The following is a 55,847-nucleotide window of genomic DNA, read 5'->3' as shown; positions in this document are numbered from 1 at the left end:
AACAGGATTACGAGAATCCATCGATCCCAATTTAAGTCATAAGCTCGGAGGAATCGGCATTTCTCTTATAAATAAGGCTGATTTCTCTCCATAATTAAGTCTCTATTTGATGCTGCGCTTACTAATAGCGGTGATCAAATCTTCATTATCGAATGGCTTGTAGAACACGTGGTCGGCACCCCAGGTACGCGCCATTGCGGCCGTGCTCTCGATAGGAATGCGGGCTGCGCCCCCAGTGATGACGAAGACGGCCGTGTTTGGACTGGACTTGCGCATCTGTTGAAGAAGGTCGATGCCATTCAGGCGCGGCATCCACACGTCAGCGATCACTAAATCGAAGGCGTCGGATTGCAGGCGCATGAGCGCTTCCTCACCATCAACCGCTTCATCCACGGCGTAGCCCGCATCTTCCAGGCTGGTGCGCAGCGAATAGCGGACGTTCTCCGCATCATCGACAATCAGAATCTTCATGGAGCCTTCACTCAGCAGTGCTCTGAATAGATAGCACAAAGCATGCGCCTTGGGGAGACTGGGTGACGAGATTGATGGAGCCATTACGACGCAGCAGGAGGTCACGCACAACCGCCAACCCCAAGCCCGTTCCGCGTCCATGCGGCTTGGTGGTGAAGAACGGCTCCATGATGCGCTCCGCGTCCTCTGCGGAGATGCCGGGACCATCGTCCTTGACAGTCACGGTTACGGACCCGTTTGCGGGCTGTCCGATATGAATGGTGAGACGGCCTCTCTGGTCGGTCGCATCCAGAGCATTGACGACGAGGTTCGTGACGATCTGGCTGGTTTCCGTACGTGTCAGGTTGACCAAGGCTGACGGCACGTCATGGGTCAACATGATGGTAAAGGTGGGTGGAAGAGTCGATGTCAGCAGCTCCACCGAGTCGCGAAGCGCGGCGATCAGTTCCGTACCTTTCCCGATCTCTTCATCACTGCGGGCAAATGACAGCACCTGACGGACCAACCGGGCAGACCCACGGGCACTGTCCTCGATGATGCTGAGGGCCTTCCCAAGCCGCTCCGGTTTGCTAGCAGCATTTTTCCGTGCCTGCTGACTGAGATTTATGATCGGATGAAGGAGGTTATTGAGTTCGTGTGCCATGCCGCCGGCGATCTCCCCAATGGCTACCATACGGCGTTGGTGCTGCTCTGCCTGCTCCCTCCGACGCTGCTCCGTCACGTCCCGCACAATGGCAATCAGCGTCTTCCCCTGCGATGAGGCCGCGGCGGGCTTGATGGTCCAGTGCAAAGTCCGTTCACCAGTCTGCGCATCTCCCTCAAACTCAGGGTTTCGTTGAAGCCGCTGGAGAATGGGCGTGGCGTCTGGGGTAAAGCGCAGGAAGGTGGGGTTGGCGAAAGCAACGTCGAGCTTGTGGGGCTGATGCTCCAACAGGGCAATGCCCAATGGGGCTTCCTCTATGGCACGGACCAAATGCGCGTTTCGCCCGAGCAGTTCCATGCGCGTGCTGCCCAAGGCCCCCAGAAGCAAGCCCGTCGCCCCGGCGGCTAGCATGAACACCTGTAGATCGACCACATCGCGAGTGTCCAGCACTCCACGCACAAGCAGAACAAGTCCGAGATTGACCAGAAAGGCGGTCAGCGTTGAAGCGCCAAAACCCCACAGGAACCCGGCAACCGCAATGGGCAGGATGAGAAGAAAGAATGAACTAGCCGGGCTGGACAGCAGGTTCCGCGACAGGAACCATATCAGCAAAGCGGCAACAACCAATCCGGCGGATTGCGCCATGGTTGGGCCGGTCAGCGGAAACCAAGAGGTCGATTTCCAAGCAGGTTGTCGGTCGGCGAGATGAAAGAGCGCAAGGAAGACGGGCGTGCAAAGCAACACCCCTGACATATCCCCGAGCCAATAAGCGAAGTTGATGTTGTCCGTAATGGAAATGTGGCGGGCGGTGATGATCTGTACGGTCGCCGTCGAAATGAAGAACAGCACAGATACGGAAATTAAAGCTACAGTTATGAACGTTCCAACGCCTTTCGATGTGCTGAACACGTCGGAAGTGAACCAGCGTCGAAGGGCCAACCCGGTTGCGCCGACCATAATGGCTTGCGGGATAATGAGCAGGCTGAAGCTGTTGACTGTGCCATAGGCGAGCAGATCGGATGGAATGAATAAGAAGGGAATTGCTCCCCAACCACTGTGAATGGTGAATGCCAGCATCAACCCGATTGGCGGATACCACGCACTGGCGTTGGGAGCGACATCGAACAAACCTGCTACCCTGTAGAGTAGTGCTTTCAATACCAGAAATAGGAGGGCAGCCAGCAACAACGAGAGCAGGCGTGAACGCGCGATTGGCACAACAGGCTCCGACGAGTTCGATTATCCAACTCCTGTAGGCCATCTAACGTTATGCGCGTCATGCCTGGAATTGGAGCTTGGCAGATAGCTATAGCTGCTGAGTATGAAAACTTGTAACTGAATTATTGATTGGCAACGATGCCGAAGCGCTTTGTTGATTTTGTACAGCTTTCAGTTAGTGAGCAATGGACCTGTATCGCTTCAGATTTGAAGGCGGGTCTGCTTCTGGTGCTTGCCAAGAGATACTGTGTCTGACATTACTCTCCGTCCAATTTACCGAGCGGAGCTATTATGACTGAGATTCAAGATGATGAAGAACCGATTCTCCCCAAAAAAGGGGTGAGTTTGCATATTTCAGAAGAAACGCAAGCAGAACTAATCGCAAAGGTAATGACGATACTCTCAGTCAGCCAAGATCAAGCCTCGAAAATAGTTGATAAAGCAAAGGAGCTATATAGTGATAGGATGAAGAAGCGGTTCTCAGAACTAAAAGTGCGTGAGAGGCTGAAGCGTACAAATCCATTTCTTGTTAAAATTCGTGGTGTAAAGACCGTTAAAGAGTGGGCTGATTACCAAGTAAAAAGTGCGCTGTTCGCATCGGAGGAGGAGGCGGTAGGGCATCTTCTTGAGGCAATTGCAAAGATTTGTCACCCTGGTGCTTCTGTACCTCATCTTCCTGATGACTTTGATTATGAAATTGTAGAAAGAAACGCTGTCACGGCTTATCAGGTGAAGATGAGTTGGGATTGCATGCCAATGAGTACCCGCAAGAATCTCTCAAATACTATTTCAATTCTGAAGCAGCACTATCAGCAAGAAGGAAAGTTGTTCGTAGGCGTGTTTGCCCCCTGCTACGGAAAAGCCAAAACTACGAATCCGAAGGGGCAGCAGTATACGTCTATGCGTAGCCGCGAGTTCTGGTCAAAAGTTGGCTCCGGAGATCAGGACTATGATGCAAAGGTTGGTGAGGTGGTTGGCCTGCTTTGTGCTGAATTTCGTTCAGATGTTCAGGAGTCACTTGTCCCGGAACTGATTCAACGGTTGGCAGAAATAGCAAATGAAATAATTGGGGAAAAAGACGGAAGCTTGAATTATTTGAAGCTATTCAGATCTGTGAATATCTAAAAATGTCTCGGTTCAGGTAACGCATTTTTGTAATGCACAACAACATTGGGGAGTAGGTGCTCCCCAATGTTGGTATTCTTGCTAAGCTGCTTTAGGAAGGCCGGATCGTTTCATAGCTAAGATAGACGCTATATGTTTCCCCACAGCGTCAGCTAGTTTAACCGGCACTGCATTCCCCACAAGTTTGTACTGATCACTTCCTTTTCCACAGAAAATCCATTCGTCAGGGAATGTTTGTATTCTTGCACATTCCCGGACGCTAATGGGACGGTTTTCTGTCGGGTGACAAAGAGAAGTGCTAGCATTTTGTGGTTCTGTCAGAATTGTAGGGGCTGTTTCCTCAAATGACAACCGCCGCCAATAACCTGTACGTCCCCCCTTCGCGTAGAACGCCTTTCCCATTGACTCTTGCTGTAGGTGAACAGGAAGATCTCGCCAGTTTCCGCCTGCGGGAATTAATCGTAAATATTTGACTTTTCTCTCGCTAAATTTTGCACAGTAGGATGTTTCAGGAAGATCCGTAAGAACGCTTCCGATCTTTTCCCATGGGGGGAGGAGAAGGTCGCCAGTCTTAGAGTGTGTTGGAGCAGGAAAAGTTGGTTGTGTTCCATCTTTATACCCGATGAAGAATATGCGGGGGCGAGATTGAGGAACACCGTAATCAGCGGCATTCAGTTCTGCATAAGAGACCGAATAGCCGATTTCTTCTGCTTTTCTCAGGAAAGCGCGCAGAAGGCTCCCGTGTAACTTATCTATTCGCTTTCCGTTATTATTATATGGTAGTTGGCGCCATTCAAGAGAAGCAGACAGAATACCTTTTACATTTTCCATCAGGAACGCCTTTGGGCGTAGTTCATTTACCAATCTTAGAAATTCAAAAACGAGATGGCCATTTTCCTCGCATGACGCACCAAGGCGCTTTCCTGCTGTGCTGAAACTTTGACAGGGCGGTCCACCGGCTAGGAGATCTAGATCGTGCAGGCTAGCGCCTGTCATACCCTGAATAATAGCCTTATTCAGGGCTTCAACGTTTCCAGAATAAACTGGTAAATGAGGTCTATTGGCATTGATTGTATCGACCGCGGCTGGAAAATTATCGGCAGCAAACAGCACTTTGAAGCCAGCCCGTTCCAACCCCAGGTCCAATCCCATGCCACCAGAAAAGGCAGAAACGCAGGTGAGTCCGCCCATATTTCTTTCAATCCCCATAGCTTAGCCGTTAACCTATCCAGGGCTTCCTGCTATTACGGAGGTCATGCCCTATCAACATATTGTAGCTGAATTGATGAGAACGTCAATATAAGGCGGCGATTCTACAAAGTACCTTAGCGAAAATGCTAACTTTCTATGATCTCCTTTCGGAATTGCTCAGAGGATGTAGCTACCTCCTTTCGAGGATATTTGCGACCTCAGGCGTTACTAAAAGTTACAAAGGCGATACGAACACAATAAAAACGATTGGTAAGCGTTATGAATCGGAGGCTTCATAATAGATGCTTAATTGACAAGCAATTACCTTTAGAGGGTATTTCAGCCCCCAAAAAAAGAGAGGTTTTGCGGACTTGGATCGAGTTCGATTATCCAACTCTCATGGCCCTCCAAGGAACGTAGCAAGCGCCTGGGCGCGCTTTGACGCTGAGTGAGCTACTGACCATAGCGGGTGAGCATTCATCGAGACAGGCAGCTTGCTATGGCGGCGGCAATGAGGACGTGATGTGAGGGGCAGTGTGGAGGGTTGGTTCATACGAAAACTCAGTTCACACTTTTGGTTCGGCGGGTCAGGTCAAGCAATTGTCGCTGCTTTTTCAGGGACGTCTGCTTGGCCTTCTCTACATCAATCTGCTTGGCCCTCACTCTTAACTGGTTCTGCTGTCGCTTGATGGCGTCGCGTTGTCGATCCAGAGCGTCTCCATCTTCAAAAATATCATAGCCGATGATGTCTTGTAATCGCATGAGCTTTCTCCCGTTGACGTTCTGGTATTTAGCGGGATGACGCATGTGTATAAATAAAAATGGTTGACGCCAGCATTGCCTTTAATTTTGCGGGTATAGGCTCAACTCTTTATAATAATGGTCGCAGCAAAAGTGAGGCAGGCTACATGCTGCGAGAAATGGCTATTTAATATGGTGAGATCGGCCCAGGCATGGGGCGCTTTTTCATGCCAACATTCACCACATAGCCCAAGCCCTGTAGCGCCTGCCAAAACGCTACAGGGCATTTTTATTTTCGGAGACAGGTATGATTAACCAGAAACTATTTAGCGAATTGAATGAAGCCAAAGCCATCAGCATCAAGGAACAGCATGGGGTGTCCATTTCCCAACTGCTGCGCATGGTCAACTTTGAACCGTCCGATGTGGAAGACCTTTATGCGTATTGTCGAGATTGGTTGGGAATTAACAGGACACAGTTCACCAACGCACTTCGCGACTACCGCCTGGAGGAAGAGCATGGGGTTGCGCCTAAAAAGGCGTCCCAGTTGGTGGCGCTTGTAGCAAAGCAGAACAATGTTGAAGTTTCCTACAAAGGGGTGCTGTCCCGCAAAATGGAGGTCAAAGATCCCCAGGGCAAGTCGGTGACAGACGCTGACCTACAGAGCAAGGAGGCGCGCATTTACGTCGCAAGTTACTATTCCACTCATTACCGCGGTGACTTGTTTGCGCGTGATTGCCGCATTGCCTGTGAGGAGTTCGGCCTTGCGTTCACCCGCCATGCGATTGATGACGCGGTGAGCCGCTGGATTGAGGAGCAGAGAAAGGAAGCCCGCTATTGGCTTACGGCGCGCATGTTCGGAACGGCATCCGACCTGAGCAAGCGTGACATAGACGGACAGTGGCAGGCACTTGCCCGCGCTGCATTTGATGATGTGGAGCAAAGCAGTGAATTTGCGGCTGCGGTGCTGAAAAAATTTGTATGGATGGTGAAACGCAAGGCGCTTGGCCATGAGGTTGGTTATCACATCATGCCCGTGCTGTTGGGAGCCCAGGGAGGCGGCAAGAGCACCTTGTTGCAGAAGTTCCTGGAGCCGGTGAACGACGGCGTCGCCTATACGGACTTCGGACAGATCACCGACGACAGGAACATTGACCTTTGGGACAATTATGTCCTCGTGCTGGACGAGATGGGCTTCGCTAATCGTGCCGACTGGGACAAGGTGAAGCACATCATCACAGCCAAGATGCTGACCAGACGCCCGATGCATACAAATCGTACCGAACACGTCCAGCAGAATGCGACCTTCATTGGCAGCAGTAACAAGGACATTCAGCAGCTTATCACGGATGAAACAGGCAATAGGCGCTTTGTCGCTCTGTACTGTAAACAGAAGATGGACTTTGAAGTCGTTAACAGTACCTGCTTCCAAGCACTCTGGGGCAGCGTAGACCCTGACGGACAAGATCCACTAGGAGCGTTTGCTGAAGAACTGTCCAAGGTACAAGAAGCTGCGAGAGCGCAGAGTCCGGTCGAACTTTGGGCTGCGGAGCTTTCAAGCGAGCAGTACGGTGATGGAGTGATGGCTGCGACGCTGTTCGACGCGTATGCGCAGTGGGAGAAGACCAAGTTCCCCTTGCGCAATTCCACCATACGTTGGTTTGGTTCCGAGATGAAGCGCCTGATGAAGCAGAACGTGAATTTCGGCTGGAGTGACAAGAAGACAAGCAAGGGTATCAAGTACGTGCGCAACATGTTCTAACTAGTTCATGCACATCCTGCACACATCCTACACTGCTTAACTCCTTGTGTTTGTTGGAATTGTGTAGGAAGTGCAGGATGTGCATATACTTTTTTGATTTGATCAGAAAAAAAATTATAAATGAAATGCGCCAAGGCATTTCTCGCATTCATACATGCATATCCTGCACTTCGTGCATCCTCCCCATTCAACTTCTTATACGACAGAAGAGCGCGACAGACGGAGAGGGGAAGGAAGGCAGCCGACCATTTCACAGTTCACATGCAGGGCTTCACTCAAAGTGAGGCCCTTTTTCATGGTTCCATGCCTTTACAGATAATGGTCGAGGTCGTTTATCGAACTCACCAGAATCCCGATCAAATCGATAGACAAATGGTCAGCCCGTGTTAGACGTTGACCAGCAACGCAAACAAAGGGTGAACAACATGGGCGCGCTGGATACTTTGAAGCTGGTGAACGTGGCTCGGAAGCGGGAGGTTTCCGCCGAAGGACGGATGCGTGAAAAGGTTGTTGCGTCCCTCCATCAGCAGGCGGAAATGGTCCGCGCTGAACTGGAAGGCCGGCAGCACACCGTAATGGTCCGGCGTTACGAGGAGCAGGATGGGCAGCGGGTGCTGGTTCAGCGTTCCAAGCAGCCCCGGAAATGGTTCTGGAAGGGCGTCAATGGTGCCTACCTTTTCCAGATGAGCTACTGCAACACGCCCGTCGTGATCGCCAACGGTCAAAAGGTCGTGGAGGTCGGAACGTTGGATGCGCTCCCCGCCGTGATCGACACGCTGGTGCAGGCCGTGACCGCCGGCGAGCTGGACGCCGCGCTGAAGGCCAACCAGAAGAACAAGCCGACCAAGAAGCCGCGCGCTGCGGTGAAGAAGTGACAGAGAGGGCAGGCGGGTAGGGCTGGACGCCTTGCCCGCCTCTGTGCGTCATACTGTGGCGTGGAGCTTCTGCCACTCCGGCCGCAGGTGGTCCTTCATCAACTCCAGCTTCACGTCCGCATAGAAGCGGTGGATCATGTCGCTGCTCGTGCCCGTGTTCTGCGCGAGGATGAAAATGTCCACTCCCGCCATCAACTGCTGGCTGATGTAGAAGTGGCGGAAGGAGTAGGAGGTGCGACGCACACCGCGATGATCGGTCAGCAGGTCGCATGCGCTCAGTAGCTCGCTCAGGCTCCTTTTCACGCTGTCCAGCCGCTTCCCCTGCGTGGTTACAAAGACGGGGTCACTGTCAATCGGCTCCCGCCCTAGGGCGTTCTTAGCAAACGTCCACAGCAGGTCGAAGGAGGGTAGCGCCGCCTCCAGTGGAATGAAGGTGCGAAACTTGCCTTTGCCACGCACACGGACGCGGATGTCGCGTTCAGCAAAGGGCTTCTCACGCCCGTCACGGTAGCCCAACACGTCGCCCCAATTCAGCCCCTTCATTTCCGTCGGACGGCAGCCTGTGAAGGCTGCAATCATCATGTAGGCGTGCAGAATGGCACGGTCGCGTCGGACGCGGTCGTTGGACGTTTCGGAAATGCGCGCCAGGGACGTTTCCGTCAGCTTGCCGAATTCATTAGCTGTAAAGCTGGGGCGGGGCACGTCGGGCGCCTTCGTCACCTCGATCTCCGGCATTGCCGCTTGCTTGATGTAGCCTTGCTTGGCAGCGAATCGCAGCAACTGCCGCAGCAGGACGCTTTCATTCCGCTGGCGGGACAGGCTGGGGACTTCGCGCTTGGTGACGGGGCGACGGATTTGCCTGCCAGCCCGCATGTAGGGGATGAACGCGATGTCCTTGCCCGGACCCGTCGTCCAGTAGTCCTTGCGCCACTCGATGTAGGCGCTCACGTCTCGGTCGGTGATGCCGTCCACTGGGCGGTCGCCGAAATAGCCCACGAAGTAGCGCCGGATGATGGCGGGAGCCTTCTGCCCTTGCGCCACGTTCCGTTCGCCGCGTTTCACCTCACGTTCGATCTTGGCGATGAACTCCTCCGCCACCGTGGCGAACTTGACGACGGTCGCTGTCAGCCCGTTCTCAGCCCGGTAGGAGGCTTCGTAAAACGCCTTGCGTGCCCGCTGGTGCGCTTCGTTCTGGTCGGTGGTGTCCAGGGACTTTCGGATTTGCCCTTGGCCCTTGATGCTGAAACGCACCCACCATTTGCTGCTGCCTGCACGCTGGAACAGTTGGAACGACTCGGTCATGGAGGCTCCCACGCTCTCATCACTTAAAGTAGCAGTTTACTGACGGCTAAACTACTTGTGGAGGGGCGGCGCAGCAGCGGGGGAGGCAGGCATGTGGGCGCTTTGAAGGGCATGCTGAAAGCGTCGCCCATAGGCAATCACACCGCTCGGAGGGCTGTGCTTACGCTGTGCTATTACGCAATAACGTATAGCGCGCGGAGTGAGCAAAAACAGCAGCTTAGCAGAGATGGGAATTTATTCTTGTGTCGCTGTGCTAGCACTGTGCTAAGCACAGTAAGCAACTAGCGCACCACTAACCCTTCGAAACAGAAGGGAGAATGGTGCCCAGGGACGGAGTCGAACCGCCGACACGGGGATTTTCAGTCCCCTGCTCTACCAACTGAGCTACCTGGGCATCTCGGCGCCGCTTGGTGGGTGACCGTTTCGGTCGGTGCGGCGCGTCGTGTGGGGCGCTTTTTAGAGAGGTTCGGACGGGCTGTCCAGAGAAAAATTCGCAAAAATTTTCGCCCCCATTACAGCCCGTCGTCAGGGTCGGAATCACGGGTCGGAACCGGAGCTTCGGAGCCCGGAATCCGGTAGCCCTCGCCCAGCCAGCGCGACAGGTCGATGTCGGCACAGCGCTTGGAACAGAAGGGGCGGGTGGCCGGTTCGGTCGGGCGGCCGCAGATCGGGCATTGGGTGCCGGCTCCCGCCTTGGCGCCGGCGTGGGACTGCGCATGGGAATGGGCGCGCTGCCCGGCGCCAGGGGATTGGGGATCGGACAAGGGAAAGCTCTCCGTAACCGACTTCTGTGAGCGTCTTCTTTAAGCGTCTAGGACCGCAGCAAGGCTGCCAGCGGCGTGCCGCGGCGGGCGCGGGTCAGTTCGACCAGGCCCAGCTTCGACATGCCATAAACTTGGGTCTGCACCGGGTCGCTTTCCACCGCATGCGACAAGGCGGCCAGCACACGCTCGGCATCGCCGCGGCCGCGCATGTTGACGAAATCCACCACCACGATGCCGCCGACGTTGCGCAGGCGGAGCTGGCGGGCGATCTCCGTCGCGGCATCGAGGTTGACCTCCACCGGGTTGCCGCGCTCCCCGGCATTGACGTCAACCACAGTCAGCGCCTCCGTCCGCTCGATCACCAGCGAACCGCCGAGTGGCAACGGCACCCGGATGTCCAACAGTTCCGCGATCGCGCTGTCGAGGTCGCGCAGGTCGAACAGGCGCTGTGCGGCTCTGTGGGCCGTCAGGCGGGGCAGCAGGTCGGGGGCGTGGCGGTCGCACCAATTGCGCAAGCCCGACAGCAGCGGCCCCTCGCCGACGGCGATTCCGCCGGCCGGGACCGGATCGTCGACAATGATGGCGTCGGAGGCTGAGGCACCTTGCTCGATCAGGGCACGGGTGGCGGCGTTGGGGCCGGAGTGAAGCAGGCGGGGAGCAGAACCGGCACGGGCATCGTCGCGGATGGCGCGCCATTGCAGGTGCAGCGCCTCCGATTCGGCGCCCAGCAGCTCGTCGGACACCTGGGCGGCCCCGGCGCGGACGATCCAGCCGGCGCCGGTGACGAGCCCTTCGATCCGGCGTGCGAGCGCCGCGCGCTCCGGTCCGCTGCCCAGACGCTTCGACACCGCGATGTCGCGGCCGAGCGGCGCATGCACCAGGAAACGGCCGGGCAGGGTGATGTCCATCGTCAGCGACGGCCCCTTGGTCCCCGCGGCGTCGGCCTTCACCTGCACCACCACCGGCTGGCCGGCACGCAGCAGCGCGCCGATGGCGGCGGGTTTCGATCCCGGACGGGGATGGGAGCGCGATTGGGAGGGGTCGTCGTCGAGGACGGGGCGGTGCACGTCGGCCGCCGGCAGCAGGCCGGACAGGCCGCCTCCCAACTCGATGAAGGCGCCGTTCAGACCGGTGGCGATCCGCTCCACCCGGCCCAGAATGATGGCACCCAGCAGCGACGGACGGTCGGCATGGTCGATGTGCAGGTCGGTCAGGCGGCCGTCTGCCAGCACCGCCGCCCGCGTCAGCGGACCGTCGCGGTCGACCAGCAGCTCAAGCCTGCTCATTGCTCGGGTGGGGCAGCGTGCGGGAAGCCGGCGCCGTGCAGCATGCCGGCGACCTCGTGGAGCGACAGCCCGACGACATTGCTGTAGGAGCCGCCGATCCAGCGCACCAGCGCCGCCGCCCGGCCCTGGATGGCATAGCCGCCGGCCTTGCCCTTCCATTCGCCCGACGCGATGTAGGCGTCGGTCTCCGTCCGGTCGAGCACCTTGAAGGTGACGTCGGTACGAACCAGCCGGTCGATTCTTCGGTGACCCTCTCCGCTTGCGCCGGGGACCAGCAGGACGATGCCGCCCAGCACCCGGTGCCGGCGGCCGGACAGAAGCGACAGGCAGCGCCGCGCCTCCTCCTCCCGCTCGGCCTTGGGCAGGATGCGGCGGCCGCAGGCCACCACGGTGTCGGCGGCGAGAATCCACGAATCGGGATGGCGCGCGGCGACGCACGACGCCTTCTCCGCCGCCAGACGCAAGGCGTGCTGGGGCGGGAGTTCGTCGCGCAACGGCGTTTCGTCGAGATCGGCGGGATCGACCGCGTCGGGCACGATGCCGATCTGGCGCAACAGGTCGAGCCGGCGGGGCGAGGCCGAAGCCAGGACCAGCCGGGGCGCCTTGGACGGGATCGTCACGGGGAACCGCGATGCAGCAAGGATGCTACTTGAACCGGAAGGTGATGCGGCCCTTGGTCAGGTCGTACGGCGTCATTTCCACATTGACGCGGTCGCCGGCCAGGACGCGAATCCGGTTCTTACGCATCTTTCCCGAGGTGTGCGCGAGAACCTCATGATCGTTGTCGAGCTTCACCCGGAACATCGCGTTCGGAAGCAATTCGACGACGGTCCCGGAAAACTCGATCAGATCTTCCTTTGCCATAGGCCCTTATGTCCGTCCTAAAAGTTTCGCGGCAATAACTGACCTTCCAAAGCCGCCGGGTCAAGTGGGATTCCCATCGCCGATGCGTTCGGCCGCAGCGACGCCGCGCGGGGCAGCCCCGCGTTGCGGGCCGGACGGCCCTGCGGCACCGGTTCCGCTGGCCCTTCGGTCAGACCGACTGATGGGGGTTGAGCGGCGATGCGCTGCCCTCGTCCAGGCGGCGCGGGCGTTCCACCGCCTGGCCGATGGCCGCGAACATCTCGCGCTGGTCGATCTCCATGCGCCGCGTCAGGCGGCTCACGGTTTCCGCCGCGCTCAGGGCGCGGCCGCTGGACCGGTCGTGGAACAGGTTGTGATTCGCCTTCGCGGCGCTGGGCAGCAGGTCGGCGGCGACGGCACCGGGCGTCGATTCGGCGGCGCGGATCAGCTTCGCCGCCCCGCCGGAGCCCAGGACATAGGCCATGCGGCTCTCCGATTCGCTGGCCCGGCGGCCCAGCCGCTTCTCCAGCGCGTCGCGTCCCTCGGCCAGATAGCGGGCGGCCATGCCGGCCGACAGGTCGACATCGTGGCGGAGCTCCAGGATCTGGCGGCGGACCGCCGGGTCCTTGACGCTGGACACGCCATTGCGGACCTGGATTTGCGAGGCGAGGTCGCCCTGACCATAGGCGGCGCCATGGCGGCGGAACAGGTCGAGCCAGGTGCTTTCCAGGAATTGGAACGGCCCGGCGGCGGAACTGCGGCTGTTCTTCGCCGCGCTGTCAAGCCCGCTTTCCTGCGTCGCCTGGGCCAGGATGGCGGTGAAGCTGTGGCCGGACAGGCCGGCGACCTGCTGCGAGGCGACCAGCACCCGCGCGGCGGTCGGGTTGTCGGAGGTCATCGCCTCCACGGCCTCCGCCACCTTGGCGGAGCTTGGCACCGGGGCGGGAACCGCCGGTTTCAGTCCGGGCAGCGGCGCGCGCGGCGCTGCCGTCCCGGCCTCCGTGGCGGCATCGGCCAGCAGGACCGGGGCGGCGGGCTTGGCGGCTGGCACCGGCACGGTCGTGCCGTCGGCCAGCCGGATGGGGGTCACCGGCTTCGCCGCCGGAAGGGGAACCTGGGTGCCATCCTCCAGCAGGACCGGGGCCGCCGGCTTCCCGGCCGGCGGTGGCGGCGCCTTCTGGCCGTTGGCGAGCCGGCCGACCGGACCATTCCCCGATCGGCCCTGCGAAGTCTGGACCAGCGTGTCGCGGAAGGACCGCTCGGCGCCGGCACCGTCGGCGGGCGGCGGAGGGGTTTCGGGCTTGCGCTCCGGAACGGGGGCGAGAGGGGGCTGCGCAACCTTCATGGCACACACTTCGCTGCAGGCCGGCAGAGCCTGCCGGGGTCGAGGCCCGCCCGGCAGCGCATCACGAGCGTGAGCGCGGCCGGGACGGTGCAGGCACTATAACACCGACTCGTCAGCTGTGCGCGATCAACTGCGGGCGTTGGGCATCGGGAACGCTCCCATCGCGCCTTTCATTCCGCTCCACTCCAGTCCCCTCCTGGCCGAAGCTGTCGTCGGCGCGGTCATCGTGGCCGTCGTCGGTGCGGGCCCAGCGGCCGATGGCGCCCAGAAGTTTCGACTTCTCCAGCGGTTTGGCCAGATGGGCGTTCATGCCTGCCTGCAGGCAGCGTTCGACCTCCACCTGCATCACGCCGGCGGTCAGGGCCAGGATCGGGATGGTGCCGGCCGGGGCGGGCAGGGCGCGGATGCGGCGGGTTGCCTCAAGACCGTCCATCACCGGCATCTGCACGTCCATCAGCACGATGTCGTAGGTCTGTTCCTGCACGGCGGCCACGGCGGCGGCGCCGTCCGCCACGGCGTCGACATGATGTCCGGCCTTGGCCAGCATGGTCATGGCGAGATCGCGGTTCATCGCCAGATCCTCGGCCAGCAGGATGCGCACGCCGGGGCTGCCCGGCTCGATGCTGGAGATGGCGGTGCTGTCGGGCTGGACCGCCGCACTGCCGGCGGTCAGCAGCGGCAGCGAGAACCAGAAGGTGCTGCCCGCGCCCACCTTGCTGTCCATACCGATCTCGCCGCCCATCAGCTCCACCAGCCGGCGGCAGATGGCGAGCCCCAGCCCGGTGCCGCCGCGCCCGCGATCCAGCTGGGTGAAGCGCTGGAACAGGTCGCGCTGCCGGTCGGCGGCGATGCCGATCCCGGTGTCGGTGACGGTGAAGGTGCAGATGCGGCTGCCATCCTCCTCCACCGCCCTGACCGTCAGCCGCACCGACCCGCGGTCGGTGAACTTGACCGCGTTGCCAAGCAGGTTCAGCAGGATCTGGCGCAGCCGGTCGGGATCGCCCATGACGAAGCCGCGGGCGGTGGCGGAGATGGTGGTCTGGATCTCCAGCCCCTTCTGTTCGGCGGCGAGCCGGACGATGGCGACGCAGCGGTCGGCCAGATCGTCCAGCCGGAACGGCACGCTGACCAGATCGAGCCGGCCTGCCTCCAGCTTCGACAGGTCGAGCACGTCGTTGATGACGGTCAGCAGAGACCGGCCGGCGTCGCGCACCTGCGACGCGTAGCGTCGCTGTTCGGTCGTCAGCGGCGTTTCCAACAGCATTTCCGCGAATCCGATCACGCCGTTCATCGGCGTGCGGATCTCGTGGCTCATGGTGGCGAGGAACTCCTCCTTGGCGCGGCTGCCGGCCCGCGCCTCCTCCATGGCGGTGCGCAGCTCCTGTTCGCGCTGCTTCAGGCGGCGCGACATGTTGTTGAAGGCATGGGAGACGACACGGAATTCGTGCGGGGCACGGTCGGCCTCGATCACGGTGCCGCCGCCGCCGTCGCCGATGCGGGTGGCCGCGCTTCCCAGTTCCCACACCCAGCGCAGGACCGACGCGCGCAGCAGCACCCACAGCGCGAGGACGCTGACCAGTGCTGCAACGGCGAGAAGACCCAGGCTCTGCCAAAGGTCCCGCCTTGCCTCCGCGATGATCGGGGCGGTCGGCATGCCGACGGCGAAGACGGTGTCGGTCTCGCCGGAATGGCGGAAGGCCCACAACCGGCCGCGGCCGTCGGCGCTCTCGGAATCGAAGGCGCCGTTGCGTTCGTGCAGCATGCGCTGGACATGCGGCAACTGGAAGACGTTGCGGTTCAGCCAGCCTTCCGGGTCCGGCTGGCGGGCCACGATCACGCCGTGCCGGTCCAGGACCATGACACGGGCGTCCGGCTGCTTCAGCACCTTCACCAGATCGGTCAGCCAGGTGAGATCGACCGCGACCCCGATCACACGGACGATCCGTCCATTTTCGATGATCGGGCTGGCGACGATGATCAGCGGTTTCAGCGAGCGCTTGCCGATGATGAAATCGCTGACCACCCAGTTCTTCGTGTCGAGAACCCGCTGGAAATACTCGCGTTCCCTGAGCGAGATGCCGGCGCCGGGTCCGGTGGTGTCGCAGATGATGTTGCCGTCGGCGTCGGTCAGCCAGACGCCGGTGGTCCAGCGGTGCTGGCGCGGCATCGGCGCCAAGGTGGCGACACAGGCATCGGTGTTGGTCGGGGTTGCGTCACGGATCGCCGGAACCAGCGACAGCACGCCGATCAGGTTGCGCGCCTCCCCGATCAGGTCGCGCTGGCGTTCCACCCCGTCGTCGGCGAGGTGCAGGGCCAGTTCGCGCGCCGCATTGATGCGGTCGTCGAGCTGCTGGTCCGCCAGATAGAGCGCGCCTGCAAGCGGCAACGCCAGCGACGCCAGAACGACGCCCATCAGGCGTGCGCGCAGGCTGCGCGGACTGAAGGCGCGGAGAAGGCGGGGCAACAGACCGGCGGGCATGGATCAGAGGCTCTCCGCGGGAACAGGCGTCGACACACCCGAGCCTAGGCCGGCACGCAGTGCGTTGCGATGACACAGCTCAATAGCATTGGGCGGGACGCGATGGGAACAGGCTGCTGCGCGAAAAGTTGCAAAATACCGAAATTGTTACCGACCATCCCGTGTGTCCGGGCGCCGGCATTTGACGGCCGTCAAGGCCGCCGGGCGGAGCCTCCGGGATGGTTCGCCCACTGTACCGATCATCCCGGCGCCATCCAACCTGCGCCATCCGACTTGCACCTTCCGACTTGCGCCAACCGTCCGTCAGGAGACCCGCCCGATGCACACCCGCAGCGACTGCGTCACGATCACCGCGAGGCCGGCCGGCCGTGGAGCCGGCCTGGGCAGGCAGCGGATCCGGCGGATCGTGCTGACCCTGCACCTGACGCTGGGGCTCGTGGTGGGAGGGCTGCTGGCCCTGACCGCGCTGACGGGAAGTCTCTTGGTCTTCTATGTCGATATCGACCGCCTGCTGACGCCGGAACTGGCAATACCGGCCGGGCACATGGATGGGCGGATGGGCCCGGTGCCGCTCGACCGGGTGGTTCAGGCACTGCGCGAGGCCCATCCACAGCGGACGGGCGGCTGGCGGCTGGAGCTTCCCCATGGGCCCGACCATCCGATCATGGCGCGCTACATGAAGCCGGAGGAGACGGCGGCGAAGTCCTTTGCCCCGCTGATGGTGGCGGTGAACCCCTACAGCGGGGAGGTGCTGTCCTCCCGCTTCTGGGGCCGGACCGCCATGACCTGGATCTATGATCTGCATTACCTGCTGCTGGCCGGCGACACCGGCCGGCTGGTGCTGGCGCTGGGCGGCATCGCCAGCCTGCTGGTCCTGGCCAGCGGAGTCTATCTGTGGTGGCCGGCCGCCGGGAAATGGGGTCGGGCCCTGCTGCCCCGCCTCCGCTCGGGCTTCGTCCGGCAGGTGTTCGACATCCATGTGCTGGCGGGCGTCTACGGCCTCGTCGTCCTGCTGCCGCTGATCGTCACCGGGGTGGTCATGGAACAGCCGGACTGGGTGAGGCCGATGGTCGAGAGGCTGTCGCCGCTGACCCCGGCGCCCGCCATCGCCCCAGCCAAGGATGGGTCGGCAGTGGGGGCGGACGCCGCCCTGGCCGCGGCGCTCGCCCGCTTCCCGCAGGCAGAGCCGCGCTGGGTCGAGGTGCCGGCGCAAGCAGGCGGCGCCTACCACATCCGCCTGTTCCAGCCCGGCGAACCCGGCTGGCGCTTTCCCAAGACCAGCGTCTGGGTGAATGGCGGCGACGGCACGATCCTTGACCTGCGCGATCCCACCCGCTGGAGCATGGGCGACGCCTTCTTCGGCTGGCAGCATCCGCTGCACAACGGCGAATGCTTCGGCCTGTGCTGCCGCATCCTGGTGGCGGTGGCCGGCCTGCTGCCGGCGCTGCTGCTGGCCACCGGGGTGGTGCGCTGGCGGCAGAAGAGGCAGACGCGGCCGGTGCGGGGAAGAGGCTGACCCGCCGAGCCGTTAAACCGTCGGCCCGCGGGTCAGGGGGAAGCGCTGCTTGACCTTGGCCAGCAGGCCGTCGCGGACAAGACGGTAGGCCTCCAGCATGGCGTCGCGGGTGCCGTCGACCAGGGTGGGGTCGAAGGTGTTCCAGAACTCCACGTCGCAGGCCATGGTGCGCGTCATCTCGATGGCGCGGTGCTGCGCCTCGGGTGACAGCGAGACGATCAGGTCGAAATTGGTGTCTTCCAGATCCTCGAAGGTGCGGCAGCGGTGCTTGGACAGGTCGATGCCGATCTCCTCCATCACCGCGACGGCGAAGGGATCGACCTCGTCGCCCTCGCGGACGCCGACCGAATCCACATAGACGCGCGCGCCGTGGTAATGGCGCATCATCGCCGCCGCCATCGGCGAACGGATCATGTTGTAGGTGCAGGCGAACAGGACGCTCGTCACCGGCAGGGGGGTGGGAACCGGGGTCGCCGCCATGGCCATGCGCCGCCCGGTCCGTCAGCCGCGAATGTGCAGGACGCAGATCAGCGTGAACAGCCGGCGCGCGGTCTGCAGGTCCATCTCCACTTTCCCGGACAGCCGTTCGCGCAGCATCTCCGACCCCTCGTTGTGCAGGCCGCGGCGGCCCATGTCGATGGCTTCGATCTGCGAGGGCGTCGACCGCTTGATGGCGGCGTAATAGCTCTCGCAGATCAGGAAATAGTCGCGGACGATCGACCGGAAGCCGGTGATGGGAAGCATCAGCCGGTCGAGTTCGCTGTTGTCCTCGCGCCGGATGTCGAAGACCAGCCGGTTGTCCTCGATCGACAGGTGCAGGTGGTACGGCCCGTCCTCCGCGAACTCGCAGGGACAGAACTCGTTGTCCTCCAGCAGGTCGAAGATGGCGACAGCGCGCTCATGCTCGACCTCCGGCTTGTGGCGGACGACACTCCGCTCGTCGAGCGTCACATGGGTGATGCGCCGCTTGCTCTTCGCCGTCGTCACGCCCCGCCTCCCCGTTCTTTCTTCAGTCTTTGTAGAACTTACTCTTTATAGTTTGGCAGCCGCTGGGCGACGGAGCGCGCATGCGCCTCCAGCCCCTCGGCCATCGCCAGCGTCACCGCCGCCGGGCCGATGGCCCGCAGGCTGTCGGCGTCGCAGGCGACGAAGGTCGTCCGCTTCATGAAATCCAGCACGTTGAGGCCGGAGGAGAAGCGGGCGCTGCGCGCCGTCGGCAGCACATGGTTCGGCCCGGCGACATAGTCGCCGATGGCCTCCGGCGTGTAGCGGCCGAGGAAGATGGCGCCGGCATTGCGGATCCGTGCGGCCAGCGCGTCCGGATCCTCCACCGCCAGCTCCAGATGCTCCGGCGCCAGCCGGTCGACCAGGGCGGGGGCGTCGGCCATCAGGTCGCCGACCAGGACGATGGCGCCATGCTCGCGCCAGCTTTCACCGGCGATCGAGCTGCGCGGCAGCGTCTCCAGATGCTTGTCCACCGCCGCCGCCACCGCATCGGCGAAGGTGGCGTCGTCGGTGATCAGGATCGACTGGGCCGAGGTGTCGTGTTCGGCCTGCGACAGCAGATCCATGGCGATCCAGGCCGGATCGTTCCTGCCATCGGCCACCACCAGGATTTCCGACGGGCCGGCGATGCTGTCGATGCCGACGAGGCCGTAGACCTGCCGCTTGGCGGCGGCGACGAAGGCGTTGCCGGGGCCGACGATCTTGTCGACCGGCCGGATCGTCGCCGTGCCGTGGGCCAGCGCCGCGACCGCCTGGGCGCCGCCGATGCGGTAGATCTCGTCGATGCCGCAGCGCTTGGCGGCGGCCAGCACCAGCGGGTTGATCGCCCCGTCCGGTGTCGGCACCACCATGACGACGCGCTCCACGCCCGCCACCTTGGCCGGCAGGGCGTTCATCAGCACCGAGGACGGGTAGGAGGCGGTGCCGCCCGGCACATACAGGCCGACGGCGCCGACCGCCGTCCAGCGGGCGCCCAGCCGAACCCCGGCGGCGTCGCGGTAGTCGGTGACCTCCGGGATCTGGCGGCGGTGGAACGCCTCGATCCGCGCGGCGGCGAGGTCGAGCGCCTCCAGCGTCTCGGCCGAGCATTTCGCGGTGGCGGCGTCGATCTCGTCACGGCCGATGCGGAGCGTGTCGGTGGTCAGGGTCTGGCGGTCCCAGCGGGCGGTGTAGTCGATGAGCGCCGCGTCGCCGCGGCTGCGCACCTGCTCGATCACCCCGGCGACCAGCGTCTGGACGTCCTCGCTGGCCTCGCGCTTGGCGTGCAGCAGCGCCTCGAAGCCGGCGGCGAAGTCCGCGTCGCGAATATCAAGCCTGACGGGCATTCACCGCCTCCCGGAACTTGTCGATCCACTGAGAAATCTCGGCCGTCCGCGTCTTGAAGGCGGCGCGGTTGACGATCAGGCGCGAGGTGACGTCGGCGATATGCTCCACCTCCACCAGCCCGTTGGCCTTCAAGGTCGAACCGGTCGAGACCAGATCGACGATGCGGCGGCACAGGCCGAGCGTCGGCGCCAGTTCCATCGCGCCGTTCAGCTTGACGCATTCGGCCTGGACGCCGCGGGCGGCGAAGTGGCGCTTGGTCACCTCCGGATATTTGGTGGCGACGCGCACATGGCTCCAGCGCGACGGATCGTCGCCCTCCATCATCTCCACCGGCTCGGCGACCGACAGCCGGCAGGCGCCGATGCCGAGGTCGAGCGGAGCATAGATCTCCGGATAGTCGAACTCCATCAGCACGTCGTTGCCGGCCACGCCGAGATGGGCGGCACCGAAGGCGACGAAGGTCGCCACGTCGAAGGAGCGGACGCGGATGATGCTGAGGTTCGGCACATTGGTGGCGAAGCGCAGAAGCCGGCTCTTGTCGTCGTCGAAGGCCGGTTCCGGATGGATGCCGGCATGGGACAGCAGCGGGCGCAGCTCCTTCAGGATGCGGCCCTTGGGCAGGGCCAGCACCAGCTGGTCGTCGACCGGTGCGGCCACCGTGGCGGCCGTCACCCCTTGGAGACTGGGATCGGCGGACAAAACACTCTCCTCGCTTCGCTCGCCGGGGCGGTATGTGGGCCCCGGATGAACCATCGCCGCGATAGATAGCACATTCCGCGCGCCCGTCACCTGTCACTGTCGCGTCCGTGAAATTTAACGGGAGAATTAGGCGAAATTCTGAATTTCACACAAAACCAAAAAATTGGTTTGACCAAACTCCATCGAAGGAGTAGATAAAAATCCATGGACGCCCCACCGGGGCATCCCGCGGCAATTTGACTTCTGCAGCTTGCGCCGCGTCACCAAACGCTAAAGCGCCACGATACCGGTCGTGGACCTCTTCAAGAAGGAGAGACCGGAATGATTTCGCGAGTTTCCGCTCCCCCATCCGTGCTTCGGACCGCTTTCCCGGCCTGCATGATGCGCTCGGGCCTGTGTTGTCGCTGACCTTGCGGCCCTGAAACACAGCGCCCATTCCGCACATCCGCCAGTCCCGAAGAACGCATCTGCGCCGCGGCCCCGCCTTGCCGGGGGCCAGCCGCGCGACAGGGGAGCAGTCCGCCATGTCCCACGCCAACGCCTACGCCATCGAAGTGCAGGGCCGGTCCGCCGGCATCGTCGTCGCCGAGCGCGGCGGCTTCACCTTCTTCGTGTCCGATTGGGCTTTCCGCGATCTCGACCGCCGCGTCTTCCGCAATGTCGGACAGGCCCAGCGCGCCGCCCACCAGCATTACAGCCGGCTGCCCGACACGCGGCGCCGCTGACCCCCGATAAAAGCCCGCCGCCAAGAAACCCGCCCCAATAGCCCGCTGCTGAACAATCCTGAGGAAAGTCCCGATGAAGCGCATCCTGATGTCGGTGGCCGTCGCCGCCGGCCTGCTGACCGCCGCCACCTCCGCTTTCGCCGCTCCGCTGAAGCTGGGCGTGTCGGCCGGCCCCTATGGCGAGATCCTGGAATTCACCGCCAAGCTGGCCGCCAAGGAGGGCATCGAGGCGCAGGTGATCGAGTTCACCGACTGGAACATGCCCAACGCGGCGCTCCAGGCCGGCGACATCGACGCCAACAACTTCCAGCACCAGCCCTTCCTCGACAATCAGGTCAAGCAGCGTGGCTATGACATCGTCTCCGTCGCCAAGAGCGTCGTGGTGCCGATGGGCGTCTACAGCAGCAAGGTGAAGGCGCTGGCCGACCTGAAGCCGGGCGCGTCGGTGTCGATCCCCAACGATCCCACCAACGGCGCCCGCGCCCTGTTCCTGCTGGCCAAGGCCGGCGTGATCGGGCTGAAGGAGGGCGCCGGGCTGAACACCACCATCGCCGACGTTGTGAACCCGAAGGGCATCAAGCTGGTGGAACTGGACGCCGCCCAGCTTCCGCGCTCGCTCGACGACGTGGATGCGTCGGTCATCACCCTCAACTATGCCGTGCTGGCCGGGCTGGAGCCGAAGAAGGCGCTGGTGCTTGAGGATGACCAGTCCAAATGGAACCTGGTATGGGCGGTCCGCAAGGATCGCATGGAAGACCCGACGATCAAGCGCTTCATTGCGCTGTATCGTTCGCCCGAAGTGCGGCAGTTTATCGAAACGCGCTTCAACGGTTCCATCATTCCGACTTGGTGAGGGGGCTGGGGGGACGCTGGACGTCCCCTTTTGCCGAATAAATGATGATAACGCTAACAAACATTAACAAGACTTACGCCGCCCGCGGCGGCGGGGCTCCGGTCCATGCGCTGGCCGACATCGACCTCTCCATCGCCCGCGGCGAGGTCTTCGGGATCATCGGCCGGTCGGGCGCCGGCAAATCCACCCTGCTGCGCACGGTCAACCTGCTGGAAAGCCCGACCTCGGGCAGCGTCACGGTGGACGGGGTGGAGATGACCACCCTGTCGGCAGCGGAGCTGCGGCAGGCCCGCCATTCCATCGGCATGATCTTCCAGCACTTCAACCTGCTGTCCTCGCGCACCGTCTTCGACAATGTGGCGCTGCCGCTGGAGCTGGCCGGCATGGCCAGGGCGGAGATCGGCCGGACGGTGGAGCCGCTGCTCGACCTCGTCGGGCTGGCCGACAAGCGCAACCGCTACCCGGCGGAGCTGTCGGGCGGGCAGAAACAGCGCGTCGGCATCGCCCGCGCGCTCGCCAGCAAGCCGAAGGTGCTTTTGTCGGACGAGGCGACCTCCGCGCTCGATCCGGAGACGACGACGCAGATCCTGCATCTGCTGGGCGACATCAACCGGCGGCTCGGCCTGACCATCGTCCTCATCACCCACGAGATCGCCGTCATCAAGGAGATCTGCCACAAGGTGGCGGTGATGGAGAACGGCCGGGTGATCGAACAGGGGCCGGTCTTCGACATCTTCGCCCATCCGAAGCACCCGACCACCCGCAGCTTCGTCGATCCCGTCATCAACCGCGGGATTCCCGACAGCCTGCGCGACCGGCTGGCGCCCCAGCCCGGCTTGGGGAGCAACCCGGTGCTGCGCATCACCTTCACCGGCGAGAAGGCGACCACCCCGGTCATCAGCGCCATCAGCCGCCAGCTGAACCTGGACCTGAACATCTGGCACGGCCAGATCGACGAGATCCAGGGCGCGCCCTTCGGCACGCTGGTGGTGGAGGCGCTGGGCGACACGGCCAAGGTCGATGCCGCCATCGCGCTGGTGAAAGAGAACAATCTGGGCGTCGAGGTGTTGGGCCATGCTCTCCCCGCAAATCATTGACCTGCTGATCAAGGGGCTGATCGACACGCTGCACATGGTGGCGGTGTCGGGCGCCATCGGGACGCTGATCGGGCTGCCCATCGGCGTGATGCTGGCCGTGACCGGGCGGGGCGAGCTGCTGCAGAACTTCGCCTTCAACAAGGTGATGGGGGCGGTGGTCAACATGACCCGCTCCACCCCCTTCATCATCCTGGTGGTGGCGATCATCCCCTTCACCCGGCTGATCGCCGGCACCTCCATCGGCACAAACGCCGCCATCGTGCCGCTGACCGTCGCCGCCGCCCCCTTCATCGCCCGCGTGGTGGAGAATGCGGTGCGCGAGGTGGATCGCGGTCTGGTCGAGGCGGCGCAGGCGATGGGCGCCACGCCGTTCCAGATCATCCGCAAGGTGCTGCTGCCGGAAGCGTTGCCGGGCATCGTCGCCGGCCTGACCCTGTCGGCGGTCAGCCTGATCGGCTATTCCGCCATGGTCGGCGCGGTCGGCGGCGGTGGCCTGGGCGACCTCGGCATCCGCTACGGCTATCAGCGCTTCCTGCCGGAGGTGATGCTGGCGGTGGTGATCGTGCTGATCGTGCTGGTGCAGATCGTCCAATCGACGGGCGACCTGATCGCCCGCCGCGTCAACAAACGCAATCTGAAATCCTGACCCATAAAATCCGAGGAGTGTTCGAGATGCTGCGCTTCCGTTCGCTGGCTTCGCTGCTGGCCGGCGCCGCCACCATGGCCATCGCGCTTGGCGCTTCCGCCGAGACCATCAAGGTCGGCGTCACCGCCGGTCCGCATGCCCAGATCCTGGAAGCGGTGAAGCCCATCGCCGCCAAGGACGGGCTGGACATCCAGATCCTGGAATTCACCGACTACGTCATCCCCAACCAGGCGCTGGCCGGCGGCGATCTCGATGCCAACAGCTTCCAGCACCAGCCCTATCTGGACAACCAGATCAAGGATCGCGGCTTCGATCTGGTCAGCGTCGGCAAGACGGTGGTCTATCCCATCGGCATCTACTCCAAGAAGGTGAAGAGCCTGGAGGAGCTGCCGACGGGCGCCAAGTTCGCCATCCCCAACGACCCGACCAACGGCGGCCGCGTCCTGCTGCTGCTCCAGGCCAAGGGGCTGATCAAGCTGAAGGACGGCGGCACCCTGAAGGCCTCGCCCATCGACATCGTCGAGAACCCGAAGAAGCTGGAGATCGTCGAGCTGGACGCCGCCCAGCTGCCGCGCTCGCTGGACGACGTGACCGCCGCCGCCATCAACACCAACTTTGCGCTGGAAGCCGGCATCGACCCGGTCAAGGACGCCATCGCCCGCGAGTCGGCCGACAGCCCCTATGCCAACGTCATCGCCGTCCGCAAGGCCGACAAGGACAAGCCCTGGGTCGCCAAGCTGGTGAAGGCCTACAACAGCGCCGAGGTGAAGGAGTTCATCCTCACCAAGTTCAAGAACGCCGTCGTTCCCGCGTTCTGAGGCTGACAAGGGCACGCCCGGCGGCGCCCAGCGCGTCGCCGAGCGTCCCGCCCGGTCGCGGCCCGAACAGCCGCATCGACGGATACCAGGGCCGGCAGCCGGTGCCCATCGCCGTCCAGTCCCCCGCCGGGCCGATCCGCCAGACCGGCACTCCCAGCGCGCCCGCCATCTCCGCCACCGACGTTCCGGCGGAGATCACGAGGTCCAGCGCTGCGGTCAGGGCCGCGGCTCCGTCAAGGTCGTTCCTCAGGTCGAGCGGCGGGCGGTGGATGGCGATGCCGAAGCGCCGTTCGGCGTCGGCGAGTTCGGATTCGCAGTCGTCATATTGAAGGTTGACCAGGCGCAGGCCGGGCAGGGTGAGGATCGGTGCCCAGTCGGTCAGCGGCGCGTAGTTGGCATCGCGCAAGGCGTTGCGGAGGCCGCTGCGCCAGCANCCGTCGCCGCCGAACTCACCCAATCCCCCCAACCACCCCCGCCACCGCCGAACCGCCGCCTCGTCCGCCCGCAGCCATCCCTCCCGCGCCGGAAAGCCGCCCAACCCCCAGCCCAGCCGCAACGGCAGCGACCCCGCCGGGACATGGCAATCCGCGTCCACCGGGTCCGCCGTCGCCGCCCGCACCACCGCCTGCGGGAAGGAGCGCGCGAACAAATCCACCAGCCGCGGTTCGCATTCCAGGATCACCTGTCCCGCCCGCGCGATCAGGTCGGCATAGCAGGCGCTGAACATCAGCTCGTCACCCACCCCCTGCTCGCGCCAGACCAGCACGGTCTTTCCCGTCAGGTCGCCGCCGTCCCAGGCGGGAATGCGGAACCGGCGGTCGGGCAGGGCCTGCCCGGCGGCGAAACGGGCCTCCAGCCCGGTCCAGCCGGCAGCGAGCTCCCCCCGCGCCAACGCCGCATAGCCGCGGTTGAAGGCGGCGAGCGTCAGGCCCGGCTCGTCCTCCACCGCCTGCCGATAGGCCGCATCGGCCTCCTCCGGCCGGCCGGAGGCGTGCAGGGCGTTGCCCAGATTGTAGCGCCACTCCGCCCGCCTGGGCTCCAGCGCCAGCGCCCGGCCCCATCCCTTCAGCGCGGCATCCAACCGGCCCTGGCGTTGCCGCAGATCGGCCAGCCCGGCCCAGCCGGCTCCGACGCCGGGAGCCAGCAGGATCACCCGCCACCAAGCCACTCCGGCTGCGGCGCCGTCGCCCGCCCGTTCCAGAGCCAGGGCGAGGTTGCCGAGCGCACCGAGGTCGCCCGGACGGCCCTGGAGAGCCTGACGCAGATGCGCCACCGCCTCCACCGGCCGGTGGAGCGCCAGCGCCGCCAGCCCGAGATTGCCGACCGCCGACGGGTCGCCGGGCCGCAGGCTTAAGGCCCGCCTTGCCGCACGCTCCGCCACGGCGGCACGCGCGGCGTCGCGCAGGGCGTCTGCCGACAGGGCGGTCCAGGCCTCCGCCAGAGCGGGATCGAGGGCGAGCGCCCGCCGGAAGGCCGGCACACCGTCGCCGCCCATCGCCTGCCGGGCCAGCCCGGCATTGGTCCACAGCCCCGCATGGCCGGGGGCGTGGTGCAGAGCCGCATCGGTCGCCTCCGCGGCTTCCCTGCCGGCCCCGCGGGTCAGGCGCAGGGCGCCGAGATTGCCGAGCGCCTCCACATCGTCGGGGGCAAGCGTGGCGGCGGCCTGCCAGTCGGCCTCGGCTTCCGTCATCTCCCCCATCTCCTGATGGGCGAGCGCGCGGCGCTTGTGGCGGCCGGCGGTCGGCTCCGCGGCGATGGCGCGGGTCAGCAAGGTGACGGCGATGTCGGGACGGCCGGCCTGATGGCCGAGCAGGCCATAGCCTTCCAGTGCCGCCGGCACTTCGCCGCCCTGGTCGAGGATGCGCTGATAAGCCTTCTCCGCCTCCGGCCAGCGGCCGGACTCGTGGAGGTCCCGCGCCTCCGCCAGCCAGTCGGCGATGGGCAGGGCAGGGACCAGACGACACAGGTCCATCGCCATCCGGGCCAGCACATCCGCCAGCCCTTCGCCCGGCCGCACGCTCCACAGCCGCATGGATGGGAACCAGGGCCGCACCGCGCTGCCCAGTGCCGTCCAGTCGCCGGCCGGGCCGAAGCGCCAGACCGGCACGCCGAGCGCGCCCGCCATCTCGCCCACCGAACTGGCCACCGTCACCACGAGATCGAGGCCGGCGATCAGCGCGGCCACCCCCTCCAGGTCGTTCTTCAGGTCGGTGTCCGGCCAGCGGTGGATGCGCAGGCCGAGACGCTCCTCGGCCGCGGCGATCTCCGCCTCGCGCCCGTCATATTGCAGGGTGATCGGGATCAGGCCGGGCAGGGTCAGCAGCGGCGTCCAGTCGGCGAGCGTCGTGTAGGAGGCCTTGCGCTCCCCCAGCATGTTCTGGCTGCCCCAGCAGATGCCGACGCGCAGGCCCGGCCCCAGCGCCGCCAGCCGGTTCTGCCAGTCCGCCATCCGCGCCGGGTCGGGCGCCAGCCAGGACCGCCGGTCGGGAAAGGCGGACAGCGCCGGCCGCAGCAGCCGGGGCAGCGATCCCATTGCCAGATGGGCGTCGGCGTCAGCCGGATCGGCCGTCTGCGCCCGCACCGTGGCGCCGGGCAGGGCGCGGCCGACCAGCCCGGTCAGCCGGGCATCGACCTCCACCACCAGATTGCCTGGCCCAAGCCGTGCGGCGAGGTCGGGCAGGACGGTGCCGAACATCAGCTCGTCCCCCAAGCCCTGTTCGCGCCAGACCAGCAGGCGCCCGACCGCGGCCCCGTCCAGAGCACCGTCCCAGGGCGGCAGCGTGAAGCTGCGCCCGGCCGAGACGCGGCGGGAGGCGAAGCGCGCCTCATACCCGTCCCACCCCTCCGTCAGCCGCCCCTGGCCGAGCAGCCGCAGGGCGAGATTCCAGCGGGCCAGGGCGAAGCCCGGCGACAGGGCCAGTGCCTGCCGGTAGAGCGTTTCCGCCTCCCCGCCGCGGCCCTGGGCGTCGCGCAGCAGGGCGAGGTTCACCATGGTCTCGGCATCGTCGGGGACGAGACGCAACGCCTCAAGATGCGCGGCCTCGGCCTCCCCGCTGCGGCCGGTCTCCTTCAGCACGACGCCGAGATTGGTCAGTGCCGTCGCATGGCCGGGATCGAGCCGCAGGGCATGGCGCAGCGCCGTCTCCGCCTCGGCATACTCGTCCTGCGCCCGCAGCAGGGTGCCGAGATTGGCCCAGGCCTCGGCATAGCCGGCGTCGAGATCCAGCGCGCGGCGGTAATGGATGGCGGCCTCCGCCAGCCTGTCCTGCTCCTGCAACGCGCTGCCCAGGCTGTTGTGTGCCTGCGGATAGGCCTCGCGCAGGGCCAGCGCCCGGCGGTATTCCGCCTCCGCCTCGCCCAGCCGGCCGAGCGCATGGAGGGCCAATCCGAGATTGGCGTGCTGCTCCGCCATCCGGGGGCGACGCGCGATGGCTTGGCCGATCAGCCCGACCGCCTCTGCATCCTGGCCGCGCTGGTGGTGCAGCACGCCCAGCAGGTGCAGCGCATCGGGATTGCCACGGTCGGCCGCCAGCATCGCGCGGTAGGCGCGCTCCGCCCCATCCAGGTCGCCGGCGCGGTGGTGGCCCAGCGCATGGCCCAGCAGGGCGGCCAGTTCGGCGGCGGCGGAGGGTGGCGGCATGGAACGGAGGCCGGATCGAAGGAGACGGTCCGTCTCGATAGCATGAGTCGGCCGGCCGCCGCGCCCGCAAAATCCCGACACCCATTCGCGGCTGCGATGAACGGGACTGGCGTGGCGACAAGCATTCTGTATACTTGCACATAATTCGACTGTGCCGGTCGAAATCCATCCAAAAGGCGTATATCTTGGGTAAGACTGCAATCATTGTCGATGACAGCAAGCTCTCACGCATGCATGTGCGGGCCATGGTCTTGCGCAACAAGCCGGACTGGTCGGTCGTCGAGGCGGCGAACGGCGATGAACTCTTCAAGACGCTTCAGGATACGCCGGTGGATGTTGCGATCATCGATTACAACATGCCCGGTGACAATGGCGTGGAGACCGCGGCCAAGCTGCGGGCGGGCCATCCGAACGTCCATATCGCCATCATCACCGCCAACGCGCAGGACGCGGTGGTGTCGGGCATCCGCGCGCTCGGCGCCGCCTTCATGCCCAAGCCGCTGGAGGAGGAGCAGGTCGCCCGCTTCCTGAATTCCACCGCCCTGCCGTTGCGCCGCCCCTCCCAGGCCGTGCCGGAGTGACCGTCACCCCCATGCTGAGCGAGCTGGAGCGCGACGCGCTGGCCGAACTGGGCAACATCGGGATCGGCAAGGCGTCGACCGCGCTCGGCCGCATGCTGGGCTGTCTGGTGACGCTGTCGGTGCCGTCGGTCGAGATGGTGCCGCCGGCCGAGGTGGCCGGGCTGCTGGACCGGGCGCTGGCGCCGCCGTTGGTGGGCGTGTCGGAAAAGCTGGGCGGCCTGTTCGCGGGCTGCGCCCTGCTGGTCTTCCCCCAGGGCGGCAGCCTGCCGCTGGTGCGCGCGGCGCTTCCCCCCGACATTCCGGCGGAGGATGTTGCGGCGCTGGAGGACGAGGTCCTGGCGGAGCTGGGCAACGTCGTGCTGAACAGCGCGCTGGCGCTGGTTTCCAACCTGCTGGGCGAGCCGGTGGACACCGGCCTGCCCGTGTTGGTCCGCGGCAGCGGGGCGGAGGTTCTGCGCGGCTGCGCCATGGCGCAGCCGGCCATCGCGATCGAGGCGGGAGCCGCCCGGACCGGGTTGGCTGGGGCCGCGCTGCTCTTGCACATCGATCTGCGCACCGACCTGCCCGGCGGCGACGGTGCCGCGGCCGGCGTCACGGTCGGGGGACGGGTGGTCCTGCTGCTCGACGCAGGCTCGGCGGGAGCGCTGCAGGCCACGCTCGGCCGTTACATCGGGCGGCTGGTGGCCTGAAAACCAACAAGAAGAACCGGCTCGAAAGGCGGGGAAGCACCATGGCACTCATCAAGAAGACCGAAATGGACACGGCGCGCACCGCCCGGAACAAGGACGGCGGCGATGCCGGTCCGGGCGGGGAGGCGGCCGACGTCGCCAGGCCTGCCGCGCCGATCAGGAAAACCGCCCCGCAGCCGGAAGCCGCCGCGCCGAGCGCTCCGCAGCGCCGCCGGGCGCGTGCCGACTCGCGCCGCCGGCAGGCCGCCAGCGGCATCGCCGCCGCCTCGACCGAACTGGCGAGCGGCGTCACCCAGGCCGCCTCCGCCGCCGAAGAGCTGCGCCGGGCTATGGAGCAGATCGCCGCCGGTGCCGAGGAATCGGCCGGCGCCACCCAGCAGTCGCAGCGCATGATCGGCCGCGCGTCGGAACTGCTGGCCCGGTCGCGCGCTACGGCCGAGCAGGCGGTTCTGCGGGTGGAGGCGCTGCAGGGAACGTTGAAGGATGTCAGCGGCCAAATCCTGTCCTCCATCGACGGCATCGTCCGCGCCGCCGAGCGGCAGGAAGCGTCGGTCCGGCTGGTGCGCGACCTGGAGGCCCGGGCGAGTGAGATCGGCNGGGCGGGCGAGGCCGGCAGGGGCTTCGCCGTCGTCGCCGACGAGGTGCAGGCGCTGGCCGAGCGGTCCGAGCGCAGCGCCAACGACATTCAGGCGATGGTCGGGGACATCCAGGAGGCGGTGGCCGCCATCGCCGCCGGCATCGTCGCCTCCTCCGACGCCGCCAAGGCGGAGGTGGCGCGCGGACGCACCATCGTGCAGCAGCTGGAGGGCATGCGGTCCGACATGAGCGCGCTGGTGCAGGGCGCGCAGGAGACCATCCGCGCGGCGGTGGAAGCCGACCAGGCCGCGCGCGAGGCGCTGCGCGGGGCGGAAACCATCGCCGCCAGCGCCGAGGAGCAGTCCGCCGCCGCCGAGGAGGCGCTGAAGACCGCGGGCGAGCAGGCTGTCGCCCTGAGCCAGAGCCAGCGCGCCGCAGGCCAGCTGTCGGAACTGGCCGAGGATCTGGAGGGCACCGCCGACCTCGCCGTCACCGCCGACGAACTGGCTTCGGCCGCTGAGGAGCTGTCCGCCGCCATCGAGGAGATCAACCGCGCCGCCGCCCAGATCATGACGGCGATCGGCCAGATCTCCGGCGGCGCCCAATCGCAGAGTGCCGCCACCCACCAGCTCGCCTCCGCCATCGCGGAGATCGACGCGGCGGCGACGCTCGCCGCCAACCGGGCGCAGGATTCGGTCGAGCGCTGCGCCTCGATGGAAAGCCTGCTGGGCGAAACCCGCGACACCATCGGCCGGCTGGCCGACGGCATGCTGGAGGCTGTCGACTCCTCCCGCCGGGCCGGCGAGCGGCTGGACGCGCTGGAACGGATCGGCCGGCGCATCGACAAGGTGGTCGATGCCATCGCCACCGTCGCCATCCAGACCGGCATGCTGGCGGTCAGCGGCTCCATCGAGGCGGCGCGGGCGGGCGAGTTCGGCCGCGGCTTCACCGTGGTCAGCGGCGACATCCGCAAGCTGGCCGGCGACAGCGCCGAAAGCGCCGAGCGGGTCAAGGACATCGTCCGCGACATCCAGGACCAGATGCTGCGGGTCCGCCGCGACATCGACGAGGTGTCTGCCATTGCGGTGGCGGAAACCGCGCGCCACCGCGCCTTCGGCGTCACCCTGACCGCCGGCGCGCAGGAGCTGCGGGTGGTCACCGCCGGCAGCCGTGAGATCCTGGACGCCGCCGCGGAGACCACCATCTCCCTGCGCGAGACCCGCACCGGGGTCGAGCAGGTGGCCGCCGCCGCCGCCGCCGCCAACCTCGCCGCGACCGAGGCCGCCAAGGCGGCCCGCGAACAGGCCAAGGGGGCGGAGGAACTGGCGTCGGCGATCGAGGAGATCGCGGCGATGGCCGACAGCCTGCTCGGCGCGGCTTGACCGCCATGGCGACGGAAGCCGCAGCCGGCGAGGTGTCCGACGGCAGCGAGGCGGGCAGCCTCGCCTTCGTCACCGTGACGGTCGGCGACCTCCGCCTCGCCCTGCCGATGTCGTCCGTTCATGCGGTGATCCGTCCGCCGACGCTCGTGCGCATCCCGCTGGGACCGCCGGGGCTGGAGGGGCTGGCGCATTGGCATGGCGACGCGGTGCCGGTGCTGAACCTCGCGACGGCGCTGGGGCGGCACGGCGGCATGGCCGACACGCGCGAGACCCGCGTGGTGCTGGTCGGGCACCGCGGCCAGCCGGTCGGCCTGCGGGTGGACGCCATGGCCGGCATCCTGCGCATCGACCCTTGCCGCATCGACCCGGTGACCGCCGAGGATGGCGGGCTCGATCCCATCATATCGGACGGCCTGTTGCGCGATGGCCCGGCCACCATCCTGAAGGCCGACGTGCTGATCGACCGCCAGTTCGGCGATCCGGGCGGGACCGACCGGCCGGCGACCGCCGGCCGGCCGGCCGGCAGCCTGGGACAGACCACCGGCCAAAGCGCCGGCGCCGGGTCCGCGGGCGGGACCGACCGGCCGGCGCTGCTGGTCTTCGAGGTCGCCGGGCAGGAATTCGCCCTGCCGGTGGAGCGCGTGCGCGAGGTGCTGCCGGCACCGCGCGAGGTCGCCCGCATGGCGCGGTCCAGGGCGCATCTGCTGGGGGTGATGTCGGTGCGCGACCGGCTTCTGCCGCTGGTGGGGCTGGGCGCGCTGTTCGGGCTGGAGGGCGCTGGCGGGCAGATGGCCGGGCGCCGGGTTGTCGTGGTGCGCTCCGGACAGGGGCAGGCCCCGGTCGGCGTCCTGGTGGACGGGGTGCGGGAGATCCTGCGGATCGAGGCCGCGCAGATCGATCCGGTGCCGGCCTTTCTCGCCCGCGAACCTGAGTTCGAGGATTTGGACGGCATCGCAAGGGCCGATGGCGGACGGCGGCTGGTCTCCGTCCTGTCGGCGGAGCGGCTGTTCCGCCATGGCGCGGCGCTCGGTGCCGCGACAGCTGTCGGTGGGGAGGGGGACGGCATGGAAGCGGCACGGCTCGCGGATACGGGCGGCATGGCGGAGCGTTTCGTCGTCTTCAGCCTTGCCGGGGTGGAGTACGGCCTGCCGGTTGCCGCCGTGCGCGAGGTGCTGCGCCGGCCCGACAGCGTCACGCCCCTGCCCAACGCCCCCGATTTCGTCAGCGGCGTGCTGACCCTGCGCGGCGAGGTGCTGCCGCTGATCGACCAGCGCCGGCTGCTGCATCTGCCTGCGGTGGGCGGCGAAGCGACCCAAGGACTGGCGCGTGGACGTATCGTCGTGGTCGGCCATGACGGAGCCGATGCCGCGCGGGCCGGGCTGCTGGTCGACGGGCTGGCCGGGCTGGTGGCGATCCCGGCGGAACGGATCGGCCCGGCCCCGGCGGTATCGGCGGCGCAGCGCCGGCTGATCCGCCGGGTGGCGACGCTCGAAGCGGCAGGTCGGGATGCCGGCTCTGCCGCGCGTCTGATCCTGCTGATGGATGTGGAAAGCCTGCTCGACATGGATCGGCTGGCCGACCTGCTCGTTACCCGTCAGTGACGGTTCGATGGGGGACAGCGTGCTGACGGTGCTGGTGGTGGACGATTCCGCGTTGATGCGCCGGCGCATCGCGGATCTGCTGACGGAGGCCGGTTTCCGGGTGGAGACCGCCGCGACGGGCGAGGAGGCCCTGGCGCGGTTGCCGGTCGTCGATCCGGACGTGGTGACTCTCGATGTGACCATGCCCGGCATGGACGGGCTGGCCTGCCTCGCCCGCATCATGGTGGAGCATCCCAAGCCGGTGGTCATGGTTTCCGCTCTCACCGCTGCAGGCGCGGAGGAGACGCTGGAGGCGCTGCGGCTTGGGGCGGTGGAGGCGGTGCAGAAGCCGGCCGCCGGCGCCATCGGCCGCATCGGCGAGGGGCTGGTGGAGACGGTGCGCGCCGCCGCGTCGTCGCGTCCGCGCCGGGTCAGGGGCCTGCGCGAGCGGCTGCGGCTGGCGCGCGCCCGCATCGCCGGAGAGGATTTCGTCGCCCCCGAAGCTCCGCTGCCGGCTCCGCCCGCGGCAGGGTTCGCCGCGGGCGGGGAAGGGGACGGCGTCGTGCTGGTCGGCGTGTCCACTGGCGGGCCCAGCACGCTGGAGGACATCCTGCCGCTGCTGCCGGCCGACTTCCCCTGGCCGGTGGTGGTGGCCCAGCATATGCCGGCCGCCTTCACCGCGACGCTGGCGCGGCGGCTGGACGAGCTGTGCGCCCTGCGGGTGCTGGAGGTGGAGCGGGCGGCGGTGCTGGAGGCGGGCATGGTCTGCATCGCCCGCGGCGGCGCCGACGTGGAGCTGGCACGGCGCGGCGGGCGGCTGCAGGCGGTCTGCGTGCCCGCGTCGCCCGACCGGCCCTGGCACCCCAATGCCGACCGGCTGGTGGCCAGCGCCATGCGGCTGCTGCCGGCGGAGCGGCTGGTCGGGGTGCTGCTGACCGGCATGGGCAACGACGGCGCCGCGTCGATGGCGGATCTGCACGCCCGCGGCGGACGGACCATCGCGGAGTCGGAGGACAGCGCCGTCGTCTTCGGCATGCCGCAGGATTTGATCCGGCGCGGCGGTGCCGGCACCGTGCTGCCGTCGGACCGCATCGCCGGCCAGCTGATCCGCTGGCTGANGGGGCGGAGTTCGGAAAACCTGCTTAGGGAGGATGCCATGGGACTGGTGAGGAAGAAGTCCGCCGCCGCGCCGTCCGGTCCTGCGGTGCCCGACGCCCAGGCCGCTCCGCCGGTGGATCCGCTGGCGGCGCTGGAGGAGGCCGATCCTTCGGTCCGCCGCGACGCCGCGCATGGCCTGGGCCATGCAGCGCCTCCGGGAGCCGTGGCGGCGCTCGTCCGCCGGCTGGAGACGGAGGGCGATGCCGGCGTGCGGGAGGCGATCCTGACGGCGCTCGCCCGCATCGCGACGGACGAGGCGGCGGCGGCATTGCTTCCCTTCCTCGACCGCGAGGACGCCGCCCTGCGCAACGCCGCGCTGGAAAGCCTGCAGCAGATGCCCGCCGGGGTCGCGGCTCCGGCGTTGCTGCCGCTGCTCCGCCATGCCGACCCGGACCTGCGCATCTTCGCGGTGCAGGGGCTTGGCGGCCTTGCCCATCCCGGCCGGGCCGATTGGCTGGCGGCCGTGCTGGAGCGGGACGCCGACGTCAATGTCGGCCTCGCCGCGGTGGAGGCGCTGGCGGAGGCCGGCAGTCCGGAGGCGCTGTCCAGCCTGGAAACCCTGGCCCGGCGCTTTCCCGACGATGCTTTCGTCGCCTTCGCCGTCGACGCCGCCCGCTCCAGCTTCAATGGCGGGTGAGCGCGTGAGGGAGAGCGAACCGGACGGCCTGTCGCCGGAGGACTATGCGGCCCTGTGCGATTTCCTGCGGGATCGCACCGGCCTGTCCTTCACCGAGGCCAAGCGCTATTTCGTCGACCGCCGCGTCGCCGCCCGCATGCAGGCGGTCGGCGCGACGGGCCTGCGCGCCTATCTGAACCTGCTGCGCTTCCAGGCGTCGGGGGAGGAACTGCAGCGGCTCGTCAACCTGATGACGGTGAACGAGACCTATTTCTTCCGCGAGAAGTACCAGTTCGACTGCCTGGTGAACTCCGTCCTCGACGAGCTGGTGCGGGACAAGCCCAGGGGCGCGCGGCTGCGCATCTGGTCGGCCGGCTGCGCCACCGGGGAGGAGCCCTATTCCATCGCCATCATGCTGCTGGAGCACTGGCGCCGGGTGGACGATTACGAGATCGAACTGCTGGCGTCGGACATCGACAGTGCCGTGCTGGAGCGCGCGCGCGAGGGCATCTATGACGAGCGTGCACTGCAGGGGCTGCCGGCCCATCTGCGCGCCAAGTATTTCAAGCCCGTGCGCGGGACTGCGGAAGCCGGGGGTCCGCGCTGGCGGATCGCGGAGGAGTTGCGGGACTCGGTCGATTTCTCGCTGGTCAACATCGCGGATCCGCAGCAGGTGCGTGGGTTCCGCGGGATCGATGTGATCTTCTGCCGCAACCTGCTGATCTATTTCGACGACCTTGGCCGGCGGGAGGCGGCGGGAATGTTCCACGATGCCCTGGCGCCCGGCGGCTTCGTCTGCCTCGGCCATTCGGAAAGCATGAGCCGCATGTCCTCGCTGTTCGTCCCGCGCCGCTTCCCCGACGCGATCCTCTACCAGAAACCCACGGATGGGGGGACGCCATGAACGGACCGCGCATCCTGGTGGTGGACGACGCCGTGACCGTCCGCGCCTTCAGCCGCCGCGTGCTGGAGGCCGCCGGCTTCGTGGTTGACGAGGCGGTGAACGGCATCGAAGGGCTGGAACGGGCGATGGCCGAGCCGCCCGATCTGGTGATCGTCGACGTCAACATGCGCAAGATGGACGGCTACACCATGCTGCGCGTCCTGCGCCGCGATCCGGTGCTGCGCGACGTGCCGGCCATCATGATCAGCACCGAATCGAAGGACAGCGACCGCGAACAGGCGCTGCTGGCCGGGGCCAACTGGTACATCGTGAAGCCGCCGCGGCCGGAGATGCTGGTGGAGGCGGCGCGGTTGCTGACCGGCCGTCCGCTTGGACCGGAGGGGGTGCCGTGAACGAGCTGTTCGACCAGTTCATCGTCGAGGCGCAGGAACTGCTGGAGAGCGCCGGCGGCGCGCTGCTGGCGCTGGAGCGCGATCCCGCCGACCGCGCGTCGGTGGGCGAGCTGTTCCGCGCCTTCCATACGCTGAAGGGGGCGAGCGCCCTGTTCGAGATGGCGCCCTTCACCCGGCTGGTCCATGCCGGGGAGGACACGCTGTCGCTGCTGCGCGACGGCCGGCGCGGCATGACGCCGGAATTGGCCGACCGGCTGTTCCGTGTGCTCGACCAGTGCGCCCGCTGGGTGGCGGCGCTGGAGGGGGTCGGCGCGCTGCCCGCCGACGCGCCGACCGCCGCCGACGCGCTGGTCCGAGGGCTTGCCGGGGACGGGGCAGCGGAGGACTCTGGCGCTGACGGCGGGGAGACGGAGGCATTTCCCTGGCTTGCGGCGCTGACGGCGGAGGAGAGGGCGGCGGCGGGCGAAGGCCGGCTGACCGCCATCGACTACCGGCCCGATCCCGAATGCTTCTTCACCGGCGACGACCCGTTTGGGCTGTTCCGCCGGGTGCCCGACCTGCGGCTGCTGCGCATCGAGCCGGCAGAACCGCTGACGGGGCCGGCGGAGATTGACCCCTACCGCTGCATCCTGCGTTTCCACGCGCTGAGCGGCGCCGACATCGAGGCGGTGCGCCCGGCCTTCCGCAGCGTGCCGGATCAAGTGCAGATCGCCGCCGTCACGCTGAATGCACCGGCGACGACGGTGACGCCCTCCGTCGCGGCGGCACCGCCGGATTCGCTGGCGGCGCGCATGCTGGAGGAACAGGGGCGGATTCTGGAGCTGCCCGGCAGCGCCGGGGAACGCGACGCCCGCCGTGCCGCGGTGGCGCGGGCGGTCGCCGCGATCCTGACGTCGCTGGGGCGTCCGGCCGAGCGGCGCATGGTCGAGGCGGCCTGTGACGATGCCGGCACGCTGCGCCGCTTCCTGGCCGAAGGGCCGTCCCGTCCCGCCGCCCAAGAAACTCCGTCAGCCGCCATCCCCGCCGTCCGCCGCGCCCTGCGGGTCGAACCGGAACGGATGGATGCGCTGATGACCCTGGTGGGTGAGCTGTCGGTGGTGAAAGGACAGCTGGGGCCGCTGCTGCGCCGTGCCGAAGACGGTGAAGCGGCCACGGACCTGCGGCGCGACCTGAAGGGCTTTTCCGCCCGGCTGGACTCTCTGGTCGGCGATCTGCGCCATGCGGCGCTGCGCCTGCGGCTGCTGCCGCTGGCCCGCGTCTTCGATCCGCTGCCCCGGCTGGTGCGCGACACCGCCCGCCGGCTGGACAAGAGTGTGGAGCTGGTGCTGGAAGGGGCCGAGACGGAGGCCGACAAGGACATCCTCGACGTGCTGGGCGAGCCGCTGCTGCATCTGGTGCGCAACGCGCTGGACCATGGCATCGAGCCGCCGGAGCGCCGCACGGCCGCCGGCAAGCCGTCCGCCGGCACCCTGCGGGTCCGCGCACTGCAGGACAAGGGCGGGGTGGTGGTGGAGGTGTCGGACGACGGCGCCGGGATCGACCCGGAGGCGATGCGCCGAGCCGCCGTCGCCAAGGGGCTGCTGGAGTCCGAGGCCGCCGCGGCGCTGTCCGACGCCGACGCGGTGCGGCTGGTCTTCGCTCCCGGCTTCAGCACCGCGGGCGCCGTTTCCGACCTGTCGGGCCGTGGCGTGGGCATGGATGCGGTGCGCGCGGCGGTCGAACGGGCCGGCGGCCGGGTGGAGATCGCCTCCACCCCCGGAACCGGGACGCGGGTGCGGCTGTCGCTGCCGCTGACGCTCAGCATCACCCGCGTCGTGGTGGTGGAGATGGCGGGCGCCCTCTACGGCATCCCCGTGGCGCTGGTCGGCGGCATCCAGCGGGTGCCGCGCGCCGCCATCCGCGCGGTGAAGCGGGCGGAAAGCGTGGTGCTGCGCGACCGGGTGGTGCCGTTGGTCCGGCTGCGCCGCCTGCTGGGCCAGCCTGAGGGCGACCGCGCCCGCGAGACCGACTGCGTGGTGCTGGCCGAACTGGGCGACGGTCCGGTCGCGCTGGCGGTCGACGATGTCGGCGAGCGCGCCGACGTGGTGCTGCGTCCGATGACCGGCGTATTGCGCAGCCTGCGCGGCTATGCCGGCACCGCCGTGCTGGGCGACGGCCGCCTGATCCTGGTGCTCGATCTGCGGGAGCTGCTGTGATGCCGGTCCGGTTCGATTCCGACCTCGCCCGTTTCGAAGCCGCCTGCACGGTGGAGGATGCGCTGCCGCTGGCCGAATGGCTGGAGACGGCGGCAGCGCCGCGGGTGGATTTGTCCGCCTGCACGGAGCTGCACACCGCCCTGCTGCAAGTGCTGCTGGCGGCAAGGCCGGCGCTGGCGGCAGCGCCGGAGGATGCCTTCCTGGCCCGCTGGGTCGGGCCGCTCCTGGCGAAGGCCGGGTGAAGCCGCCTTACCGCTCCACCGCCACCGGGACATTCAGGGCGTTGCGCTTCGTCACCGCCTCGTAGACCGGCGGGAAGGCGGGGCGGTTGACGTAGCGGCCGGCGCCGCGCACCGCGCGGCTCTCGCCCAGCGCATGGACGATGCGGCCCTGGCTCAGCGTGTAGGCCGGGGTGCCGGTGACGGTCATGCCTTCGAAGATGTTCAGGCCGACCTTCTGCATCTGGGTCTTGGCCGAAATGGTCCTGGTCGCCTTCGGGTCCCACACCACCAGATCGGCATCGGCCCCGACGCTGACCGAGCCCTTGCGCGGGTAGATGTTGAAGATCTTGGCGGCGTTGGCGGAGGTCACCGCGACGAACTCGTTCATCGTCAGCCGGCCGCTGTTGACGCCGTGGGTCCACAGCGCGGTCATGCGGTCCTCGATGCCGGCCGTGCCGTTCGGGATCTTGGTGAAGTCGTTGCGGCCCATCGCCTTCTGCTCGGCGCAGAAGCAGCAATGGTCGGTGGCGGTGGTGTGCAGGTGCCCCGCCTGCAGGCCGCGCCACAGCGCGTCCTGATGCTCCTTGGAGCGGAAGGGCGGGCTCATGACGTGGCCGGCGGCGAAGTCCCAATCGGGGCTGCGGTAGACGCCGTCGTCGATCAGCAGATGACCGGCGAGCACCTCGCCGAACACGCGCTGGCCGTCGTTCTGGCCGCGCTCGATGGCGGCGAGCGCCTCCTTGGCCGAGACATGGACGATGTAGACCGGCACGCCGAACACCTTGGCGACCTGGATGGCGCGGTTGGCGGCCTCGCCCTCCACCTCCGGCGGGCGGGACAGCGGATGGGCCTCGGGTCCGGTCAGGCCCTGGGCCAGCAGCTTCTTCTGGAGCTGGAAGACCAGCTCGCCGTTCTCGGCATGGACGGTGGGGATGGCGCCCAGCTCCAGGCAGCGCTGGAAACTGTTCACCAGCGTCTCGTCGTCGGCCATGATGGCGTTCTTATAGGCCATGAAGTGCTTGAAGCTGTTCACGCCATGGTCGGCCACCAGCGTGCCCATGTCCTGCCGCACGCTCTTGTCCCACCATGTCACGGCGACGTGGAAGCTGTAATCGCCGGCCGCCTTCTCCGCCCAGCCGCGCCACGTATGATAAGCCTCCATCAGGCTCTGCTTGGGGTTGGGGATGACGAAATCGATGATCGTCGTCGTTCCCCCGGCGAAGCCGGCGGCGGTGCCACTGAAGAAATCCTCCGTCGTCACCGTGCCCATGAAGGGCAGTTCCATGTGGGTGTGCGGGTCGATGCCGCCGGGCATGACGTAGCAGCCGCCGGCATCCACCACCTCCGCCCCCGCCGGCACGTCGAGTTTGTCGCCCACCGCGGTGATGATGCCGTCCTGGCAGAGGACATCGGCGCGGCGGGTTTGCTCGGCGGTGACGACGGTTCCGCCGCGGATCAGGATGGTGGACATGCTCGGGCGCTCCCTCAGGAAATGGATGGGACGGAGTCGGTGGGCGTTTCGGCTGGCTGTGGTTCGGAGACTTTGGGTTCGGGCAGGCCGGCGGCGCGCAGGACCATGCGCAGGACTTCGACCGTCATGGCGGCGAAGTCCTGGCGGGTCAGGGTCCGGCGGCCCAGCACCTTGCGGATCTGCACGTCGAAGTCGGCGTAATGCTGGGTCACCGCCCAGATCATGAACAGGAACTGGCGGGCGTCGACCGGGGCCATGCGGCCGGCGGCGACCCAGCCGTCGATGACCGCCGCCTTGGCATCGACCAGCGCTTTGAGGTCATCGGCCAGGAAGCGTTCGACCTGGGTTCCGCCATGCAGGATCTCGTTGGCGAAGACCTTGGAGGCATGGGGGCGGGTGCGCGATGCCTCCATCTTGGCGGTGACATAGGCGGTCAGCGTCTCCGCCGGATCGGCGTCGGGGGTGAAGGAGGCGATGGGGGCCAGCCACATACGCAGGATGTTGTCCAGCACCGCACGGTAGAGATCCTCCTTGGTGCCGAAATAGTAATGCAGGTTGGCCTTGGGCAGGCCGGCCCGCTCGGCGATGTCGGCCATGGTGGCGCCGGCGAAGCCGGCCTCGGCGAAAATGCGCTCGGCCGCCTTCAGGATCCGCTCGACGTTCTCACGCCGGATGCGGCCCTGGGGCGACGTGGTATCGGTGGTGTCGGCAGCCGTTCGCGCCATCGCCTTCGCCATCGCTGTTGCTGATGCCCTCTCAACAGGAGCGTATCACTCCGCCGACGCTTTCACCTGCTCGGCCATCGCATCCGCCCGGTCGAGCACGGCGTGCAGCAGCACCTCGCAGCCGGCGGTCGACCATTCCGGGGTCGTCTCCTCGACTTCGTTGTGGCTGATGCCGTCGATGCAGGGGATGAAGACCATGCCTGTCGGCGCGACCTTGGACAGGTAACAGGCGTCGTGGCCGGCGCCCGACACGATGTCGCGGAAGCTGTGGCCGGTGCGCTCAACCCCCTTGCGGACGGCGGCGACGCAGGCGGCGTCGAAGGCGATGGGGGCGTAGTACCAGATCTGCTGGAACTCGCTCTCCAGCCCGATATCGCCGGCGATGCGCTCCACCTCGACGCGCAGCTCGCCGTCCATGGCGGCGAGGATGGCGTCGTCCGGGTGGCGGAAATCGACGGTGAAGAAGACGCGGCCGGGGATGACGTTGCGGCTGTTGGGATGGATCTGCATCAGCCCGACCGTGGCGCAGGCGAGCGGTCCGTACTTCATGCCGATCCGGTTCACCGCGTCGACGACGCGGGCGGCGCCCAGCAGGGCGTCCTTGCGGCGGACCATCGGGGTCGGGCCGGCATGGGCCTCCTGGCCGGTGAAGGTGATCTCGTACCAGCGCTGGCCCTGGCAGTCGGTGACGACGCCGATGGTCTTGCCTTCGGCCTCCAGGATCGGCCCCTGCTCGATGTGGGCCTCGAAATAGGCGCCGACCTTGCGGCCCCCGACTTCCCGGTCGCCGGCATAGCCGATGCGGGCCAGCTCCTCGCCCATCGTCTTGCCGTCGAGGTCGGCGCGCGACAGGCCGTATTCCAGATCGAACACCCCGGCGAAGACGCCGGACGACACCATGGCCGGGGCGAAGCGCGAGCCTTCCTCGTTGGTCCAGACCGCGACCTCCACCGGGGCCTCGGTGACGTAGTTCATGTCGTTCAGGCTGCGCACCACCTCCAGCCCGGCCAGCACGCCATAGACGCCGTCATATTTGCCGCCGGTCGGCTGGCTGTCGAGATGGCTGCCCATAATGACCGGGGGCAGGCTGTCGTCGCGGCCGGGGCGGCGGGCGAAGATGTTGCCCATCTTGTCGACGGAGACCGTGCAGCCGGCCTCCTCGCACCAGCGTACGAACAGGTCGCGGCCCTGTTTGTCGAGGTCGGTCAGCGCCAGCCGGCACACGCCGCCCTTGGGCGTGGCGCCGATCTGCGCCATGTCCATCAGGCTCTGCCACAGGCGCGAGCCGTTCACGGCGACATTCTGCGGGGTGGACATGTTGCTCTCTCCTGAACGTCGTTCTTATGAGGCGGCTTGTTACTCGGCGGCTAACTATTCAGCGGCTTCGGGGACGCGCATCGGGTTGCGGGCGTCGTTGGGCCAGGTGACGTAGGGCAGGTCGGTCTGCTCCGGCACCATGGTGATGCAGTCCGGCACCGGGCAGACATGGCTGCACAGGTTGCAGCCGACGCACTCCTCGTTCACCACGGTGAAGACGCGGCGGCCCTCGCCCGCGTCGATGCGGATCGCCTGGTGCGAGGTGTCCTCGCAGACGATGTGGCAGCGGCCGCAATCGATGCACAAGGCGGGGTCGATCACCGCCTTGGTCGAGAAGTTCATGTTCAGGTCGTTCCAGTTGACGACGTTGCGCACCGCACGCCCGCTCAGCTCGTCGAGGGTGCGATAGCCCTTCTCGTCCATCCAGTTGGACAGGCCGCCGATCATGTCCTCGACGATCTTGAAGCCGTAGGTCATCGCCGCGGTGCAGACCTGGACGTTGGTGGCGCCCAGCGCCAGGAACTCCGCCGCGTCGCGCCATGTGGTGACGCCGCCGATGCCGCTGACCGGCAGGCCGTGGGTGTCGGGGTTGCGGGCGATCTCCGCCACCATGTTCAGCGCGATGGGCTTCACTGCCGGGCCGCAATAGCCGCCATGGCTGCCCTTGCCGTCGACCACCGGGGTCGGGGCCATGGCGTCGAGATCGACCGCGACGATGGAGTTCACCGTGTTGATCAGCGACACAGCGTCGGCGCCGCCGCGCTTGGCCGCTTCGGCCGACCACAGGATGTTGGTGATGTTGGGGGTCAGCTTGACGATCACCGGCAGATTGACGGCGTTCTTCACCCAGCGGGTGACCTGCTCCACCATCTCCGGCACCTGCCCGATGGCGGAGCCCATGCCGCGCTCGCACATGCCGTGCGGGCAGCCGAGGTTGAGTTCGAGGCCATCCGCCGCCCCGGTCTCGGCGATGCGGCGGGCGAGGTTGGCCCAGGCCTCCTCCTCGATGCGGGCCATCAGCGAGACGACCATGGCGCGGTCGGGCCAGTCGCGCTTGACCTCGATGATCTCCTGCAAATTCACCGCGAGAGGCCGGTCGGAGATCAGTTCGATGTTGTTGAAGCCGATCATCCGGCGGTCGGTGTCGAGATGCGCGCCGTACCGGCTGGAGACGTTGACCACCGGCGGGTCCTCGCCCAGCGTCTTCCACACGACACCGCCCCAGCCCGCCTTGAAGGCGCGGACGACGTTGTAGGCCTTGTCGGTCGGCGGGGCCGAGGCCAGCCAGAAGGGGTTGGGGGAGCGGATGCCGGCGATGGTGCTGCGAAGATCGGCCATGATGTGGCTCCCTTTCCTCAGGCGGTCAGGTGGCTGTGGATGGCGAGTGCGGCGAGTTTGCCGTCCTGCACGGACTGGACCGTCAGATCCTCGCCCGTGGCGACGCAGTCGCCGCCGGCCCAGACCTTGGGCAGCGTGGTGCGGTAGGACGGGTCGATGGCGATCTTGCCGCCGGTGATGTCCAGCCCGTCCAGCGCGTCGGCCGACAGCTTTTGCCCGACCGCTTTCAGCACCATGTCGGCCTGGAGGGTGAAGGTCTCGCCGGTGCCGGACAGCTTGCCGTCGGTCAGGCGCGTGCGTTCGAAGGTGATGGTGGTATCGCCGATCTCTTTGGGCGCGGCGAAGGTCTTGAGAATGACGCCCTCGGTCTGCGCCAACTCCTGTTCCCAGGCGGTGGCGCCCATCTGGGCCCGGCCGCGGCGGTAGACCAGGGTGACGTCTTCGGCGCCTAAGCGCTTGGCCTGGATGGCGGCGTCCACGGCGGTGTTGCCGCCGCCGATCACCACGACGCTGCGCCCCACCGCGGGCGGTTGGCCGGGGAGGGCCTGACGGACGCGCTCGATGAAGGCGGTGGCATCCTCGACGCCCGTCCGCTCCTCGCCGGGGATGCCCAAGCGGTTGTTGGACCCGAGACCGAGCCCAAGGAACACGGCGTCGAAATCGGCGCGCAGGCTGTCGAGCGACAGGTCGGCGCCCAGCTTGCGGCCATGCTCGACCGTGATGCCGCCGACGCCGAGGATGAAGGCGGCCTCGCGCTGGGCGAAATCGTCGGCCATCTTGTAGGGGGCGAGGCCGTATTCGTTGAGTCCGCCGGACTTCGCCTTGGCCTCGAACACCGTCACCTCATGGCCGAGCGTGGCGAGGCGGTGGGCGCAGGACAGGCCGGCCGGGCCGGCACCGACCACGGCGATGCGCTTGCCGGTGGCGGCGGCGCGCGGGAAGGGATGGGTCGGCTCGCCGTCGATGAGGCGGTCGGTGGCGTGGCGCTGCAGCCGGCCGATGGCGACGGGGCGGTCCTCCGCCCGGTTGCGGACGCAGGATTGTTCGCACAGCGTCTCGGTCGGACAGACGCGGCCGCAGGTGCCGCCCATGATGTTCTCCGACAGGATCGTCGTCGCGGCACCCTTCAAATTGCCGGTGGCGATCGAGCGGATGAAGGCCGGGATGTCGATGCCGGTCGGGCAGGCCTTGATGCAGGGGGCATCAAAGCAGAACAGGCAGCGGTTGGATTCGGCCAGCGCCTGCACCGGCGTCATCGCCGGGCTCAGGTCGGCATAGGGCGAGGGCGGCTGGTCCGCGTCGGGCTTTGGGGTGGTGGCAAGCGTAGCGATCAGGGTCATGGCGGATGGCTTCCCTTCGGTCGCGGAGCGGCGTGTCTACCGAAGCATCAGCAACCCGCGTGCCAAGAGAACCAACCAGCACTGCCAACAAACATGGGCGGCGGAAAAGCTGACTGTTCGGTCAAGAACTGACGGTATGGACAGGCATGGACCGATCATGCCAGCCATGCGGATTGCACGCAACTCAGCCTTTTGGCGCCTCTTTTGGCAGCGGAACGCAAGAAAATCCCTTGAACTGCCGACACGCGAAGCAGGAAATTGCGCCCTATCAAAGAGTTGCCTTGAAAAGGCGCTGCCTTCAATTTTGGCAGTGCGCCTATGCAACAGGGATAGGGGGGCGCCATGCCCGCAGTCTCCAGCCTGCTGATCGACCGCACCGCGACGCCCATCGGCGAGCTGATCCTGGTGGCAGACACAGACGGCGCCTTGCACGCCATCGACTGGACCGACCATGAGGAGCGGCTGCACCGCCTGCTATGCCTGCACCATCGCAGCGGCTACGAATTGCGGCAGACAGCCGATCCGGGCGGGCTGACACGGGCGATGGACGCCTATTTCGCGGGCGAGCTTTCGGCAATCGACCGGCTGCCGGTGCGCACTGGCGGCACGCCCTTCCAGCGCGCGGTGTGGGCGGCGTTGCGCGGCATTCCCTGCGGCGTGACCATAACCTACCGCGAGTTGGCGGTGCTGGCCGGGCGTCCGGCGGCGGTGCGGGCGGCGGGGCATGCCAACGGCGCCAACCCGGTCGGCATCGTGGTGCCCTGTCACCGGGTGATCGGATCGGACGGAACGCTGACCGGCTATGGCGGCGGGGTGGAGCGCAAGCGCTGGCTGCTGACGCATGAGGGGGCGGCGGTCCGATAACCTGTCCCGCCCTCACCCCTTCCGTTTGTCCTGCTGTTCAGATCAGGCCGGCATGGCGTCGCGCGGGATGATGGCGCCGCGGTGCTGGATGACGGCCGCGGCCAGCCTGTGGGCGGCGCGGGCGGCATCGGCCGGACCCTCGCCGCGCAGGCGGGCAGCGAGATAGCCGGCGCTGAAGCTGTCGCCGGCCGCCGTGGTGTCGACCACCGTGGCGACCTTCAGCGCCGGCACCTCGACGGCTTCGCCATTGTCGATCACCACGCAGCCCGGCTGCTCCAGCTTCAGGACGATCTCGGAAACCCCGGCCTCGCGGACGCGGGCCAGCACGGCGTCGGCATCGGCGTCGTCATAGAGGTCGCGCAGGTCGGTGACGCCGGGCAGCGCGATGTCGGTCAGCCGCAGCATGCGGTCGAAGGCGGCGCGGGCAGTCCCGATGTCCGGCCACAGGCGCGGGCGCCAGTTGGTGTCGAAGGCCACCTTGCCGCCGCGCGCGCGGACCCGCGCCAGCAGTTCGAACAGCCGCTCGCGGCCCTCTTCGCCCAGGATGGCGATGCTGATGCCGGACAGATAGACGATGCCGTAACCCTCCAGCGCCCTGGACAGGTCCGGCGTCTGCGGTAGGGCGAACAGCTCGCGCGCAGGCGCCCGGTCGCGCCAGTAGAGGAAGCGGCGCTCGCCGCTGGCATCGGTTTCGATCAGGTAGAGGCCGGGCAGACGGTTCGGCACCCGCAGGACGTGGGACGTGCCGACCCCTTCCGCCGTCCAGGCCGCCACCATGCCGTCGCTGATGCTGTCATCGCCGAGAGCGGTCACATAGTCGACCGGCGTGCCCAGACGCGCCAGATAGACCGCGGTGTTCAGCGTATCGCCGCCGAACCCCATGGTCAGCGACCCGTCCGGCCGCCGGAACATCTCGATCATGCATTCGCCGAGCGCGGCGACGCGGTTGGGCGTGTCGGTCATGTTTCTTCTCCACAAGCCGGGGAACGCCCCGGCAAATCAGTCATCACGCCGCGGAGCGGCGTTGCTGCGCCCGCATCCGTTCGCGGTGCGCGGTGTAGAGGCCGCTGGCGATGATCACGCCGGTGCCGACGAAGGTCCAATGGTCGGGAACCGCGCCGAAGACGAGGAAACCCAGCGCGGTGGACCAGATCAGCTGGACGTAGGTGAAGGGCGCCAGCACCGATGCCTCGCCCTGGCGGTAGGCCAGGATCAGCAGCCATTGGGCCAGGGTGTAGATCAGCCCGATGAAGGCCCCGAGCAGCATCTCCCACGGCGTCGGCCATGCCGCGTGCAGGGGAAGCAGCGCCGTCAGCACGATCAGGCCGGTCAAGGCACTCCACACCATGGTGGTCAGCGGGTTCTCCTGCACCGTCATCTTGCGCGTCGCCACCAGGCCCAAAGCCCAGCAGAAGGCGGTCAGGACCGGCAGCAGCGTCGCGGGGTTGAAGCCGTCCGCCCCCGGCCGGATGACGATGACGACACCGGCGAGCCCGACCAGCAGAGCCGCCCAGCGGCGAATGCCGACCGTCTCCTTCAGCAGCAGGATCGACAGCACGGTGACGAAGACGGGCGAGACGAAGCTGATCGCCGCAGCCTCGGCCAGTGGCAGATGCTGCATCGCCATGATGAAGAACAGCGCCGAGCCCAGCATGCCCATGCCGCGCAGGATCTGCAGCCCCGGCCGCGTCGTCTTCAGCACCCTGAGCGAGCCACCGCGCAGCGCCAGCGGCATCACCAGAGCGCTGAAGACGACATAGCGCATCCAGACGATCTCGGCCGGCGGCAGGGTCCGGGCGAGATATTTCGCGGTGACGTCCGAGCAGGACAGGCAGGCTGCCCCCAGCACCACCAGCAGGATCGCGCGCATCGGCTCGATCCCCTTGGGGGCCGCTCCCTTCACCGCGCGGCCGGCGGGCGGACCCGCCTCCGGCTGCATCGGTGTCTGCGGGGCGTTCACCGGCACCGGGCCGGTGTCTGCACCGTTGCGGGGGGTGGAACTGTCTGGCATGGCGCCGGCTCGTCATCGGTCATGGAAAGGGGGCGGACCCCTTACATAACCGCTCCCATCTGCCAAGGAGCGAATTCATCGGCGCCGACGCCGAGTTCCTCGCTCTTGGTCTTGCGGCCCGACGCGGTGTCGAGCACCAACTGGAAGATCGCGCGGCCGACCTCCTCGATCGAGGCGTCGCCGCTGGCGATGGCGCCGCAATCGATGTCCATGTCGTCCGGCATCCGCCGGAACAAAGTGCTGTTGGTCGCCAGCTTCAGGCTGGGCGTCGGCTTGCAGCCGAAGACCGAGCCGCGGCCGGTGGTGAAGCACAGCACGTTGGCGCCGCCCGCCACCTGACCGGTCGCCGACACCGGATCGTAGCCGGGGGTGTCCATGAAGACGAAGCCCTTCTCGGTGATCGGCTCGGCATAGCGGTAGACGGCGGTCATCGGGGTGGTGCCGCCCTTGGCGACCGCGCCCAGCGACTTCTCCAGGATGGTGGTCAGGCCGCCCTTCTTGTTGCCGGGCGACGGGTTGTTGTTCATCTCGCCGCCGGTGCGGCTGGTGTACTCCTCCCACCAGCCAATGCGCTCGACCAGCGCCTCGCCCACCTCGCGGCGGACGGCGCGGCGGGTCAGCAGATGCTCGGCGCCATAGACCTCCGGCGTCTCGCTCAGCACGGCGGTGCCGCCGTTGCGGACCAGCAGGTCGACGGCATAGCCGAGCGCCGGGTTGGCGGTGATGCCCGAATAGCCGTCGGAGCCGCCGCATTGCAGCGCCAGCGTCAAATGGCTGGCCGGCAGGGTCTGGCGGGTGACGTCGTCGATCTCCGGGAGCAGCGCCTCGATCCGGCGGATGCCCTCGCGGGCGGCCGCGGCGGTGCCGCCCATGTCCTGGATGCCGATGGGGATGACGCGGGCGCCCTCCTCAAGGCCGGTGGCCTCCATCAGCTTGTCGATCTGGTTCACCTCGCAGCCGAGGCCGAGCAGGATCACCGCGGCGAAGTTGGGGTGGCGGGCATAGCCGGCGATGGTCCGGCGCAGCGTGTCCATCACCTCGCCGCTGCCGGCCATGCCGCAGCCGTAACCGTGGGTGAGTGCCACGACGCCGTCGATGTTGGGGTAGGCGGCCAGCGCGGGGCCACGGAAATGGTCGGCGATCATCCGCGCCGCGGTGGCGGAGCAGTTCACCGAGGTCAGCACGCCGATGTAGTTGCGGGTGGCGACGCGGCCGTCCGGGCGAAGGATGCCCTGGAAGGTGGCGCGCTCGGCCTCGGGGATCGGCTCGACCGGGTGGACGTCGGCACCGAAGGCGTAGTCGCGCTCGAAATCGCTGCCCATGCCCATGTTGTGGACGTGAACATGGTCGCCCGGCTGGATCGCCACGGTGGCGAAGCCGATGACCTGATTGTACTTGCGCACCGGCTCGCCCGGCGCGATGGCGCGCACCGCGACCTTATGCCCGGCCGGCACCGGCCCGGTGGTCGCGACGCCAGAGACCTCGGCGGTGCCGGGCAGGGTGGTGCCGGGCTCCAGGTCGGCGCCGGCGACGACGACGTTGTCGGCGGGGTGCAGGCGGATGGTCAGCGATGCCATGGGAAGATGTCCTTGCGAAGGAAGCTGGGCCGCGCCGGAACGGCTCCGGCGCGGCCGGGCAATCACAGCTTGTAGGCGGTCTTGGCGAGGCGGTAGGCAAGGTCGACCGCCAGATCCGCCGCCTCGTCCTCCTCCATCCGGTGCTCCGCGACCAGCCGGGCGAGGAAGCTGCAGTCGACGCGGCGCGACACGTCGTGGCGGGCCGGGATCGAGCAGAAGGCGCGGGTGTCGTCGTTGAAGCCGACCGTGTTGTAGAAGCCGGCGGTCTCCGTGATCATCTCGCGGTAGCGGCGCATGCCCTCCGGGCTGTCGTGGAACCACCAGGCCGGGCCGACGCGCAGCGCCGGGTAATGGCCGGCCAGCGGCGCCAGCTCGCGGGAATAGCTGTCCTCGTCCAGCGTGAACAGGATGATGGTCAGGTCGCGCTCGTTGCCGAAGCGGTCGAGCAGCGGCTTCAGCGCCCGCACATACTCGGTGCCGCTCGGGATGTCGGCGCCCTTGTCGCGGCCGAAGCGCTCGAACAGCATGGTGTTGTGGTTGCGGAAGGAGCCGGGATGGATCTGCATGACCAGACCGTCCTCCAGGCTCATCCGCGCCATTTCCGTCAGCATCTGGGCGCGGAACAGCTCGGCCTCCTCGGCCGTGGCACTGCCGCGCCGCACGATGTCGAACAGCGTCTCGGCCTCGGCGCGCGGCAGATCGGCGGTCGCCGCCGTCGGATGGCCGTGGTCTGTCGAGGTGGCGCCATAGCTCTTGAAATAGAGGCGGCGGTCGGCGAGGGCGGCGAGATAGCCGTCCCAGGTCGTGGTGTCCTTGCCGGTGATGCGGGCCAGTTCGGCGAGATTCTCGCGGAAGCCCTCGAACTCCGGATCGACGACCGGGTCGGGACGGAAGGCGGTGATGACCCGGCCCTTCCAGCCGCTCTCGCGGATCGCCTTATGGTGCTCCAGCGTGTCGAGCGGCGATTCGGTGGTCGCCAGCACTTCGAGGTTGAAGCGCTCGAACAGGGCGCGCGGGCGGAATTCCGGCTTGCGCAGGCACTCCTCGATCTGGTCGTAGATGCGGTCGGCGCTGGCAGCGCTCAGCCGTTCGGTCACGCCGAACACGGTCTCGAAGGCATGGGTCAGCCACATCGACGTCGGCGTGCCGCGGAACAGGTGCCAGTTGGAGGCCAGCAGGCGCCAGATGGCGCGCGAGTCGGTCGAGGTCTCCCCGCCGTCCTTGCGCGGAACGCCCAGCTGTTCCAGCGGAATTCCCTGGCTGTAGAGCATGCGGAAGGCATAATGGTCGGGCTTGACGAACAGGCTCGCCGGGTCGGGGAACGCCTCGTCCTTCGCGAACCAGGACGGATCGGTGTGGCCGTGCGGGCTGATGATCGGCAGGGCGCTGACTTCGCCGTAGAGTCGGCGCGCGATGGCGCGCTGCGTCGGGTCGCTCGGGAAAAGACGGTCGGGGTGAAGCATCGGAAGCCTCTGCGCTGCAAGAGAGTGACAAAAGCAGGGTGGGGAGAAGGCGGGGTCCGTGCGGGGGACCGTCCCTACCGGCTGGCGTATAATATTAATATATCAGATATGATTGCAAGCCCAATCGTTCCGAAGGCGGGATGCGAATGCCCGCAAGGGCTGCGCCCAGTCGCCGCACCCCATCCGGGCAAAAGGCAGGGCTCGACACTGGCGATGGGTTTGACCTTGGCGAAGCGGGGCGGGTAGATTGCAGGACATGAGGAACGTCCCACGGGCGGAAGACTGCCGCCCCGTTACATGCCTGCCGGAATGGAGTCATCGGTGAAGAAGGTCGCGACGACAGACGATGAAGGCGGCCTGGCCCCTGCAACCTCCCGGCGCGCCGCGGTCCCGGCGGCGACGGTCCGGCCGCCGCGCCGCGCCGCGACGGTGGCGTCGCGCATCTACCGCGACCTGCGGGGCGAGATCGTGTCGCTGAAGCGCAAGCCCGGCGACGCCATCGCCGAAAAACAGATTGCCGAGACCTATGGCGTCAGCCGCACGCCGGTGCGCGAAGCGGTGCTGAAGCTGGCCGACGAGGGATTGATCGAGATCTTTCCGCAATCCGGCACCTTCGTGGCGCGCATCCCGCTGGACGGCTTGCCGGAAGCCTTCGCCATCCGCAAGGCGCTGGAAGAGGCGACGGTCCGCTACGCCGCGGCGCGTGCCACGCGCAGCCAGATCGCAGCGCTGCGAGCCAATCTGGAGTTGCAGAAGGAGAAGCAGGAGGCTGCGGATTTCGTTGGCTTCCACCAGGCCGACGAGGCGTTCCATGCCTTGGTCGCGGAGATCGCCGGCTATCCCGGATTCTGGACGCTGATCCAGCAGACCAAGGTGCAGATCGACCGGTACCGTCTGCTGACCCTGCCGGTGCTCGGCCGCGTCGCCGAGGTGATCGCGGAGCATACCGCCATCGTCGATGCCATCGCCGCCAACGACCCCGCCGCCGCCGCCAACGCGCTGGACGAGCATCTGGACGATCTGCAGATCTCGGTCGCAGACATCCGCCGCGACTATCCGCGCTATTTCACCGCGCCGGGAGACCCGGTTTAAGGGCCGGCTCAAGGGAGGGCCGGTCTACCGCGGTCTCCGAAGCCCAGGTTCGCCGGGAGCCCACGATCATGTGCCGATGGTCTTCCGGTACTCCGCGACAGGAAGACCGCCGACCCCCCAATCCTCCATATCGACCTCGTCGATGACGACGAAGGTGGTCGCGGGGGTCTTGTCCAGCACGTCCACCAGAAGGTCGGTCACGCCTCTGATTAGCTCGGCCTTCTGTTCCGGCGTGGCGCCTTCGCGCGTGATCTTGATGTTCACATACGGCATGTCAGTCGCTCCCTATGCCTGGCGTTCGATGATCTGAAAGACCTTGGCGATGATCCTCCACCGGCCATCCGTGCGCACCAGGGTGAGGAAATCGACGAAATCGCGCTGGCCTATCGAACAGCGCACGCGGGCGACCGCGGTGTTTTCGCCGGCCAGATCGATGGCGTCGATATGGTCGCGCCGAGCCTCGTTGCGCGAAGCAGGCGACTGGCGGGCGGCGACGACCGGCACATAGTCTTCCATGGTGCGATAGAGCAGCGGCGCCTCGTCGGCGGTCGCATAGATCGCCCTCGGATGAAAGACGCTCTGAAGCTTGTCGACGTCGCAGAAATAAAGCGCGTCGAAATAGTCCTGCAGGACGTCGCCGATGTCGGTCAAGGTCCGGGTCATTCGGCGGCCTCGTCGGCAATCAGCCCTTCCTGACGCATGGCATCGCGAACGGATGGCCGGGTGGCGATGCGCGCCACATAGGCCGCCACATGCGGCCAGCGGGCGAGATCGAACCCGATGAAACCCGACCAGTTCAGGACGACGAACAGATAGGCATCCGCAACGGTAAAGCCGTTGCCGAGGATGAAGTCCCTGCCGTCGGCAAGGCCGCGCTCCACATCTCCCATCCGCCGGGCCAAGCGGCCTTCGACCTGCTCCCTTTCCGCCTCTCCGAGCGGATAGCCCCTGAAATAGGGGCTGAATGCCTTGTGCAGTTCGGACGAGGTGAAGTTGAGCCATTCCTGCAGACGCGCACGCTCCACGGTGCCGTAGGCCGGCGCGAGAGACGCTTGGGGATGGGTATCGGCGATGAATTGAAGGATCGCCGGGTTCTCGGTCAGAACCGAGCCGTCCTCCAGTTCAAGAGCCGGCACATAGCCCTTTGGATTGACGGTGCGATAAGCGTCCCCGGCTTCGGTCAGGCCGGTTTCGGTGTCGACCCGGACGGCATCATAGGCCAGACCGACCTCGACGAGCGCTATCCGCGACGACAGCGAACAGGCGCCGGGTTTGAAGTAGAGCCGCATGGAAACCTCCTTGGTTGTGGGGATGGCCGGACTCTATTGAGCGACGTTACCCTTGCCAACCAAGTTTCCATCGGTTACTTCGTATTCGGGTTTCCCTGCAGTAACCTGATCGTTCTCATGAGTTTGAAAGTCAGAAAGAACCGGAGCGCGCCTCCGCCGCAGACTTGCGCTCTGACCGAGTGCATGGCGGTCATCGCCGGAGCCTGGGCGCCGAACGTGATCTGGCACCTGCGCGCCGGTCCGCGGCGATTCAGCGAATTGCGCCTCGACATCCCGCCGATTTCGGCCAAGGTCCTGTCGCAACGGCTTCGTGAACTGGAAAGCCGCGGTGTCATCACCCGCAGCATCCAGCCAACGACGCCGCCTTCGGTGGAATATGCCCTTACGCCGCTCGGCCAGGAACTGGTGCCGGCCTTGGATGCCATCGTCGAGGTTGGCCACAAGCTCAAGGCCATTGCACGACAGCAGGTTTCAAGCGGCCGTCGAACGATTGGTCCACGGGGATCGAAGCCTGCCGATGCCGATGGAGGTGCGGAAGGCTGATGGCAAGCCTTCGCCGTCTCCCTCCATCGAGATCGACCGCCGGGCCCGGTCAGGCCGAAGGCGCGTCGGCCGCCGCGGCGTAGGCCACCGGCTCGCCCAGGAAATCCTCGCGGATCGGCGTGAAGATGTCGAGCAGCACGCCCGGCTCCAGAGCCACCACGCCATGCAGAACGTTGGACGGCACCATGTAGCCGTCACCGGTGTTCAGCCGCTTGGTGCGGCCGTCGATGGTGACGTCGAAGGATCCCTTCTCCACCACGGCGCACTGGACATGCGGGTGGCGGTGCTGCGCGCCGATGGCGCCGGCCTCGAACTCCACCCGCACCATCATCATGGCGTCGTTGTAGCCGAGGATCTTGCGCCGCACCCCGTCGCCCAGATCCTGCCACGGGATGTCGTCCGCGGTCACGAACACGTCGGTGGTCATTGGTCGTCTTCCTTCTTCCCCAGAGATCCTGTTTCCGCCCCGGACGGCGGCGTGTGTCGGTTCCCGTCAGCGTGCCAGCCAGCCGCCATCGACCGGCAGGGTGATGCCGTGGACATAGTCCGAGGCGTCGGAGGCCAGGAACACCGCCGGGCCGGCCATGTCGGACGGCAGGCTCCAGCGCCCGGCCGGGATGCGCGCCAGGATCTCGGCGTTGCGCGTCTCGTCGGCGCGCAGGGCCGTGGTGTTGTTGGTCTCGACATAGCCCGGAGCGATGGCGTTCACGTTGATGCCCTTGCCCGCCCATTCGCAGGCCAGCAGCTTGGTGACGCCGGCGATGCCGCTTTTGGAGGCCGTGTAGGATGGCACCCGGATGCCGCCCTGGAAGGACAGCATCGAGGCGATGTTGATGATCTTGCCCTTGGCGTCCTCACCCGCCGCCCGGCGGGCGAAGACATGGCGGCCGAAGGCCTGGCAGAGAAAGAACACCGACTTGATGTTGACGTTCATCACGTCGTCCCAGTCGGCTTCGCTGAAGTCGATGGACTCGGCGCGCCGGATGATGCCGGCATTGTTGACCAGGATGTCGACATGGCCCAGCCCTGCGACCGCCTCCTCCATGATGCGGGGGACCGGTTCGATGCTGGTGAAGTCGGCGGAGATGGCGACGAAGCGCCGGCCGGCGCGCTCCACCATCGCCTGCGTTTCCACCGGCGGGGTGCGGCCGGCCACCGCCACGTCGGCGCCGGCCTCGGCCAGCGCCACGGCGATGGCCTGGCCGATGCCGGTGTTGGCGCCGGTGACCAGCGCCGTCCGGCCGGACAGATCGAAGGGCTTGCTCATGGATCCGGTCATGGCTTCGTCGGTCCTCAGCGCAGGCGGTCCATGGCGACGAAGTCCATGTCGGTGAAGTCCTGGTTGTCGCCGCCCATCGCCCAGATGAAGGTGTAGTTGCGGGTGCCGACGCCGGAATGGATCGACCAGGGCGGGGAGATCACGGCCTGCTCGTTGGCGACGACGATGTGGCGGGTCTGCTCCGGCTCGCCCATCAGGTGGAAGACGCGGGCGTCCTCCGGCAGGTCGAAGTAGAAATAGACCTCGCAGCGCCGGTCATGCGTGTGGCACGGCATCGTGTTCCACATGTTGTTCGGCTTCAGCACGGTCATGCCCAGCACCAGCTGCGCCGTGCGCACCACGTCGGGGTGGATCATCTGGTAGATGGTGCGCTCGTTCGACTGGGCCGGGTCGCCCAGATGCACGGCCTTGGCCTGCCCGATGGAGATCTTCATCGTCTCGAACCGCGCATGGGCCGGGGTGCTGTTCAGGTAGAACTTGGCCGGTTCGCTGCGGTCCAGGCTTTCGAAGGTGACGTCCTTGCTGCCCATCGCGACATAGAGCGCGTCGCGCGGCGCCAGTTCGAACACTGCGCCGTCGACGGTGACGCGGCCGGCGCCGCCGACATTGACCACACCCAGCTCGCGGCGGTCGAGGAAGTTGGGCGAGCCGATCTCCTTGGACGACACCAGCTTGACCGGGCCGGCGACCGGCATGGCGCCGCCGACGACGAAGCGGTCGACATGGCTGTAGGTGAAGATGGTCTCGTCCGCCTCGAACAGGGTCGGAACCAGGAAGTGGTCGCGCAGCGTCTCGGAATCGAAGCTGCGCACCGCATCGGGGTGGGAGGCGTGACGGACGGAGATTTTCATGTCGGTCGGGTCCTTCGAATTCG

53 protein-coding genes, 1 tRNA gene and 1 pseudogene (1 of these 55 cut by a window edge) are annotated in these 55,847 nt (G+C 66.6%); 23 read left to right on the top strand and 32 right to left on the bottom strand.

All coding sequences use genetic code 11. From position 1 onward, the window contains the following. Positions 1-35, top strand: the end of a protein-coding gene (locus A6A40_RS30585; protein WP_146191649.1) for a hypothetical protein. The gene continues 1,549 nt to the left of window position 1, outside the view; only the last 35 of its 1,584 coding nucleotides appear in the window; its start codon lies beyond the left edge, outside the window; its stop codon occupies positions 33-35. 67 nt (positions 36-102) lie between these two features. Here A6A40_RS30585 and A6A40_RS24965 read toward each other — a convergent pair whose 3' ends face one another. Together A6A40_RS24965 and A6A40_RS24960 are read right to left on the bottom strand one after the other, a co-directional pair. After that, complete coding sequence (locus tag A6A40_RS24965; protein ID WP_108548579.1) at positions 103-471, bottom strand: response regulator; 369 nt, start codon at positions 469-471, stop codon at positions 103-105. Between the two features lie 7 nt (positions 472-478). Continuing rightward, a complete protein-coding gene (locus A6A40_RS24960) occupies positions 479-2,332 on the bottom strand; it encodes an ATP-binding protein (RefSeq protein ID WP_108548578.1) in 1,854 nt (617 codons plus the stop codon). A gap of 291 nt (positions 2,333-2,623) precedes the next feature. On the opposite strand from A6A40_RS24960, the gene A6A40_RS24955 reads away from it, so the two are divergent. Further along, positions 2,624-3,457, top strand: coding sequence for a PmeII family type II restriction endonuclease (locus A6A40_RS24955; RefSeq protein ID WP_108548577.1), 834 nt, complete (start codon positions 2,624-2,626; stop codon positions 3,455-3,457). An 81-nt stretch (positions 3,458-3,538) separates the two neighbouring features. Here A6A40_RS24955 and A6A40_RS24950 read toward each other — a convergent pair whose 3' ends face one another. Both A6A40_RS24950 and A6A40_RS24945 read right to left on the bottom strand, forming a co-directional pair. After that, complete coding sequence (locus A6A40_RS24950) at positions 3,539-4,648, bottom strand: DNA cytosine methyltransferase (RefSeq protein WP_158279373.1); 1,110 nt, start codon at positions 4,646-4,648, stop codon at positions 3,539-3,541. A 561-nt stretch (positions 4,649-5,209) separates the two neighbouring features. Beyond that, positions 5,210-5,410 carry a hypothetical protein gene (locus A6A40_RS24945; RefSeq protein ID WP_108548575.1) on the bottom strand — a complete coding sequence of 67 codons (201 nt, stop codon included), beginning with the start codon at positions 5,408-5,410 and terminating at the stop codon, positions 5,210-5,212. Between the two features lie 286 nt (positions 5,411-5,696). Between A6A40_RS24945 and A6A40_RS24940 the strand changes: the two genes are divergently transcribed. Both A6A40_RS24940 and A6A40_RS24935 read left to right on the top strand, forming a co-directional pair. Next, positions 5,697-7,151, top strand: coding sequence for a VapE domain-containing protein (locus A6A40_RS24940; RefSeq protein ID WP_108548574.1), 1,455 nt, complete (start codon positions 5,697-5,699; stop codon positions 7,149-7,151). 425 nt (positions 7,152-7,576) lie between these two features. Next, positions 7,577-8,026, top strand: a complete 450-nt coding sequence (locus tag A6A40_RS24935) for a hypothetical protein (protein ID WP_108548964.1) — start codon at positions 7,577-7,579, stop codon at positions 8,024-8,026. Between the two features lie 48 nt (positions 8,027-8,074). Here A6A40_RS24935 and A6A40_RS24930 read toward each other — a convergent pair whose 3' ends face one another. The 8 genes from A6A40_RS24930 to A6A40_RS24895 form a co-directional block, all read right to left on the bottom strand. Beyond that, positions 8,075-9,328: a tyrosine-type recombinase/integrase gene (locus A6A40_RS24930; RefSeq protein WP_108548573.1), complete on the bottom strand. Its 1,254-nt coding sequence runs from the start codon at positions 9,326-9,328 to the stop codon at positions 8,075-8,077. 318 nt (positions 9,329-9,646) lie between these two features. Further along, positions 9,647-9,722 (bottom strand) — tRNA-Phe (locus A6A40_RS24925). Positions 9,723-9,840: 118 nt separating this feature from the next. Then, positions 9,841-10,092, bottom strand: coding sequence for a DNA gyrase inhibitor YacG (locus A6A40_RS24920; RefSeq protein ID WP_108548572.1), 252 nt, complete (start codon positions 10,090-10,092; stop codon positions 9,841-9,843). A gap of 47 nt (positions 10,093-10,139) precedes the next feature. Next, positions 10,140-11,378 carry a ribonuclease E/G gene (locus A6A40_RS24915; RefSeq protein ID WP_108548571.1) on the bottom strand — a complete coding sequence of 413 codons (1,239 nt, stop codon included), beginning with the start codon at positions 11,376-11,378 and terminating at the stop codon, positions 10,140-10,142. Beyond that, a complete protein-coding gene (locus A6A40_RS24910; RefSeq protein WP_108548570.1) occupies positions 11,375-11,998 on the bottom strand; it encodes a Maf family protein in 624 nt (207 codons plus the stop codon). Before A6A40_RS24910 ends, A6A40_RS24915 begins: the two co-directional genes overlap by 4 nt. 25 nt (positions 11,999-12,023) lie before the next feature. Continuing rightward, entirely contained in the window at positions 12,024-12,242 is a 219-nt protein-coding gene (gene infA / locus A6A40_RS24905) for a translation initiation factor IF-1 (protein WP_012977999.1), read from the bottom strand. Positions 12,243-12,411: 169 nt separating this feature from the next. Continuing rightward, positions 12,412-13,566, bottom strand: a complete 1,155-nt coding sequence (locus A6A40_RS24900; protein ID WP_108548569.1) for a lysozyme family protein — start codon at positions 13,564-13,566, stop codon at positions 12,412-12,414. Between the two features lie 112 nt (positions 13,567-13,678). Continuing rightward, a complete protein-coding gene (locus A6A40_RS24895; RefSeq protein ID WP_108548568.1) occupies positions 13,679-16,045 on the bottom strand; it encodes a hybrid sensor histidine kinase/response regulator in 2,367 nt (788 codons plus the stop codon). Between the two features lie 319 nt (positions 16,046-16,364). Between A6A40_RS24895 and A6A40_RS24890 the strand changes: the two genes are divergently transcribed. Next, on the top strand, positions 16,365-17,561 hold the full coding sequence (locus A6A40_RS24890) for a PepSY-associated TM helix domain-containing protein (RefSeq protein WP_236784018.1): 1,197 nt from the start codon (positions 16,365-16,367) through the stop codon (positions 17,559-17,561). A 12-nt stretch (positions 17,562-17,573) separates the two neighbouring features. On the opposite strand, the gene A6A40_RS24885 is transcribed toward A6A40_RS24890, so the two are convergent. The 4 genes from A6A40_RS24885 to hisG are packed head-to-tail and all read right to left on the bottom strand — an operon-like array spanning position 17,574 to position 20,645. Beyond that, positions 17,574-18,047 carry an arsenate-mycothiol transferase ArsC gene (locus A6A40_RS24885; protein ID WP_108548567.1) on the bottom strand — a complete coding sequence of 158 codons (474 nt, stop codon included), beginning with the start codon at positions 18,045-18,047 and terminating at the stop codon, positions 17,574-17,576. Positions 18,048-18,062: 15 nt separating this feature from the next. Further along, positions 18,063-18,548 carry a UPF0262 family protein gene (locus A6A40_RS24880; protein WP_014189755.1) on the bottom strand — a complete coding sequence of 162 codons (486 nt, stop codon included), beginning with the start codon at positions 18,546-18,548 and terminating at the stop codon, positions 18,063-18,065. Positions 18,549-18,586: 38 nt separating this feature from the next. After that, positions 18,587-19,891 carry a histidinol dehydrogenase gene (gene hisD / locus A6A40_RS24875; RefSeq protein ID WP_108548566.1) on the bottom strand — a complete coding sequence of 435 codons (1,305 nt, stop codon included), beginning with the start codon at positions 19,889-19,891 and terminating at the stop codon, positions 18,587-18,589. Further along, positions 19,875-20,645 (bottom strand): ATP phosphoribosyltransferase, encoded by a 771-nt coding sequence (hisG, locus tag A6A40_RS24870; RefSeq protein ID WP_418208633.1) that lies wholly within the window; start codon positions 20,643-20,645, stop codon positions 19,875-19,877. Before hisG ends, hisD begins: the two co-directional genes overlap by 17 nt. 470 nt (positions 20,646-21,115) lie before the next feature. Here hisG and A6A40_RS24865 point away from each other — a divergent pair, with 470 nt between their 5' ends. The 5 genes from A6A40_RS24865 (at position 21,116) to A6A40_RS24845 (ending at position 24,730) form a co-directional block, all read left to right on the top strand. Next, positions 21,116-21,316 carry a hypothetical protein gene (locus A6A40_RS24865; RefSeq protein ID WP_045583820.1) on the top strand — a complete coding sequence of 67 codons (201 nt, stop codon included), beginning with the start codon at positions 21,116-21,118 and terminating at the stop codon, positions 21,314-21,316. A 73-nt stretch (positions 21,317-21,389) separates the two neighbouring features. Next, positions 21,390-22,169, top strand: coding sequence for a MetQ/NlpA family ABC transporter substrate-binding protein (locus A6A40_RS24860; protein ID WP_098736073.1), 780 nt, complete (start codon positions 21,390-21,392; stop codon positions 22,167-22,169). Positions 22,170-22,213: 44 nt separating this feature from the next. Next, a complete protein-coding gene (locus A6A40_RS24855; protein WP_108548962.1) occupies positions 22,214-23,266 on the top strand; it encodes a methionine ABC transporter ATP-binding protein in 1,053 nt (350 codons plus the stop codon). Continuing rightward, positions 23,244-23,912, top strand: a complete 669-nt coding sequence (locus A6A40_RS24850) for a methionine ABC transporter permease (RefSeq protein ID WP_108548565.1) — start codon at positions 23,244-23,246, stop codon at positions 23,910-23,912. Before A6A40_RS24855 ends, A6A40_RS24850 begins: the two co-directional genes overlap by 23 nt. 26 nt (positions 23,913-23,938) lie before the next feature. Next, on the top strand, positions 23,939-24,730 hold the full coding sequence (locus A6A40_RS24845; protein WP_108548961.1) for a MetQ/NlpA family ABC transporter substrate-binding protein: 792 nt from the start codon (positions 23,939-23,941) through the stop codon (positions 24,728-24,730). Positions 24,731-25,164: 434 nt separating this feature from the next. Here A6A40_RS24845 and A6A40_RS24840 read toward each other — a convergent pair. After that, positions 25,165-28,370: tetratricopeptide repeat protein (locus A6A40_RS24840; protein WP_257792307.1), on the bottom strand; the 3,206-nt coding region annotated here is incomplete at its 3' end. 134 nt (positions 28,371-28,504) lie between these two features. On the opposite strand from A6A40_RS24840, the gene A6A40_RS24835 reads away from it, so the two are divergent. The 10 genes and pseudogenes from A6A40_RS24835 to A6A40_RS24790 all read left to right on the top strand — a co-directional run bounded on the left by A6A40_RS24835 (position 28,505) and on the right by A6A40_RS24790 (position 38,685). After that, positions 28,505-28,951, top strand: a complete 447-nt coding sequence (locus A6A40_RS24835; protein ID WP_335645202.1) for a response regulator — start codon at positions 28,505-28,507, stop codon at positions 28,949-28,951. Continuing rightward, a complete protein-coding gene (locus A6A40_RS24830) occupies positions 28,948-29,640 on the top strand; it encodes a chemotaxis protein CheC (protein WP_108548562.1) in 693 nt (230 codons plus the stop codon). Before A6A40_RS24835 ends, A6A40_RS24830 begins: the two co-directional genes overlap by 4 nt. A 597-nt stretch (positions 29,641-30,237) precedes the next feature. After that, positions 30,238-31,598, top strand: a 1,361-nt coding sequence (locus tag A6A40_RS24825) for a methyl-accepting chemotaxis protein (protein WP_261344800.1), incomplete at its 5' end; no start/stop codon positions are given. A gap of 5 nt (positions 31,599-31,603) precedes the next feature. Beyond that, positions 31,604-33,199, top strand: a complete 1,596-nt coding sequence (locus tag A6A40_RS24820) for a chemotaxis protein CheW (protein ID WP_167562530.1) — start codon at positions 31,604-31,606, stop codon at positions 33,197-33,199. Positions 33,200-33,218: 19 nt separating this feature from the next. Beyond that, positions 33,219-34,296, top strand: a pseudogene (gene cheB / locus A6A40_RS24815) (chemotaxis-specific protein-glutamate methyltransferase CheB); the annotation flags it as partial. 38 nt (positions 34,297-34,334) lie between these two features. Next, positions 34,335-34,973, top strand: coding sequence for a HEAT repeat domain-containing protein (locus A6A40_RS24810; RefSeq protein WP_108548960.1), 639 nt, complete (start codon positions 34,335-34,337; stop codon positions 34,971-34,973). Next, a complete protein-coding gene (locus A6A40_RS24805) occupies positions 34,963-35,856 on the top strand; it encodes a CheR family methyltransferase (RefSeq protein WP_108548559.1) in 894 nt (297 codons plus the stop codon). The genes A6A40_RS24810 and A6A40_RS24805 overlap by 11 nt, the downstream gene beginning before the upstream one ends. After that, positions 35,853-36,248 carry a response regulator gene (locus A6A40_RS24800; RefSeq protein ID WP_108548558.1) on the top strand — a complete coding sequence of 132 codons (396 nt, stop codon included), beginning with the start codon at positions 35,853-35,855 and terminating at the stop codon, positions 36,246-36,248. Before A6A40_RS24805 ends, A6A40_RS24800 begins: the two co-directional genes overlap by 4 nt. Further along, positions 36,245-38,443, top strand: a complete 2,199-nt coding sequence (locus A6A40_RS24795; protein WP_108548557.1) for a chemotaxis protein CheA — start codon at positions 36,245-36,247, stop codon at positions 38,441-38,443. Before A6A40_RS24800 ends, A6A40_RS24795 begins: the two co-directional genes overlap by 4 nt. After that, positions 38,443-38,685 carry a hypothetical protein gene (locus A6A40_RS24790; protein ID WP_108548556.1) on the top strand — a complete coding sequence of 81 codons (243 nt, stop codon included), beginning with the start codon at positions 38,443-38,445 and terminating at the stop codon, positions 38,683-38,685. Before A6A40_RS24795 ends, A6A40_RS24790 begins: the two co-directional genes overlap by 1 nt. Positions 38,686-38,692: 7 nt before the next feature. On the opposite strand, the gene hydA is transcribed toward A6A40_RS24790, so the two are convergent. From hydA to A6A40_RS24765, 5 genes are read right to left on the bottom strand one after another with little or no spacing between them, the layout of a single operon-like run. Continuing rightward, on the bottom strand, positions 38,693-40,135 hold the full coding sequence (gene hydA, locus A6A40_RS24785; RefSeq protein WP_108548555.1) for a dihydropyrimidinase: 1,443 nt from the start codon (positions 40,133-40,135) through the stop codon (positions 38,693-38,695). A 14-nt stretch (positions 40,136-40,149) separates the two neighbouring features. After that, positions 40,150-40,872, bottom strand: a complete 723-nt coding sequence (locus A6A40_RS24780; RefSeq protein WP_108548554.1) for a TetR/AcrR family transcriptional regulator — start codon at positions 40,870-40,872, stop codon at positions 40,150-40,152. Between the two features lie 33 nt (positions 40,873-40,905). Then, complete coding sequence (locus A6A40_RS24775) at positions 40,906-42,177, bottom strand: Zn-dependent hydrolase (RefSeq protein WP_108548553.1); 1,272 nt, start codon at positions 42,175-42,177, stop codon at positions 40,906-40,908. Positions 42,178-42,231: 54 nt separating this feature from the next. Further along, positions 42,232-43,515 carry an NAD-dependent dihydropyrimidine dehydrogenase subunit PreA gene (gene preA, locus A6A40_RS24770; RefSeq protein WP_108548552.1) on the bottom strand — a complete coding sequence of 428 codons (1,284 nt, stop codon included), beginning with the start codon at positions 43,513-43,515 and terminating at the stop codon, positions 42,232-42,234. Positions 43,516-43,532: 17 nt separating this feature from the next. After that, a complete protein-coding gene (locus A6A40_RS24765) occupies positions 43,533-44,855 on the bottom strand; it encodes an NAD(P)-dependent oxidoreductase (protein WP_108548551.1) in 1,323 nt (440 codons plus the stop codon). Between the two features lie 342 nt (positions 44,856-45,197). Between A6A40_RS24765 and ogt the strand changes: the two genes are divergently transcribed. Further along, positions 45,198-45,719 carry a methylated-DNA--[protein]-cysteine S-methyltransferase gene (ogt, locus tag A6A40_RS24760; RefSeq protein WP_108548550.1) on the top strand — a complete coding sequence of 174 codons (522 nt, stop codon included), beginning with the start codon at positions 45,198-45,200 and terminating at the stop codon, positions 45,717-45,719. A 42-nt stretch (positions 45,720-45,761) separates the two neighbouring features. On the opposite strand, the gene A6A40_RS24755 is transcribed toward ogt, so the two are convergent. The 4 genes from A6A40_RS24755 to uxaC form a co-directional block, all read right to left on the bottom strand. Then, the gene (locus A6A40_RS24755; protein ID WP_108548549.1) at positions 45,762-46,682 is read right to left on the bottom strand and encodes a sugar kinase; all 921 of its coding nucleotides are present in this window, start codon (positions 46,680-46,682) and stop codon (positions 45,762-45,764) included. Positions 46,683-46,725: 43 nt separating this feature from the next. Beyond that, entirely contained in the window at positions 46,726-47,730 is a 1,005-nt protein-coding gene (locus A6A40_RS24750; protein ID WP_108548548.1) for a DMT family transporter, read from the bottom strand. 41 nt (positions 47,731-47,771) lie between these two features. Next, complete coding sequence (locus A6A40_RS24745) at positions 47,772-49,307, bottom strand: UxaA family hydrolase (RefSeq protein ID WP_108548547.1); 1,536 nt, start codon at positions 49,305-49,307, stop codon at positions 47,772-47,774. A gap of 62 nt (positions 49,308-49,369) precedes the next feature. Then, a complete protein-coding gene (gene uxaC, locus A6A40_RS24740; RefSeq protein WP_108548546.1) occupies positions 49,370-50,770 on the bottom strand; it encodes a glucuronate isomerase in 1,401 nt (466 codons plus the stop codon). Positions 50,771-51,079: 309 nt separating this feature from the next. Here uxaC and A6A40_RS24735 point away from each other — a divergent pair, with 309 nt between their 5' ends. Beyond that, entirely contained in the window at positions 51,080-51,862 is a 783-nt protein-coding gene (locus tag A6A40_RS24735; RefSeq protein ID WP_108548545.1) for a GntR family transcriptional regulator, read from the top strand. Positions 51,863-51,928: 66 nt separating this feature from the next. On the opposite strand, the gene A6A40_RS24730 is transcribed toward A6A40_RS24735, so the two are convergent. From A6A40_RS24730 to gstA, 3 genes are read right to left on the bottom strand one after another with little or no spacing between them, the layout of a single operon-like run. Next, positions 51,929-52,135 (bottom strand): tautomerase family protein, encoded by a 207-nt coding sequence (locus A6A40_RS24730; RefSeq protein ID WP_108548544.1) that lies wholly within the window; start codon positions 52,133-52,135, stop codon positions 51,929-51,931. A 12-nt stretch (positions 52,136-52,147) separates the two neighbouring features. Further along, the gene (locus A6A40_RS24725) at positions 52,148-52,525 is read right to left on the bottom strand and encodes a nuclear transport factor 2 family protein (protein ID WP_108548543.1); all 378 of its coding nucleotides are present in this window, start codon (positions 52,523-52,525) and stop codon (positions 52,148-52,150) included. After that, positions 52,522-53,151, bottom strand: coding sequence for a glutathione transferase GstA (gene gstA, locus A6A40_RS24720; protein WP_108548542.1), 630 nt, complete (start codon positions 53,149-53,151; stop codon positions 52,522-52,524). Before gstA ends, A6A40_RS24725 begins: the two co-directional genes overlap by 4 nt. A gap of 117 nt (positions 53,152-53,268) precedes the next feature. Here gstA and A6A40_RS24715 point away from each other — a divergent pair, with 117 nt between their 5' ends. Continuing rightward, entirely contained in the window at positions 53,269-53,694 is a 426-nt protein-coding gene (locus A6A40_RS24715) for a winged helix-turn-helix transcriptional regulator (protein ID WP_108548541.1), read from the top strand. A 49-nt stretch (positions 53,695-53,743) separates the two neighbouring features. Here the strand turns inward: A6A40_RS24715 and A6A40_RS24710 are convergent, their stop codons facing one another. From A6A40_RS24710 to kduI, 3 genes are all read right to left on the bottom strand, one after another. Further along, positions 53,744-54,121 carry a cupin domain-containing protein gene (locus A6A40_RS24710; RefSeq protein ID WP_014189720.1) on the bottom strand — a complete coding sequence of 126 codons (378 nt, stop codon included), beginning with the start codon at positions 54,119-54,121 and terminating at the stop codon, positions 53,744-53,746. Between the two features lie 66 nt (positions 54,122-54,187). After that, a complete protein-coding gene (gene kduD, locus A6A40_RS24705; protein ID WP_108548959.1) occupies positions 54,188-54,961 on the bottom strand; it encodes a 2-dehydro-3-deoxy-D-gluconate 5-dehydrogenase KduD in 774 nt (257 codons plus the stop codon). Positions 54,962-54,987: 26 nt separating this feature from the next. Then, a complete protein-coding gene (kduI, locus tag A6A40_RS24700; protein ID WP_108548540.1) occupies positions 54,988-55,824 on the bottom strand; it encodes a 5-dehydro-4-deoxy-D-glucuronate isomerase in 837 nt (278 codons plus the stop codon). Positions 55,825-55,847 lie beyond the last annotated feature (23 nt).

Origin of the sequence: Azospirillum humicireducens, assembly GCF_001639105.2 — a bacterium.
Lineage (GTDB): Bacteria > Pseudomonadota > Alphaproteobacteria > Azospirillales > Azospirillaceae > Azospirillum > Azospirillum humicireducens.
Note: the sequence above shows the minus strand (reverse complement) of the source record. Positions and strands in the feature narration are given on the sequence as shown.

What these genes read in the sequence shown, in the direction of transcription:
- A6A40_RS24965 (WP_108548579.1), bottom strand. Translation starts at nt 471, where the DNA reads ATGAAGATTCTGATTGTCGATGATGCGGAGAACGTCCGCTATTCGCTG.
- A6A40_RS24955 (WP_108548577.1), top strand. Translation starts at nt 2,624, where the DNA reads ATGACTGAGATTCAAGATGATGAAGAACCGATTCTCCCCAAAAAAGGG.
- A6A40_RS24950 (WP_158279373.1), bottom strand. Translation starts at nt 4,648, where the DNA reads ATGGGCGGACTCACCTGCGTTTCTGCCTTTTCTGGTGGCATGGGATTG.
- A6A40_RS24945 (WP_108548575.1), bottom strand. Translation starts at nt 5,410, where the DNA reads ATGCGATTACAAGACATCATCGGCTATGATATTTTTGAAGATGGAGAC.
- A6A40_RS24940 (WP_108548574.1), top strand. Translation starts at nt 5,697, where the DNA reads ATGATTAACCAGAAACTATTTAGCGAATTGAATGAAGCCAAAGCCATC.
- A6A40_RS24935 (WP_108548964.1), top strand. Translation starts at nt 7,577, where the DNA reads ATGGGCGCGCTGGATACTTTGAAGCTGGTGAACGTGGCTCGGAAGCGG.
- A6A40_RS24930 (WP_108548573.1), bottom strand. Translation starts at nt 9,328, where the DNA reads ATGACCGAGTCGTTCCAACTGTTCCAGCGTGCAGGCAGCAGCAAATGG.
- A6A40_RS24915 (WP_108548571.1), bottom strand. Translation starts at nt 11,378, where the DNA reads ATGAGCAGGCTTGAGCTGCTGGTCGACCGCGACGGTCCGCTGACGCGG.
- infA (WP_012977999.1), bottom strand. Translation starts at nt 12,242, where the DNA reads ATGGCAAAGGAAGATCTGATCGAGTTTTCCGGGACCGTCGTCGAATTG.
- A6A40_RS24900 (WP_108548569.1), bottom strand. Translation starts at nt 13,566, where the DNA reads ATGAAGGTTGCGCAGCCCCCTCTCGCCCCCGTTCCGGAGCGCAAGCCC.
- A6A40_RS24895 (WP_108548568.1), bottom strand. Translation starts at nt 16,045, where the DNA reads ATGCCCGCCGGTCTGTTGCCCCGCCTTCTCCGCGCCTTCAGTCCGCGC.
- A6A40_RS24890 (WP_236784018.1), top strand. Translation starts at nt 16,365, where the DNA reads ATGCACACCCGCAGCGACTGCGTCACGATCACCGCGAGGCCGGCCGGC.
- A6A40_RS24885 (WP_108548567.1), bottom strand. Translation starts at nt 18,047, where the DNA reads ATGGCCATGGCGGCGACCCCGGTTCCCACCCCCCTGCCGGTGACGAGC.
- hisD (WP_108548566.1), bottom strand. Translation starts at nt 19,891, where the DNA reads ATGCCCGTCAGGCTTGATATTCGCGACGCGGACTTCGCCGCCGGCTTC.
- hisG (WP_418208633.1), bottom strand. Translation starts at nt 20,645, where the DNA reads ATGGTTCATCCGGGGCCCACATACCGCCCCGGCGAGCGAAGCGAGGAG.
- A6A40_RS24865 (WP_045583820.1), top strand. Translation starts at nt 21,116, where the DNA reads ATGTCCCACGCCAACGCCTACGCCATCGAAGTGCAGGGCCGGTCCGCC.
- A6A40_RS24860 (WP_098736073.1), top strand. Translation starts at nt 21,390, where the DNA reads ATGAAGCGCATCCTGATGTCGGTGGCCGTCGCCGCCGGCCTGCTGACC.
- A6A40_RS24855 (WP_108548962.1), top strand. Translation starts at nt 22,214, where the DNA reads ATGATAACGCTAACAAACATTAACAAGACTTACGCCGCCCGCGGCGGC.
- A6A40_RS24850 (WP_108548565.1), top strand. Translation starts at nt 23,244, where the DNA reads ATGCTCTCCCCGCAAATCATTGACCTGCTGATCAAGGGGCTGATCGAC.
- A6A40_RS24845 (WP_108548961.1), top strand. Translation starts at nt 23,939, where the DNA reads ATGCTGCGCTTCCGTTCGCTGGCTTCGCTGCTGGCCGGCGCCGCCACC.
- A6A40_RS24820 (WP_167562530.1), top strand. Translation starts at nt 31,604, where the DNA reads ATGGCGACGGAAGCCGCAGCCGGCGAGGTGTCCGACGGCAGCGAGGCG.
- A6A40_RS24810 (WP_108548960.1), top strand. Translation starts at nt 34,335, where the DNA reads ATGGGACTGGTGAGGAAGAAGTCCGCCGCCGCGCCGTCCGGTCCTGCG.
- A6A40_RS24805 (WP_108548559.1), top strand. Translation starts at nt 34,963, where the DNA reads ATGGCGGGTGAGCGCGTGAGGGAGAGCGAACCGGACGGCCTGTCGCCG.
- A6A40_RS24800 (WP_108548558.1), top strand. Translation starts at nt 35,853, where the DNA reads ATGAACGGACCGCGCATCCTGGTGGTGGACGACGCCGTGACCGTCCGC.
- A6A40_RS24790 (WP_108548556.1), top strand. Translation starts at nt 38,443, where the DNA reads ATGCCGGTCCGGTTCGATTCCGACCTCGCCCGTTTCGAAGCCGCCTGC.
- hydA (WP_108548555.1), bottom strand. Translation starts at nt 40,135, where the DNA reads ATGTCCACCATCCTGATCCGCGGCGGAACCGTCGTCACCGCCGAGCAA.
- A6A40_RS24780 (WP_108548554.1), bottom strand. Translation starts at nt 40,872, where the DNA reads ATGGCGAAGGCGATGGCGCGAACGGCTGCCGACACCACCGATACCACG.
- A6A40_RS24775 (WP_108548553.1), bottom strand. Translation starts at nt 42,177, where the DNA reads ATGTCCACCCCGCAGAATGTCGCCGTGAACGGCTCGCGCCTGTGGCAG.
- preA (WP_108548552.1), bottom strand. Translation starts at nt 43,515, where the DNA reads ATGGCCGATCTTCGCAGCACCATCGCCGGCATCCGCTCCCCCAACCCC.
- A6A40_RS24765 (WP_108548551.1), bottom strand. Translation starts at nt 44,855, where the DNA reads ATGACCCTGATCGCTACGCTTGCCACCACCCCAAAGCCCGACGCGGAC.
- ogt (WP_108548550.1), top strand. Translation starts at nt 45,198, where the DNA reads ATGCCCGCAGTCTCCAGCCTGCTGATCGACCGCACCGCGACGCCCATC.
- A6A40_RS24755 (WP_108548549.1), bottom strand. Translation starts at nt 46,682, where the DNA reads ATGACCGACACGCCCAACCGCGTCGCCGCGCTCGGCGAATGCATGATC.
- A6A40_RS24750 (WP_108548548.1), bottom strand. Translation starts at nt 47,730, where the DNA reads ATGCCAGACAGTTCCACCCCCCGCAACGGTGCAGACACCGGCCCGGTG.
- A6A40_RS24745 (WP_108548547.1), bottom strand. Translation starts at nt 49,307, where the DNA reads ATGGCATCGCTGACCATCCGCCTGCACCCCGCCGACAACGTCGTCGTC.
- uxaC (WP_108548546.1), bottom strand. Translation starts at nt 50,770, where the DNA reads ATGCTTCACCCCGACCGTCTTTTCCCGAGCGACCCGACGCAGCGCGCC.
- A6A40_RS24735 (WP_108548545.1), top strand. Translation starts at nt 51,080, where the DNA reads ATGGAGTCATCGGTGAAGAAGGTCGCGACGACAGACGATGAAGGCGGC.
- A6A40_RS24730 (WP_108548544.1), bottom strand. Translation starts at nt 52,135, where the DNA reads ATGCCGTATGTGAACATCAAGATCACGCGCGAAGGCGCCACGCCGGAA.
- A6A40_RS24725 (WP_108548543.1), bottom strand. Translation starts at nt 52,525, where the DNA reads ATGACCCGGACCTTGACCGACATCGGCGACGTCCTGCAGGACTATTTC.
- gstA (WP_108548542.1), bottom strand. Translation starts at nt 53,151, where the DNA reads ATGCGGCTCTACTTCAAACCCGGCGCCTGTTCGCTGTCGTCGCGGATA.
- A6A40_RS24715 (WP_108548541.1), top strand. Translation starts at nt 53,269, where the DNA reads ATGAGTTTGAAAGTCAGAAAGAACCGGAGCGCGCCTCCGCCGCAGACT.
- A6A40_RS24710 (WP_014189720.1), bottom strand. Translation starts at nt 54,121, where the DNA reads ATGACCACCGACGTGTTCGTGACCGCGGACGACATCCCGTGGCAGGAT.
- kduD (WP_108548959.1), bottom strand. Translation starts at nt 54,961, where the DNA reads ATGAGCAAGCCCTTCGATCTGTCCGGCCGGACGGCGCTGGTCACCGGC.
- kduI (WP_108548540.1), bottom strand. Translation starts at nt 55,824, where the DNA reads ATGAAAATCTCCGTCCGTCACGCCTCCCACCCCGATGCGGTGCGCAGC.